At 68.1% G+C, this 55,751-nt stretch carries 51 protein-coding genes (2 of these 51 cut by a window edge); 27 read left to right on the top strand and 24 right to left on the bottom strand.

Translation table 11 applies throughout. The features are described from left to right. From FHW79_RS19705 to fdhD, 10 genes are all read right to left on the bottom strand, one after another. Positions 1-881, bottom strand: partial view of a formate dehydrogenase subunit gamma gene (locus tag FHW79_RS19705; protein ID WP_183180520.1) — the 5' portion only. Its footprint begins 193 nt before the window's first position; 881 of the gene's 1,074 nt are visible here — the first part of the coding sequence; the start codon lies at positions 879-881; the stop codon falls past the left edge of the window. 46 nt (positions 882-927) lie between these two features. After that, positions 928-1,122 carry a hypothetical protein gene (locus FHW79_RS19700; RefSeq protein WP_035672067.1) on the bottom strand — a complete coding sequence of 65 codons (195 nt, stop codon included), beginning with the start codon at positions 1,120-1,122 and terminating at the stop codon, positions 928-930. Further along, positions 1,119-1,715, bottom strand: a complete 597-nt coding sequence (fdh3B, locus tag FHW79_RS19695) for a formate dehydrogenase FDH3 subunit beta (RefSeq protein ID WP_014239715.1) — start codon at positions 1,713-1,715, stop codon at positions 1,119-1,121. Before fdh3B ends, FHW79_RS19700 begins: the two co-directional genes overlap by 4 nt. Positions 1,716-1,735: 20 nt before the next feature. Next, positions 1,736-4,624 carry a formate dehydrogenase subunit alpha gene (locus tag FHW79_RS19690; RefSeq protein ID WP_183180519.1) on the bottom strand — a complete coding sequence of 963 codons (2,889 nt, stop codon included), beginning with the start codon at positions 4,622-4,624 and terminating at the stop codon, positions 1,736-1,738. A 15-nt stretch (positions 4,625-4,639) separates the two neighbouring features. Further along, positions 4,640-4,840 carry a formate dehydrogenase gene (locus FHW79_RS19685; RefSeq protein WP_183180518.1) on the bottom strand — a complete coding sequence of 67 codons (201 nt, stop codon included), beginning with the start codon at positions 4,838-4,840 and terminating at the stop codon, positions 4,640-4,642. A gap of 176 nt (positions 4,841-5,016) precedes the next feature. After that, positions 5,017-5,628: a molecular chaperone TorD family protein gene (locus FHW79_RS19680; protein ID WP_183180517.1), complete on the bottom strand. Its 612-nt coding sequence runs from the start codon at positions 5,626-5,628 to the stop codon at positions 5,017-5,019. A gap of 290 nt (positions 5,629-5,918) precedes the next feature. Continuing rightward, positions 5,919-6,491: a DUF3306 domain-containing protein gene (locus FHW79_RS19675; protein WP_183180516.1), complete on the bottom strand. Its 573-nt coding sequence runs from the start codon at positions 6,489-6,491 to the stop codon at positions 5,919-5,921. Between the two features lie 138 nt (positions 6,492-6,629). After that, on the bottom strand, positions 6,630-7,124 hold the full coding sequence (locus FHW79_RS19670) for a DUF3305 domain-containing protein (protein WP_114859184.1): 495 nt from the start codon (positions 7,122-7,124) through the stop codon (positions 6,630-6,632). Then, entirely contained in the window at positions 7,121-7,747 is a 627-nt protein-coding gene (mobA, locus tag FHW79_RS19665; RefSeq protein WP_183180515.1) for a molybdenum cofactor guanylyltransferase MobA, read from the bottom strand. The genes FHW79_RS19670 and mobA overlap by 4 nt, the downstream gene beginning before the upstream one ends. After that, positions 7,737-8,618 (bottom strand): formate dehydrogenase accessory sulfurtransferase FdhD, encoded by an 882-nt coding sequence (gene fdhD, locus FHW79_RS19660; RefSeq protein ID WP_183180514.1) that lies wholly within the window; start codon positions 8,616-8,618, stop codon positions 7,737-7,739. The genes mobA and fdhD overlap by 11 nt, the downstream gene beginning before the upstream one ends. A gap of 119 nt (positions 8,619-8,737) precedes the next feature. Here fdhD and FHW79_RS19655 point away from each other — a divergent pair, with 119 nt between their 5' ends. Both FHW79_RS19655 and FHW79_RS19650 read left to right on the top strand, forming a co-directional pair. Beyond that, positions 8,738-9,433 (top strand): ABC transporter permease, encoded by a 696-nt coding sequence (locus FHW79_RS19655; protein WP_183180513.1) that lies wholly within the window; start codon positions 8,738-8,740, stop codon positions 9,431-9,433. Between the two features lie 112 nt (positions 9,434-9,545). Then, positions 9,546-10,382, top strand: a complete 837-nt coding sequence (locus FHW79_RS19650) for a substrate-binding domain-containing protein (RefSeq protein ID WP_183180512.1) — start codon at positions 9,546-9,548, stop codon at positions 10,380-10,382. Between the two features lie 77 nt (positions 10,383-10,459). On the opposite strand, the gene FHW79_RS19645 is transcribed toward FHW79_RS19650, so the two are convergent. Beyond that, entirely contained in the window at positions 10,460-11,686 is a 1,227-nt protein-coding gene (locus FHW79_RS19645) for a D-alanyl-D-alanine carboxypeptidase (protein WP_348984221.1), read from the bottom strand. Between the two features lie 511 nt (positions 11,687-12,197). Here FHW79_RS19645 and FHW79_RS19640 point away from each other — a divergent pair. Beyond that, entirely contained in the window at positions 12,198-12,905 is a 708-nt protein-coding gene (locus FHW79_RS19640; protein WP_348984220.1) for a hypothetical protein, read from the top strand. Positions 12,906-12,994: 89 nt separating this feature from the next. Here the strand turns inward: FHW79_RS19640 and FHW79_RS19635 are convergent, their stop codons facing one another. Further along, on the bottom strand, positions 12,995-13,756 hold the full coding sequence (locus FHW79_RS19635; protein WP_183180509.1) for a peptidase: 762 nt from the start codon (positions 13,754-13,756) through the stop codon (positions 12,995-12,997). Between the two features lie 420 nt (positions 13,757-14,176). Between FHW79_RS19635 and FHW79_RS19630 the strand changes: the two genes are divergently transcribed. The 4 genes from FHW79_RS19630 to clpA all read left to right on the top strand — a co-directional run bounded on the left by FHW79_RS19630 (position 14,177) and on the right by clpA (position 18,573). Continuing rightward, on the top strand, positions 14,177-14,713 hold the full coding sequence (locus tag FHW79_RS19630) for a phasin family protein (protein ID WP_114859191.1): 537 nt from the start codon (positions 14,177-14,179) through the stop codon (positions 14,711-14,713). Between the two features lie 268 nt (positions 14,714-14,981). After that, the gene (locus tag FHW79_RS19625; protein ID WP_183180508.1) at positions 14,982-15,467 is read left to right on the top strand and encodes a phasin family protein; all 486 of its coding nucleotides are present in this window, start codon (positions 14,982-14,984) and stop codon (positions 15,465-15,467) included. Between the two features lie 455 nt (positions 15,468-15,922). Next, a complete protein-coding gene (clpS, locus tag FHW79_RS19620; RefSeq protein WP_038529118.1) occupies positions 15,923-16,249 on the top strand; it encodes an ATP-dependent Clp protease adapter ClpS in 327 nt (108 codons plus the stop codon). 8 nt (positions 16,250-16,257) lie between these two features. Next, on the top strand, positions 16,258-18,573 hold the full coding sequence (gene clpA / locus FHW79_RS19615; RefSeq protein ID WP_137140099.1) for an ATP-dependent Clp protease ATP-binding subunit ClpA: 2,316 nt from the start codon (positions 16,258-16,260) through the stop codon (positions 18,571-18,573). A gap of 70 nt (positions 18,574-18,643) precedes the next feature. Here clpA and FHW79_RS19610 read toward each other — a convergent pair whose 3' ends face one another. Then, on the bottom strand, positions 18,644-18,835 hold the full coding sequence (locus FHW79_RS19610) for a DUF1508 domain-containing protein (protein WP_183180507.1): 192 nt from the start codon (positions 18,833-18,835) through the stop codon (positions 18,644-18,646). Between the two features lie 179 nt (positions 18,836-19,014). On the opposite strand from FHW79_RS19610, the gene FHW79_RS19605 reads away from it, so the two are divergent. Then, positions 19,015-20,127, top strand: coding sequence for a CoA transferase (locus FHW79_RS19605; RefSeq protein ID WP_183180506.1), 1,113 nt, complete (start codon positions 19,015-19,017; stop codon positions 20,125-20,127). A gap of 3 nt (positions 20,128-20,130) precedes the next feature. On the opposite strand, the gene FHW79_RS19600 is transcribed toward FHW79_RS19605, so the two are convergent. Continuing rightward, positions 20,131-21,444: a pentapeptide repeat-containing protein gene (locus tag FHW79_RS19600; protein ID WP_183180505.1), complete on the bottom strand. Its 1,314-nt coding sequence runs from the start codon at positions 21,442-21,444 to the stop codon at positions 20,131-20,133. A 180-nt stretch (positions 21,445-21,624) separates the two neighbouring features. Between FHW79_RS19600 and FHW79_RS19595 the strand changes: the two genes are divergently transcribed. Continuing rightward, positions 21,625-22,101 (top strand): nucleoside deaminase, encoded by a 477-nt coding sequence (locus tag FHW79_RS19595; RefSeq protein WP_183180504.1) that lies wholly within the window; start codon positions 21,625-21,627, stop codon positions 22,099-22,101. 24 nt (positions 22,102-22,125) lie between these two features. Here FHW79_RS19595 and FHW79_RS19590 read toward each other — a convergent pair whose 3' ends face one another. Both FHW79_RS19590 and FHW79_RS19585 read right to left on the bottom strand, forming a co-directional pair. Next, positions 22,126-23,328 (bottom strand): GNAT family N-acetyltransferase, encoded by a 1,203-nt coding sequence (locus FHW79_RS19590; RefSeq protein ID WP_183180503.1) that lies wholly within the window; start codon positions 23,326-23,328, stop codon positions 22,126-22,128. An 87-nt stretch (positions 23,329-23,415) separates the two neighbouring features. Beyond that, positions 23,416-23,883 (bottom strand): RidA family protein, encoded by a 468-nt coding sequence (locus tag FHW79_RS19585; RefSeq protein WP_094305964.1) that lies wholly within the window; start codon positions 23,881-23,883, stop codon positions 23,416-23,418. Positions 23,884-24,277: 394 nt separating this feature from the next. Between FHW79_RS19585 and FHW79_RS19580 the strand changes: the two genes are divergently transcribed. Further along, complete coding sequence (locus tag FHW79_RS19580) at positions 24,278-26,143, top strand: flagellin (RefSeq protein ID WP_183180502.1); 1,866 nt, start codon at positions 24,278-24,280, stop codon at positions 26,141-26,143. A 97-nt stretch (positions 26,144-26,240) separates the two neighbouring features. Here the strand turns inward: FHW79_RS19580 and FHW79_RS19575 are convergent, their stop codons facing one another. Further along, positions 26,241-27,875, bottom strand: coding sequence for a septum formation initiator (locus tag FHW79_RS19575; RefSeq protein ID WP_183180501.1), 1,635 nt, complete (start codon positions 27,873-27,875; stop codon positions 26,241-26,243). 200 nt (positions 27,876-28,075) lie between these two features. Between FHW79_RS19575 and FHW79_RS19570 the strand changes: the two genes are divergently transcribed. Then, positions 28,076-28,558, top strand: coding sequence for a hemerythrin family protein (locus FHW79_RS19570; protein WP_183180500.1), 483 nt, complete (start codon positions 28,076-28,078; stop codon positions 28,556-28,558). Positions 28,559-28,670: 112 nt separating this feature from the next. On the opposite strand, the gene FHW79_RS19565 is transcribed toward FHW79_RS19570, so the two are convergent. Further along, entirely contained in the window at positions 28,671-32,384 is a 3,714-nt protein-coding gene (locus tag FHW79_RS19565) for a vitamin B12-dependent ribonucleotide reductase (RefSeq protein ID WP_183180499.1), read from the bottom strand. Positions 32,385-32,914: 530 nt separating this feature from the next. On the opposite strand from FHW79_RS19565, the gene FHW79_RS19560 reads away from it, so the two are divergent. After that, the gene (locus FHW79_RS19560; RefSeq protein WP_247884508.1) at positions 32,915-33,427 is read left to right on the top strand and encodes a PRC-barrel domain-containing protein; all 513 of its coding nucleotides are present in this window, start codon (positions 32,915-32,917) and stop codon (positions 33,425-33,427) included. A 175-nt stretch (positions 33,428-33,602) separates the two neighbouring features. Here FHW79_RS19560 and FHW79_RS19555 read toward each other — a convergent pair whose 3' ends face one another. The 3 genes from FHW79_RS19555 to FHW79_RS19545 all read right to left on the bottom strand — a co-directional run bounded on the left by FHW79_RS19555 (position 33,603) and on the right by FHW79_RS19545 (position 36,242). Further along, positions 33,603-34,067, bottom strand: coding sequence for a bacteriohemerythrin (locus FHW79_RS19555; RefSeq protein WP_183180498.1), 465 nt, complete (start codon positions 34,065-34,067; stop codon positions 33,603-33,605). Between the two features lie 98 nt (positions 34,068-34,165). Further along, positions 34,166-35,179, bottom strand: coding sequence for a DUF6352 family protein (locus tag FHW79_RS19550; protein WP_183180497.1), 1,014 nt, complete (start codon positions 35,177-35,179; stop codon positions 34,166-34,168). Positions 35,180-35,300: 121 nt separating this feature from the next. Beyond that, entirely contained in the window at positions 35,301-36,242 is a 942-nt protein-coding gene (locus FHW79_RS19545) for an alpha/beta hydrolase (RefSeq protein ID WP_183180496.1), read from the bottom strand. Positions 36,243-36,402: 160 nt separating this feature from the next. Between FHW79_RS19545 and FHW79_RS19540 the strand changes: the two genes are divergently transcribed. After that, on the top strand, positions 36,403-37,011 hold the full coding sequence (locus FHW79_RS19540) for a septal ring lytic transglycosylase RlpA family protein (protein WP_247884507.1): 609 nt from the start codon (positions 36,403-36,405) through the stop codon (positions 37,009-37,011). Here the strand turns inward: FHW79_RS19540 and FHW79_RS19535 are convergent. Next, the gene (locus FHW79_RS19535) at positions 37,008-37,838 is read right to left on the bottom strand and encodes an SDR family NAD(P)-dependent oxidoreductase (RefSeq protein ID WP_183180494.1); all 831 of its coding nucleotides are present in this window, start codon (positions 37,836-37,838) and stop codon (positions 37,008-37,010) included. The two genes, FHW79_RS19540 and FHW79_RS19535, sit on opposite strands and share 4 nt — an antisense overlap. A 354-nt stretch (positions 37,839-38,192) precedes the next feature. Here FHW79_RS19535 and FHW79_RS19530 point away from each other — a divergent pair, with 354 nt between their 5' ends. The 10 genes from FHW79_RS19530 to FHW79_RS19485 all read left to right on the top strand — a co-directional run bounded on the left by FHW79_RS19530 (position 38,193) and on the right by FHW79_RS19485 (position 48,646). Then, positions 38,193-38,642: a MaoC family dehydratase gene (locus tag FHW79_RS19530; protein ID WP_014239679.1), complete on the top strand. Its 450-nt coding sequence runs from the start codon at positions 38,193-38,195 to the stop codon at positions 38,640-38,642. A gap of 179 nt (positions 38,643-38,821) precedes the next feature. Continuing rightward, positions 38,822-39,793, top strand: coding sequence for a bifunctional riboflavin kinase/FAD synthetase (locus FHW79_RS19525; protein ID WP_183180493.1), 972 nt, complete (start codon positions 38,822-38,824; stop codon positions 39,791-39,793). 6 nt (positions 39,794-39,799) lie between these two features. Continuing rightward, the gene (locus FHW79_RS19520) at positions 39,800-39,976 is read left to right on the top strand and encodes a hypothetical protein (protein WP_183180492.1); all 177 of its coding nucleotides are present in this window, start codon (positions 39,800-39,802) and stop codon (positions 39,974-39,976) included. A gap of 65 nt (positions 39,977-40,041) precedes the next feature. Then, a complete protein-coding gene (locus FHW79_RS19515) occupies positions 40,042-40,524 on the top strand; it encodes a DUF29 domain-containing protein (RefSeq protein WP_183180491.1) in 483 nt (160 codons plus the stop codon). Positions 40,525-40,606: 82 nt separating this feature from the next. Beyond that, positions 40,607-41,299, top strand: a complete 693-nt coding sequence (locus FHW79_RS19510) for an orotate phosphoribosyltransferase (protein ID WP_137115792.1) — start codon at positions 40,607-40,609, stop codon at positions 41,297-41,299. 208 nt (positions 41,300-41,507) lie between these two features. After that, positions 41,508-44,363 carry an isoleucine--tRNA ligase gene (gene ileS, locus FHW79_RS19505; RefSeq protein WP_183180490.1) on the top strand — a complete coding sequence of 952 codons (2,856 nt, stop codon included), beginning with the start codon at positions 41,508-41,510 and terminating at the stop codon, positions 44,361-44,363. 144 nt (positions 44,364-44,507) lie between these two features. Continuing rightward, a complete protein-coding gene (lspA, locus tag FHW79_RS19500) occupies positions 44,508-45,011 on the top strand; it encodes a signal peptidase II (protein WP_183180489.1) in 504 nt (167 codons plus the stop codon). 84 nt (positions 45,012-45,095) lie between these two features. Next, positions 45,096-45,707: a DUF3035 domain-containing protein gene (locus FHW79_RS19495; RefSeq protein ID WP_183180624.1), complete on the top strand. Its 612-nt coding sequence runs from the start codon at positions 45,096-45,098 to the stop codon at positions 45,705-45,707. 139 nt (positions 45,708-45,846) lie between these two features. After that, on the top strand, positions 45,847-47,268 hold the full coding sequence (locus tag FHW79_RS19490; protein ID WP_183180488.1) for a pitrilysin family protein: 1,422 nt from the start codon (positions 45,847-45,849) through the stop codon (positions 47,266-47,268). 1 nt (position 47,269) lies between these two features. Then, on the top strand, positions 47,270-48,646 hold the full coding sequence (locus FHW79_RS19485; protein ID WP_183180487.1) for a pitrilysin family protein: 1,377 nt from the start codon (positions 47,270-47,272) through the stop codon (positions 48,644-48,646). A 120-nt stretch (positions 48,647-48,766) separates the two neighbouring features. Here FHW79_RS19485 and FHW79_RS19480 read toward each other — a convergent pair whose 3' ends face one another. Next, positions 48,767-48,949 carry a hypothetical protein gene (locus FHW79_RS19480; RefSeq protein WP_183180486.1) on the bottom strand — a complete coding sequence of 61 codons (183 nt, stop codon included), beginning with the start codon at positions 48,947-48,949 and terminating at the stop codon, positions 48,767-48,769. A gap of 189 nt (positions 48,950-49,138) precedes the next feature. On the opposite strand from FHW79_RS19480, the gene pgi reads away from it, so the two are divergent. Next, entirely contained in the window at positions 49,139-50,782 is a 1,644-nt protein-coding gene (pgi, locus tag FHW79_RS19475; RefSeq protein WP_183180485.1) for a glucose-6-phosphate isomerase, read from the top strand. 249 nt (positions 50,783-51,031) lie between these two features. Continuing rightward, the gene (locus tag FHW79_RS19470) at positions 51,032-52,216 is read left to right on the top strand and encodes a hypothetical protein (RefSeq protein ID WP_183180484.1); all 1,185 of its coding nucleotides are present in this window, start codon (positions 51,032-51,034) and stop codon (positions 52,214-52,216) included. A gap of 493 nt (positions 52,217-52,709) precedes the next feature. Here the strand turns inward: FHW79_RS19470 and FHW79_RS19465 are convergent, their stop codons facing one another. Then, complete coding sequence (locus FHW79_RS19465) at positions 52,710-53,915, bottom strand: hypothetical protein (RefSeq protein WP_183180483.1); 1,206 nt, start codon at positions 53,913-53,915, stop codon at positions 52,710-52,712. A gap of 335 nt (positions 53,916-54,250) precedes the next feature. On the opposite strand from FHW79_RS19465, the gene FHW79_RS19460 reads away from it, so the two are divergent. Both FHW79_RS19460 and mutL read left to right on the top strand, forming a co-directional pair. Continuing rightward, on the top strand, positions 54,251-55,093 hold the full coding sequence (locus tag FHW79_RS19460) for a hypothetical protein (protein WP_183180482.1): 843 nt from the start codon (positions 54,251-54,253) through the stop codon (positions 55,091-55,093). Positions 55,094-55,169: 76 nt separating this feature from the next. Further along, a protein-coding gene (gene mutL / locus FHW79_RS19455; protein WP_183180481.1) for a DNA mismatch repair endonuclease MutL crosses the window boundary here: on the top strand, positions 55,170-55,751 show its 5' end (the start). Its footprint extends 1,314 nt past the window's final position; 582 of the gene's 1,896 nt are visible here — the first part of the coding sequence; the start codon lies at positions 55,170-55,172; its stop codon lies beyond the right edge, outside the window.

Genomic DNA, 55,751 nt, shown 5'->3' with positions numbered 1-55,751 from the left:
GTCAGCACCACCGCCACCGCGGCGTGGATCAGCTGGTAGAGCTGCATGTCGGCCATCGAGGCGAAGGAGAAGGGCCACAGGAGTTGCACGCCCGTGAAGCCCAGGGCCGCGCCGCCCAGCACCGTCGCCCAGAAGATCACCTTCTGGCCAGCGTTGAACTTCTTCGCCGCCGGATGCACGCCCTTGCTGAACAGGCCGCCGGCCTTCAGCGCCCAGGTGATGTCGTTGCGCTCCGGGATGTTGTGCTTCACCCACATCACGAAGATGAGGAGGATGCCCAGCATGAAGGCGAAGCCCAGGTAGTTGTGGGCGAACTTGCCGTACTGGGTCATCGTGGCGAACGCCTCCGGCCCCAGCAGCGGCAGGACGGTGTACCGCCCGTACAGCACGTTCAGCCCGGTGAAGGCCAGGATGACGAAGCTGCCGGCGGTCAGCCAGTGCACGCCCCGCTCGAAGGCGTTGAAGCGCTGGATGGTCCGGCCGGTCTTCTGGCCGTCGATCCGGATGCGCCCGCGCACCAGGAAGAACAGGACGAGCAGCCCGATCATGCCGCCCAGCACCCAGCCGCCGTAGGTGGACAGCGGGCCGTTGCGGACCGAGCGCCACAGTTCCCCTTCCGACTGCACCAGCACCCCGGCGCTCTTGTTGGGGATGGAGACGGTGCCCTGCTCGCCGGAGCGGATGCCGCGCCACATGTCGACCTTTGACGTGCCGTCGGCCGGCTGGCTGGCGACCGGCGGGAACGCCTCCGCCGCCGCAGCGGAGGAGACGTTGGCCACGACCAGGGTCAGCGCCAGCATGGCGACGCCCAGAAGCACGATCTGGAACGGCGACCGGAGCCAGCCTTTGGCCGATCCGCCCTTGGAATCATTCGACGTCATTGCGTCAGCCCTTCCCTTGAGAAGCGCGCCCATCGGAAACGCCCTCTCAAAAACGCTGGCCGGCCGAGCGCTGCTGGAGCGCCTGGACCTGATCCGCGGACAGATGCGTATCCGCGGCGCCGCGGTAGGCGCCCTTCTCCAGATGGATCGGGCGCGCCTGCTCCTCCTCGTTGCACCCCGCCAGAAGCGGGGTGACGAGAAGGAGCGCCATCGCACAGACGGTGCGGCGGATCACGGTCACGACCCCGCCTTCATCTGATAGGCGGTGCCCCAGCCCCAGGCGCCGGACCCGAAGCCGCGGGCGACCACGCGCTCGCGGTAGATGTCCGACACCTTGTCGCCGTCGCCGGCCAGGAGCGCCTTGGTCGAGCACATCTCGGCACAGAGCGGCAGCTTGCCTTCGGCCAGACGGTTGCGGCCGTACTTCTTGTACTCCGCATCCGTGTTGTCGGCCTCCGGGCCGCCGGCGCAGAAGGTGCACTTGTCCATCTTGCCGCGGGTGCCGAAGTTGCCGGCCTGCGGGTACTGCGGGGCGCCGAACGGGCAGGCGTAGAAGCAGTAGCCGCAGCCGATGCACAGGTCCTTGTTGTGCAGGACCACGCCCTGCTCGGTCTGGTAGAAACAGTCGACCGGGCAGACCGCCTTGCAGGGCGCGTCGGAGCAATGCATGCAGGCGACCGAGATCGACCGCTCACCCGGCTTGCCGTCGTTGATGGTGACGACGCGGCGGCGGTTGATGCCCCAGGGCACCTCGTGCTCGTTCTTGCAGGCGGTGACGCAGGCGTTGCATTCGATGCAGCGGTCCGCGTCGCAGAGGAATTTCATGCGGGCCATGGTGATGAACTCCTAGCGTCTCAGGCCGCCGAGATCCGGCAGAGGGTGGTCTTGGTTTCCTGCATCTGCGTGACCGAGTCGTAGCCGTAGGTCGTGGCGGTGTTCGCCGCTTCGCCCAGCACGATCGGGTCGGCGCCCTGCGGGTACTTGGCGCGCAGATCCTGGCCCTGGTAATGGCCGCCGAAGTGGAACGGCATGAAGGCGACGCCACGGCCGACACGCTCGGTCAGCATGGCCTTGACCTTCACCTTGCCCTGCTCGGCACCCTCGACCCAGACCATCTGGCCGTCCTTGATGCCGGCGTTGTTGGCATCGAACGGGTTGATCTCGACGAACATGTCCTGCTGCAGTTCGGCCAGCCAGGGGTTCGACCGGGTCTCGTCGCCGCCGCCCTCATACTCGACCAGACGGCCGGAGGTGAGGATGATCGGGTACTCCTTCGACACGTCGCGGTCCTGGATCGACTTGTAGAGCGTCGGCAGGCGCCAGGACTTGGTGTCCTTGTAGGTCGGGTAGCTGGCGACCAGATCGCGGCGCGGCGTGTAGAGCGGCTCGCGGTGCACCGGCACCGGGTCCGGGAAGTTCCACGCGACGCAGCGGGCCTTGGCGTTGCCCGGCGGGTTCAGGCCGTGCTTGATCGCCACGCGCTGGATGCCGCCCGACAGGTCGGTGGTCCAGGACACGGCACCGATCTTCTCGCCGCCGATCTTCCGGATGACCGCCATCTCGGCCTCGGTCAGGTCCCCGGTCCAGCCCAGCTTGTCGAGCATGGCGTAGGTGACTTCCGGGTAGCCGTCCTTGATCTCCGACCCGACCGGGTAGGAGCCCTCGGCCAGCAGCGTCACGCCGTTGCGCTCGACGCCGAAGCGCGCGCGGAAGGCGCCGCCGCCCTCGGCGACCGGCAGGGAGGTGTCGTAGAGGTTGGCCGTGCCCGGATGCTTCATCTCCGGCGTGCCCCAGCAGGGCCACGGCAGGCCGTAGTAGTCGCCGTCGCACGGGCCGCCGTTGGCGCGCAGCGTGGTCTTGTCGAAGGTGCCCTGATGCTGCATGTGCAGCTTCAGCCGCTCCGGCGACTGGCCGGTGTAGCCGACCGACCACATGCCGCGGTTCCACTCCCGCGTCGTGTCCTCGATGTCCGGCTCGTTGCCATGGAGCTTGATGTTCTTGAACATCGGCTCGGCGAAGCCGAACTTCTTGGCGAACAGGTACATGATCTCATGGTCCGTCTTCGCCTCGAAGAGCGGCTCCATGATCTTGTCGCACCACTGGACCGAGCGGTTGGACGCGGTGCGCGACCCGACGGTCTCGAACTGGGTGGCGGCGGGCAGCAGGTAGAAGTTGTCCTTGCGGTCGGACAGGACGGCGGTCATCGTCGGGAACGGATCGACGACGACGAGCAGCTCCAGCTTCTCCATCGCCTTCTTCATGTCCGGCAGGCGGACCTGGCTGTTCGGCGCGTGACCCCAGAAGACCATGCCCTTGATGCTCTCGGGCTGGTCCATGTTCTCCTTGGCTTCCAGGACGCCGTCGAACCAGCGGGACACCGGGATGCCGGTGGCCTCCATCAGCTTCTTGTCCTTGAAGCGGGCCAGGACCTCCTCGTACGGAACGTCCCAGACGCGCGCCCAGTGGCGCCATGCGCCCTCCGCCAGGCCGTAGTAGCCGGGCAGCGAGTCCGAGGTGACGCCGAAGTCGGTGGCGCCCTGCACGTTGTCGTGGCCGCGGAAGATGTTGGTGCCGCCGCCCGTCACGCCGACGTTGCCGAGTGCCAGCTGGAGCACGCAATAGGCGCGGGTGTTGTTGTTGCCGATGTGGTGCTGCGTGCCGCCCATGCACCAGACGAGCGTGCCCGGACGGTTGGAGGCCAGCGTGCGGGCGACGCGCTTCAGCTGCGAGCCCGGAACGCCGGTGACCTTCTCGACCTCTTCCGGAGTCCACTTGGCGACCTCGGCGCGGATCTCGTCCATGCCGTAGACGCGCTTGGCGATGTACTCCTTGTCCTCCCAGCCATTCTCGAAGATGTGCCAGAGGATGCCCCAGATCAGGCCGACGTCGGTGCCGGGGCGGAAGCGGATGTACTCGTCGGCCTTGGCCGCGGTGCGGGTGAAGCGCGGATCGGCGACGATCAGCGGGGCGTTGTTCTGCTCCTTGCCCTTCAGGATGTGGAGCATGGAGACCGGGTGGGCCTCCGCGGCGTTGGAGCCGATGAAGAACATCGCGCGCGACTTCTGAATGTCGTTGTACGAGTTCGTCATGGCGCCATAGCCCCACACGTTCGCCACGCCGGCGACGGTGGTGGAATGACAGATGCGGGCCTGATGGTCGACGTTGTTCGTGCCCCAGAAGGCGGCGAACTTGCGGATCAGATAGGCCTGCTCGTTGCTGTGCTTGGCCGAGCCGAGCCAGAAGACCGAATCCGGGCCGGACTTCTCGCGGATCGCCAGCAGCTTGTCGCCGACCTCCTGGATGGCCTGGTCCCAGGAGATCCGGGTCCACTTGCCGTCCACCATCTTCATCGGGTAGCGCAGGCGGCGGTCGCCGTGGGCGTGCTCGCGCACCGCGGCACCCTTGGCGCAATGGGCGCCCAGGTTGATCGGGCTGTCGAAGCTCGGCTCCTGGCCGATCCACACCCCGTTCTGCACCTCGGCGGTGACCGTGCAGCCGACCGAGCAGTGGGTGCAGACGTTCTTGACCAGCTTGACCGGCGCGCCCGCGGCAGGGGTGGCGGTCACCGCCTCGGCCTTCTTCACCATGCCGAAGGGCATGGTGGCGGCGATGGCGGCGCCACCGGCGGCGATGCCCGAGGTGCGGAGGAACGAACGACGGTCGACGGTGTTGCCGGTCAAGCCGGAAACCATCTTCGACAGCGAACGGCCACCGGACGCGGCCGCTTTCTTCTTCGTCAGCATGTGCGGCGGTCCTTCTTAGAAGCGGCTCAGTTCGTAGACCGTCCGGACATGGTCGGTCTCGCGGTAACCCTGGGCGGGAGCGGGCTCGGCGGCCTGCACCGGCTCGGCACCCGCCACGGCGCCCACGGCGGCGACGCCCAGCGCGCCGACGCCCAATCCAGCCGCGCGGAACAGGTCGCGCCGCGCCAGCGTGGTCTTTTCCTTCTTGTCCGTCATAGCTTCACCCTATTCTTCGCGGCTTCCCCGAGACTGAAGACCGATGTGCCGCCCGGTTTCCGGGCCTTGTTTTGAGCGTTTCCGGACCGGCCTTGTCGTGGACCGGTCTCGTTGTTTTGCTGTCTGTTCGGCGGCGGTGCCGGTGTGCGGCCCCGCCGCCTGTTCAGGCCGCCCCGTCACGCCGCCATGTCGAAGGCTTTCCCCTCGACCTCCAGATACCGGTGACCCAGCGTGCCCACCGCGCGGTAGAAGGCGGCGGACGGCGTGGATTCCAGATCGGTGAAGAACCGGCCGGCCCAGGAGGCGATGTGGCGGTCGAAGAAGCGGCGCTGCGCCTCCAGATCGGCCGGGGCGTCGAAGGCCCCGGTGATCAAACCCGCCATCATCTCGGCCAGGGCGGCGATGTGGTCTTCGGGTTCCTTCACATCGTCGGCGCGGGCGATGCCCAGCAGAGCCATGTCGCCGCGCAGCTCGGCCAGCGGCTTTTCGTGAAGGAAACCCGTGAGATAGTAGGACCCGTAGGGAGACAGGATGCCGCCGCCGACGCCGATGAAGAGGGTGTTGAACTCCTCCTCCACCGCGGCGGCGTCCGTGCCGCGGGCGGCCTCGGCCAGACCGCTCAGCGCCTGCCCCAGCGGGCTCGCGTCGCCGTCCAGCGCCGACAGAGCGGCCAGAAACTCCCCGCCGGGCGGGCGGGCAAGCAGATGCGCCAGCAGCGCGTAGAGCTGCGCCCGCTGCATCTCCTCCGGCGGCAGGGCCGACGGATCGTGTTCACCGGTCACGGACACGGCGTTCATCCCTCCCGACACGACGAAAGGACCAGATCGGCAAAACTCCGGCACCCGGCCCCACCCGTCGCGACAACGGCGGCGCATTGGCTCGCCCGTTGCAGGCTCACGGCGTCATGGGCCGGCGCCCGAGACGCCCTGGACCGACAACCTCATATTGCACCTGCGAAAAGCCTCGCCATATCAGGGGCTTAACGTTCAGGATTGGTATATTAAAGGGCAGATTCGCGGTGTTTGTCAACAAAGGTTGACTCAGAAGTGTGCTTACCGCGACTTGGGCTGGACTGGCGCTATGCTCTTTTTATCATATCGATACCCGGTTCCTGCGAAGCAGAGGGGGCCTGCTCGGGCTCCGGACCTTCGGGAAGCACCGCTTTTTCTTTCCCGTCTTCATCGGCGCCGCTGTCCGCGGCCGCACCGCCGGCTGCTTGCTCCGCCTTTTCCGCCGCTTCCTCTGCGGCGTCGAGGAAGCCCTTGCCGACGCGGTAGAGCGTCTTCACCGGCGAGGAGCCGGTGAACAGGCTGGCGTAGTCGTCGGCGTAGTCCTTCAGCCCGTCGTCGTTGGCGAAGACGGGGTCGGAGGTCCACAGCTTGCGCAGCGCCTGACGGTGCAGGTCATCCGGGACTTCCGCCCGCAGGAAGGGCGTGAAGTCGGACTCCAGCGTCAGTTCCTCCACGGGCGGAAGGTCCTTCAGCGGGTCATCGGCGTCCAGCGCGGGCTCCGTGGCAGTCTCAGCCGCCGCATCCACCGGGAGTTGCGCGGGCGGTTCCTCGGCAAGCGGCGGCTCCACCGGCTCCGGAGCGGGGGCGGCGGGTTGCCGCTTCAGGCGGGACCAGCGGGAGAGGAAGGATTCGTCGGTCATGCTGTGTCTCGGGGATTGCCGGACCTTGCCCCCACCCTAACCCTCCCCCGCTTCGCAGGGGAGGGAATCAGCTCCTCCCCCTGCGGAGCGGGGGGAGGCCGGGAGGGGGGCAAGGCTTGGCACCCCATCAGAAATCCATCACCCCTGCTTCGGGAAGTGCCGCTTGCGCTCGCGCTTCACGAAGGGGACATCCACATGGTGCTGCTCGGTGAAGTCGCGGACCAGCGCCGTGACCTCGGGCGGCATCGGCACCGTCTCCACCATCTCCACGCCGCTGACCTGATAGGCCTCGCATTCGTGGGCCGACGCGGTGACGACGAAGGGCACGACGCCCCCCGGCTCGCCCGTCTCGTCCGGGCGCAGCACGACCCAGAGGCGCGGCGGCTCCTGCGACAGGTTCAGCTTGTAGCCTTCGGTGTCGCTGCGGAACAGCTCCAGCGGCAGGGTCGCCGCGTGGAAATGCGCCCAGCCCTCCCCCTCGCGCAGCAACCGCCAGGGACCATCGACCGGCGGGGCGCCGGGGATCACCGACACCGGACGCCACGCCCATTCCGCCCAGGCGCTGGTGCCCTTGCGGCGCTCCAGCACGATGCCCAGGGCCATCGTCTCGATCTTGTTCAAGGTCTCGCTCATCGGACCAGTCCCGCCGCCATCAGCCGTTCCGCCTCCGCCAGATCGTCGGGGCGGTTGGTGTTGAAGAAGGGGTCTACCGGATCGGTGGCGAAGTCGGCAACCGCCAGACGGTGACGGGCCGTCCAGGCGTCCACCTTGCGCATGTCCTCCTCCACCATGGCGCGGCGGAGGTCGCCGACGAGGTCCACCCGCCACAGCCCGAAGACCGGATGCTCCTGCCCGTCGGAGCGGGCGCAGGCGAGGTCGGCGCCCTCGCGCTCCACCGCCGCGACCAGACGCGCGACCAGATCGCCGGGGATGAAGGGCGCGTCGGTGGCGAAGCTGGCCAGCCAGCGGCAGTCCGGCGCGTTGGCCCGCGCCCACTCCATCCCGGTCAGCACCCCGGCCAGCGGCCCGGCGAAGCCCTCCACCACGTCCGCCGCCACGGGCAGGCCGAAGGCGGCGAAGCGCGCCGGATCGCCGTTGGCGTTCAGCACCAGCGGCCCGACCTGCGGGCGCACCGTGGCGATGATGCGCTCCAGGATGCTGCGCCCGCCCAGCGTGCGCAGGCTCTTGTCGCCGCCGCCCATGCGCCGCGACAGGCCGCCGGCCAGCAGCACGCCGGCAATGCCCTCACTCGTCATCGCGGCTCCCCTTGCGCTGGTGGCGTCCGCCCTCGTCCCCGACCGCGGCCGGGTCGGCGTCGAAGTCCAGCCGGTCGGTGCCGGCCAGGGCGAGGAAGCGCTTGCCCTTGGCCCGTCCGACCATGGTCAGGTTGGCCTGCCGCCCAAGCTCCACCCCCCAGGCGGTGAAGCCGGAGCGGGAGATCAGGATCGGGATGCCCATCTGCACCGTCTTGATGACCATCTCCGAAGTCAGGCGCCCGGTCGTGTAGAAGATCTTGTCGTGCGCCGGCACGCCGTGCAGATGCATGTAGCCCGCCACCTTGTCCACCGCGTTGTGCCGCCCGACGTCCTCCATGTAGACGAGGGGACGGTCGTCCTGGCAGAGCACGCAGCCGTGGATGGCGCCGGCCTCCAGATAGAGGCTGGGAGTCAGGTTGATCTTCTTCGACAGGGCGTAGATCCAGGAGGTCTTCAGCCGCGCGTCGGGATTCAGCCGCACCGACTCGAAGGTCTCCATCACGTCGCCGAAGGCGGTGCCCTGGGCGCAACCGGAGGTCAGCGTCTTCTTCTTGAGCTTCTGCTCGTAGTTCGTCGCGCGCTCGGTGCGGACGACGACGGTGTCGATCTCCTCGTCGTAGTCGATGCCGGTGATCTGGTCGTCGCGCTTCAGCATGTTCTGGTTGAGCAGATAGCCCACCGCCAGATAATCGGGGTAGTCGGCGATCGTCATCATGGTGACGATCTCCTGCCCGTTCAGGTACAGCGTCAGCGGCCGTTCGACGGTGACCGACGCCTCCACCGGGCGCCCGTCCTGATCCAGCCCGGAAACGCGCTCCGTCAGCTTGGGATTCGCCGGGTCCGGCCTTATGGTGAATTCCGAGAGGTCCATAACCGGAAGAGTGGGGAAGATTGCGCGCCGGGGCAAGCGGCGGATGATCGGCTCCCGCAAGACGGAAGCGATGCGGCCCCGGTTTGACGCGCGAGCGCTTGGTATGCACGAGTATCCTTATGCATGAGTTCGGTCTGGCCTTTGTCACCGCCTTCCACCTGATCGCCGATTTCGACCCCGGTCTGGTCGGGATCGTCGGCCTGTCGCTGCGCGTCAGCCTGACGGCCGTGCTGCTGTCGGCCCTGATCGGCTTGCCGCTGGGCGCCGCCGTCGCCGCCTTCCGCTTTCCGGGACGGCGCGCGGTGACCCTGTTCCTGAACACGGCGATGGGGCTGCCGCCGGTGGTGGTGGGACTGATCGTCTATCTGATCCTGTCGCGCTCCGGCCCGCTGGGGGTGCTGGGGCTGCTGTTCACCCCGACCGCGATGATCGTGGCCCAGACCGTGCTGATCGTGCCCATCGTCGCCGCCCTGACCCGCCAGATCGTCGAGGATCTGCTGGTGGAGTATGGCGACCTGCTGCGGGTGATGGGGACCGGGCCGCTGACCACCCTGTGCACCCTGCTGTCGGAGGCGCGCTGGAGCCTGCTGACCATCGTGCTGGCCGGCTTCGGGCGGGCTTCGGCGGAGGTCGGGGCGGTGATGATCGTCGGCGGCAACATCGACCGGGTGACCCGCGTCATGACGACCTCCATCGCGCTGGAGACCAGCAAGGGCGACCTGCCGCTGGCGCTCGGCCTCGGCGTCATCCTGATGACGCTGTCGCTGTCGGTGAACCTCGCCGCCGCCATGGTGCGGGAGACGCGGCGAGCCTGAGCCGCCATTCGCACGCCAATTCTGGAAAATTTGCAAAGCCGCTCGAACTTTCCCATAGTCGCCGCCACAGCCCGCAACCAAGGCGGGCAAGACCATGGAGAGGGATAGTCCGATGCTGCGCCGTTCTTTCGTGCTGGGATGCGCCGCCGCGGCGGCTCTGCTGCTCGGCTCCGTTCAGCCGTCCACCGCCGCCGACCGCTTCATCACCGTGGCCTCAACCACCTCGACCGAAGATTCGGGGCTGTTCAAGTCGATCCTGCCGAAATTCACGGAGAAGACCGGGATCGAGGTCCGCGTGGTCGCCAAGGGCACCGGCCAGGCCATCGACATCGCCAAGCGCGGCGACGCCGACGTGCTGTTCGTCCATCACAAGCCGTCGGAGGACAAGTTCGTCGCCGAGGGCTTCAGCACCGAGCGCAAGCCGGTCATGTACAACGACTTCGTGATTGTCGGGCCGAAGGCCGACCCGGCGAAGGTCGGCGGCAGCAAGGACGTCTCCGCCGCGCTGAAGGGCATCGCCGCGGCCAAGGCCCCCTTCGTGTCGCGCGGCGACGACAGCGGCACCCACAAGTCGGAGCAGGCGCTGTGGAAGACCGCCGGCGTCGATCCGGCGGCGGGCGACGGCTGGTACCGCGCCATCGGCCAGGGCATGGGCGCCACGCTGAACACCGCCGCCGCCGTGAACGGCTACGCCATGACCGACCGCGCGACTTGGCTCAGCTTCAAGAACCGCGGCGACCTCGACATCCTGGTGGAGGGCGACAAGCGCCTGTTCAACCAGTATGGCGTGATGCTGGTGAACCCGGCCAAGTTCAGCCACGTCAAGGCCGCCGACGGGCAGGCCTTCGTCGATTGGCTGGTCTCCGCCGAGGGCCAGCAAGCCATCGCGGACTACAAGATCAACGGCAATTCGCTGTTCTTCCCGAACGCCAACGAGCCGGGCGCCTGACCGGCCCCCGCTCCGCGGGCACGAAAAAAGGCGCAGCCGCGGGGCTGCGCCTTTTTCATAGGGCGGAAAAGCGCCGGCTACAGCTTCTCGTTCGGCGACACCGTAACGCAGCGGTGTCCGTTGCGGGTCAGTTCCGAGCAGACCTTGCGGGCGGTCCGTTCGTCCAGCCCGACCATGCGGGCGCGGTAGACGGTGGAGCCGTTCGCCTTCACCGGCGTCACCGCCGGCTTGGCGGCGCGCAGCAGGAAGGGCGCCTGCTTGGTCGCCTGGGTCAGCGCCCGGTTGCTCGCCTCCCGCGTGGAGAAGGCGCCGATTTGCACACCCCATTTCGACCCGTCCGCCTTCGCCCCGTCCGCCTTCGATGACTCGGCGTCCTCGTCGCGGGCGCGGGCCGGCGGACGGACCGCGGCGGGGGTCGAGACGGTGGAGGCGAGCTGCGCGATGGTCTCCGCCTTGGCCGGCGGCTTGCCCTTGGCGGTGACGCGCGGCGCGTCCTCGTCGCCAGCGCGGGCGACGACCGGCGCCTCAGACCCGCGACTCGGCTTGTCGAACGCCTTGTCGAGGATCGCCTCCATGCGGGCGTCGCGCGCGGCCGCGGACTTGCCGCCCAGCACCACGGCGACCAGACGCCGCCCGTCGCGCACCGCCGACGCCGCGAGGTTGAAGCCACTGGCCACCGTGTAGCCGGTCTTGATGCCGTCCATGCCCTCGTAGCGCGACATCAGCCGGTTGTGGTTGTTCAGGCTGCGCCCTCCATAGACGAAGGCGCGGCGGCTGAAATAGGGGTAATAGCGGGAGTGGTCGGACAGCATCGCCCGCGACAGGATGGAGAAGTCGCGCGCCGTGGTCACCTGCTGCATGTTCGGCAGGCCGTTGGAGTTGCGGAACACGGTGTTGCGCATCCCCAACTCGCGGGCCTTGCGGGTCATCATCTCGGCGAACTTGGCCTCGCTGCCGCCCAGCGCCTCCGCCAGCACGACCGAGGCGTCGTTGGCCGACTTGGTGACCAGCCCGAGGATCGCCTGCTCCACCCGCAGTGTCTTGCCCGCGCGCAGCCCGAGCTTGGTCGGCGACTGCGCCTCCGCCCAGGCCGACACCGGCAGCGCCTGGTCCAGCCGAAGCCGCCCCTCGTCCAGCGCGTCGAAGGTCAGGTAGAGCGTCATCATCTTGGTCAGCGACGCCGGGTAGGTGAGGGTATCGGCGTTCTCCTCGTGCAGCACCTCGCCCGTGCGTGCGTCCACGACGATCGCCGCGTATTTCGCGGCCAGCGCCGGCAGCGGCGCCAGCACGGTCACCGCCAGCACCGCCAGGGCGCCGCACAGCCTCCGTCCGCGCAGCGCTCGAACGAAAGAGGTAATGCCGAAGGCACTTCTCAGAGTCGAACGTCCATTCGCCAAACGTTCTGTGGCCTGTTCCCCCTCCGTTTCGCGCCCGCGCCAAGCGAACGCCAAAAGCAGGCTTCGAACGGTCTGGCCCGTTACGTTCATGATGCCCCCGCCAAAGGCTAATACTTGCTGTTTGGCGCAATGGTAAATTCCATGGAAATCAGTGTCTAGCGACAATTCGTTAATTTGCCGCTTCGATTTCTTCGGCAGCGCTGTGACGAAATTGGATGAGGCACGGACCCGTACGGGGCGAACCGCGTTGAAGGAGCGCGACCGCCGATCCATCTTCCCGGAAGCGCAGGACCTTTTCCCCTCCCGATTGGACGCGAGGCACCTCATGACCCGCCCGCCCGAGCGACGCCCGCCGACTCCGCGCGCTGTTTCACGGGACGGACGAAGAGGGAGATTTGCCAGGATTGCGGGGCTGACGGTGGCGGCGGCGGGATTGCTCGCCGGCTGCGCCTCGGTCGGGCCGACCGACAACCCGGTGGCGCGCAAGCTCACCTGGGTCAGCTACCTCAACGGCGACGACCTGCGCGCCGCCTGCACCAAGGGGGAGACCGACCGCTACCGGCTGGTCTTCAACGCCGACTATCAGAAGCATGTGCGGACCTACGACATCGTCGGCGACCGCGGCACCGGCGGCGCGCTGGTCGAGGCGCGCGTGCTGGAGGCCACCGACCTCGCCCGCATCGATCTGGACGACCCGGCGGCGGTGGCCCGCGGCCCGGTGGCCAAGGCCCAGCTGTCGCCGCGCCAGTTCGCCCTCTTCGTCCTGCGCCTCTACGAGAGCGGCGCCTTCGAGCCGGCGCCGAGCGGGGTGCGCCTGCCGTCGAACGGCGTCTACTGGCTGATCAACGGCTGCCGGCGGGGAAGCTGGTTCTTCAACGCCTACCCCTACCCGTCCGACCGCTTTTCCGACATCCGGTTCGACGGGCCGCTGAAGGAGCTGGAGGGCAGCGGCCAGGGGACCGGCGTGCCCTACCCCGCCCTGCCGCGCCCGCAGGACGCGCCGCGCACCCTGCCGACCGGCGGACAGGTGGACAGCGCCGGCGTGGTGTTCGAGGTCCAGGTGGGCCGCGACGGGCTGGTCGGCCCGACCGCGCCCTTCGGCTCCTGGCTGTTCGCCGGGAAGTAGCGGGCAGGGCTGACATTGTCCCCACCCCGGGTCCCCACCCCGGCCCTCCCCCGCTTCGCAAGGGGGAGGGCCGGGGTGGGGGCAGGAAACTAGACCACCTCTTCCTCGGCGACATCCGCCCGCGCGCCGGCGGCCAGCAGCGTGCCCACCCACGGGCCGTCCGGCATGCGGCGGGCCAGCTCGGTGATGTTCCGGTTCCACCACAGGCGCTGCTCGACCAGATCGTCGTAGTCGAAGTTCGACTGGCGCCACAGCCGCTCCTGGGCGTTGAAGGTCACCATGTCGATGGGGAAGCCGACGTCGTTGGACGAGAAGCGCGTGCTGTCGAAGGACAGGTAGGCGATCTTCAGCGCCGTCCGCATGTCCGTGTTGTAGGACAGCGCGCGGTCGAGGATCGGCTTGCCGTAGGCGGTGGCGCCGATCGACAGGTAGGGCGTGCGCTCGTCCACCTCGATCCAGTTGCCCTCCGGATAGACCAGGAACATGTAGGGCTCGCGGTCCTCGGCGAGCTGGCCGCCGATGATGGCGTGCAGGTTGAAGGCCAGCTTGGACGCCTCCAGCGCCTCCTTGTCCTCCGCCGCCACCTGCCGCAGGCAGGCCGTGAAGGCCGACAGCGCGTCCAACATGGTCGGGTAGGTCTCGCCGCGGCGCCGGGACATGTCGCGGCGCAGGTAGGCCAGCGTCTTGTCGCGCACGCTGCGCAGGCCGGAGTTCAGGATGAAGAAGCGGTCGCCGCCGCCGCCCACCATGGTCACCTTGCGCGCGGACGACAGTTGCGAGCCGCTGGTGATGCGCCCGTCGGACAGGCCGATCAGGCCGTCGCGGGTCTTGATGCCGAGGCAATAGGTCATGAAAGAACGTTCCCGAACTGAAAGCTGCGACGTTCCGCCGCGGTTGGTCTGACCTTTGGCCGAAGCGCGTCCCTTCGGCGGGCAGGGTATGATTGGGCAGGATTGGCGGTAAAGCTTTCGTAAAGGCTCCGCCCAGTCGAGCCGAAGTGGATCGGATTTCCCATGGGGCGGAACGGTGGAGCTTGCACCGTACCCACCAAGCAAAGGGACCGGGCTCAACTGATATATTGTGCGACGCACAAGATTCTTTGTTGACTCCACGGACATCTGCCCATAGTTTAGCCATTGCTGCACTGCAGCATTTTCGGGCCCGGAGCCGTCCGGGCCTCCCCAACGCAGCCGGTCTGCGCCCCGCAGGCGGACGGTCCGCCGGTCCGGGTTGATGCGCGCCGGGCTTCGACGAAGGAAGGAACGCAAGGCATGACGACCGTGACGAAGGCCAAGCCAGCCCCCGCCCCCACCCAGGCGTTCGAGAACGCCGCCGCCCAGGCCAAGGAGCAGGTCGAGGGCTTCGTCAAGGCCGGCCAGGAGCAGGCCGCGAAGACGTTCGAGCAGACCGCCTCCGCCACCAAGGAGCAGGTCGAGAAGCTGTCCGCCCAGCTCCTGAAGATCTCCTCCGAGCTGCAGGCCCTGAACAAGGCCAACGTCGAGGCGCTGATCCAGAGCGGCAGCATCGCCACCCAGGGTGCGGAGGAGCTGACCCGCGAGGTGACCGCCTACGCCCAGGCCTCCTTCGACAAGTCGGTCACCACCGGCAAGGCCCTGCTGACCGCCAAGTCGCTGAAGGAGGTCGTCGATCTCCAGAGCGAGTATGTGAAGGCCAGCTTCGACGCCTTCGTCGCGGAGTCCTCGCGCCTCCAGGGCATCGGCACCCGCGTCGCGACGGCGGCCCTGACCCCGCTGAAGGACCGCGTGTCGGTCACCGTCAGCACGCTCTCCAAGCCGATCGCGGCCTGATCCGCCCACACGGCGAAACCACGGAGCCCGGCCGTTTCCCGACGGCCGGGCTCCGCGCGTGAAGGGGCCGGCAAGGACGCGTCAAAGTTTTTGTGCACCGCACAAAAACCCGTTGACAGCCACGGGAACCTGCCCTAAGTTTAGTCATGTTGCATTGCAACATCGACCCGACGCCCGAAGCCACGGGGTCGTTGGTCGGATCATCCGCGCGGTCGCCAATCGGTGGGTCCGGCGCGGGTCAACCCGATGAAATTCGAGGAGCCGTTCCATGACCGACAAGTTCGCCGCCGCCACCAAGACCTTCGAAGACGCCGTCTCCGCCGCCAAGCTGAACGTCGACGGCCTGGTCAAGGCCCAGCAGGAGCAGTTCGAGAAGGCTTCGGCCCAGATCCTCAAGGGCTTCGACGAGCTGACCGCCCTGACCAAGGGCAACGTCGACGCCGTCGTGAAGTCGGGCACCATCGTCGCCAAGGGCGCCGAGGAAGCCGGCAAGCAGGTCGCTTCCTTCACCCAGTCCTCGCTGGAGAAGAGCGCCGCCACCGGCAAGGCCCTGCTGGCCGTCAAGACCGTCCAGGAACTGGTCGAGCTGCAGAGCAGCTTCGCCAAGGCGAGCTTCGAGACCTTCGTCAAGGAGAGCGCCAAGCTGCAGGAGCTGTCGCTGAAGACCGCCAAGGACGCCTTCGCGCCGATCAACGACCGCCTCCAGGTCACGGTCGAGACGCTGGCCAAGCCGGTCGCGGCGAAGGCCGCCTGATCCAGGCCGGTCCCAGACGTCAGCCTGAGACAAAATGTCCCGGAGCCCGCAATCCCACAGGCCCGGCCGCAGGGCCGGGGCGGCTCCCACCTCCGCCACCCCCGGGACGCTATCGTCCGGGGGTGCGGACGGCGCAAGGCGGTACCGCTTTAAATCCTGCCGCCTCACGGCGTTGTGAAGTTCCGGGAAAGCCCGGCGGTGCAGACCGCCGGGCTTGTTTCTTTTGGGCGCGAGGGACATCTACAGGGTGCGGGCCGTGCCATTTTTGGCACGCCGGTGCGGCAGTTCTGCCGCAAATTCAAATGCCTTCCACCAATTCCGGGGTAGCCGGGCAGGTCTTGTTCCGAATGGGCCTCTCCCAAATGGGGACTCACCGAAAACGGCCCCTTCCCACCGCGCCCGGAGTTCTCATATCATTCATGCGACGTACATCGCGATGTTGACCTGTTGAGACCATGGCCGAAAACGACAAGCACGGCGACGAGGGCACCACCACGGGCGTGGTCATCAAAACCAAGCCTAAGACTAAAAAGCCCTCGATGTATAAGGTCTTGATGTTGAACGACGACTACACACCTATGGAATTCGTCGTTCATGTCTTGGAGCGCTTCTTTGCCAAGTCGCGCGAGGAGGCTACGCGGATCATGCTGCATGTGCACCGGCGGGGTGTGGGCTTGTGCGGCGTGTTCACCTACGAGGTGGCGGAGACGAAAGTCACGCAGGTGATGGACTTTGCACGCCAGCACCAGCATCCGCTGCAATGTACGCTAGAAAAGGATTAAGGCCACAGATGCTGTCGCGTAACTTGGAACAGACGCTGCACCGAGCCCTGGCCCATGCGAACGAGCGCAGGCACGAATACGCGACGCTCGAACACTTGCTGCTCGCATTGACCGAGGATGCCGATGCCATGGCCGTCTTGCGCGCTTGTGGGGTCGATCTGGACCGACTGCGCGCCGAACTCTCGGATTACCTCGACAACGAGCTTGCGAACCTGATCACGAACAGGCCCGATGATGCTAAGCCGACGGCTGGCTTCCAGCGGGTGCTGCAACGCGCGGCCATCCACGTCCAGTCGTCGGGGCGTGAAGAGGTGACGGGAGCAAATGTGCTCGTCGCCCTGTTCTCTGAACGCGAAAGCCACGCGGTCTATTTCCTGCAGGAGCAGGAGATGACCCGTTTCGACGCGGTGAACTACATCTCTCACGGAATCGCGAAGGCCCCGGGCCGCTCGGAAGCGAAGCGCGTTACCGGAGCCGACGAGGACGCGGCGGCGGAGAAGGTCGTGAAGAAAGGCAGCGAAGCCCTAGAGGCTTATTGCGTCAACCTGAACAAGAAGGCGGCCAGCGGGAAGATCGATCCGCTGATCGGACGGGAGCAGGAGGTCGAACGGACCATCCAGATCCTGTGCCGGCGGTCGAAGAACAACCCGCTGTATGTCGGTGACCCCGGTGTCGGCAAGACCGCCATCGCCGAGGGGCTGGCCCGCCGCATCGTCCATGGCGAGGTTCCGGAGGTGCTGAAGGGCGCCACCATCTTCGCGCTCGACATGGGCTCCCTGCTCGCCGGTACGCGGTACCGCGGCGACTTCGAAGAGCGCCTCAAGGCCGTCGTCTCCGAACTGGAGGCCACGGAAGGTGCCGTCCTCTTCATCGACGAGATCCACACGGTCATCGGCGCCGGTGCGACCTCGGGCGGTGCGATGGACGCCTCGAACCTGCTGAAGCCGGCCCTCGCCTCCGGCTCGCTGCGTTGCATCGGTTCGACGACCTACAAGGAATACCGGAACTATTTCGAGAAGGACCGGGCGCTCGTCCGGCGCTTCCAGAAGATCGACGTCAACGAGCCGACGGTCGAGGATGCGATCAAGATCCTCCAGGGGATCAAGACCTACTACGAGAAGCATCACCGGGTGAGCTACACCAACGACGCGATCCGTTCGGCGGTGGAGCTGTCCGCGAAGTACATCGGCGACCGCAAGCTGCCGGACAAGGCCATCGACATCATCGACGAGGTCGGCGCCGCGCAGATGCTGCTGCCGGAGAACAAGCGGAAGAAGAAGATCTCCGTCAAGGACGTGGAGGCGGTGGTCGCCAAGATCGCCCGCATCCCGCCGAAGTCGGTCAGCCGCGACGACAAGGAGACGCTCCTCAACCTGGAGCGCGACCTGAAGACCATGGTCTTCGGCCAGAACAAGGCCATCGACGCGCTGGTCTCCGCCATCAAGCTGGCCCGCGCCGGCCTGCGCGAGCCGGAGAAGCCGATCGGCAACTACCTCTTCACCGGCCCGACCGGCGTCGGCAAGACCGAGGTGGCCCGCCAGCTCTCCCTCACGCTGGGCATCGAGCTGACCCGCTTCGACATGTCGGAGTATATGGAGCGGCACACCGTCTCCCGTCTGATCGGCGCCCCTCCGGGCTATGTCGGGTTCGACCAGGGCGGCCTGCTGACCGACGCCATCGACCAGCATCCGCATTGCGTGCTGCTGCTCGATGAGATCGAGAAGGCGCATCCGGATCTGTTCAACATCCTGTTGCAGATCATGGATCACGGCAAGCTGACCGACCACAACGGCAAGACGGTGGACTTCCGCAACGTCATCCTCATCATGACCTCCAACGCGGGCGCCTCGGACATGGCCAAGCCGGCCATCGGCTTCGAGCGCGAGCGTCGGGTCGGCGAGGACATGGAAGCGGTGGAGAAGCTGTTCACGCCGGAGTTCCGCAACCGTCTGGATGCGATCATCCCCTTCGCGCCGCTGACCCAGGAGGTCATCAACCGCGTGGTGGACAAGTTCATCATGCAGATGGAAGCGCAGCTCGAGGACCGCGGCGTCACGATCGAACTCGACGATCAGGCCCGCGAGTGGCTGGGCAAGAAGGGCTACGACCCGCTCTATGGCGCGCGTCCGCTGGGCCGCGTGATCCAGGAGCACCTGAAGAAGCCGCTGGCGGAGGAGCTGCTGTTCGGCAAGCTCGCCAAGGGCGGTCTGGTCAAGGTCACCGTGAAGGACGACAAGCCCGCCTTCGAGTACACCGAGGGGTCGCGCAAGCGGCGCTCCGGCGACGAGGACGAGGACGAGGTCGTGCACGAACTGGCGGAGTGACGCCGCGTCGCACGCAACGCGAAAAAGGGGGCCGCAAGGCCCCCTTTCTTTTTGTCCGGTAACCCGGTGCTCACTCCTCGACCAGGACGACCGCGTCGCTGGAGCTCTTCATCAGGGCGATGCCGTGCAGGCAGTCGCGCTCGGCCGTGTAGCCTTCGCTGCTGACGGCGATGGCTTCCCCGTTCGCGGCGTGGAAAGTCCAGCGCCATTCGTTGCGGTGATCCTTGTAGACCTTGTACTTGGGAGCTTTGCCCGCGGACATGTTTTCCTCCTGACCATTGGTCTCATATCGACGGTGGAGGCGGCACGATTGTGAAGGGCGGACGGTTGCATTCCGGACGCCCCATCGCGGACACTCCTCCCCGGCGGCGCCACCAGAACAAAGCCCCAGAAACGAAGCCCAAAAACGAAGCCCAAAAACGAAGAATGAGGAAACGCACCATGCCCCTGCCCTTCCTGAGCGGATTGCGCGTCATCGACCTCGGCCAGTATCTGCCGGGCCCCTACGCCGCCCAGATGCTCGCCGACCTCGGCGCGGAGGTGGTGAAGGTGGAGGCTCCGAGCGGCGACCCGTTGCGCCAGATGGGTCCCACCGACGCCGACGGCACGACCGCCGCCTACAAGCTCCTCAACGCCGGCAAGACCGTCATCCGCCTGAACCTGAAGGACGAGGGCGACCGCGGCGCCTTCGAGACGCTGATCGCCGGCGCCGACGCCCTGGTGGAAAGCTATCGCCCCGGCGTGCTGGACAAGCTGGGGGTCGGCCACGCCCGGCTGCGCGCGCTGAATCCGCGGCTGGTCCACGCCAGCCTGTCCGGATGGGGCAGCAGCGGTCCCTACGCCCGGCGGGCGGGCCATGACCTGAACTACATGGCGGTCGGCGGCGGGCTGGATTCCTCGGGCACGCCCGACCGCCCCTCGATCAGCCACCCGCCGGTCGCCGACTTCGCGTCGGCCCAGCAGGCGGCGCTGGCGGTGGTCGCCGCCCTGTTCGGGCGCCAGCGCAGCGGCGAGGGCTGCTTCCTCGACCTGTCGATCATGGAAACGGTGTTGGGCTGGCAGGGCTTCAACCTGACCGCCGACGCCCGCGGCGAGGTCCCGGCCCGCGGCGAGGCGCTGCTGTCGGGCGGGGCCGCCTGCTACCGCATCTACCGCACCGCCGACGGCCGCTTCGCCACCCTGTCGGCGCTGGAGGCCAAGTTCTGGCAAGGCTTCTGCGAAGCGGTGGGACACCCCGACTGGATCGCCCGGCAGGGCGACCCGCTGCCCCAGACCGCCCTGATCGCGGAGCTGGACGCCCTGTTCGCCAGCCGCAGCCTCGCCGACTGGAAGGCGCTGCTCGACCCGGTGGACTGCTGCTTCGAGGCGCTGCCGACGCTGGCGGAGATGCCGGACCACCCGCACATCGCCGCCCGCGGCCAGATCCGCGTCACGCCGGGGCCGGAGCCGCTGGTGGAGACCCTGATGGGCCTGCGCGTCGACGGCGGCACGCCGCCCGAGCGCGCCCCCTTGCGCGAGTCCACCGCCGCCGCGGTGCTCGCCGCCTGGAAGTAGTGGCTACAGGGCGATGAGCGGCCCGCCGCCGTCGCGCGGCGGCCGCGCGTCCAGCGGGCCGCGGCGGGCGCCCATCAGGCTGGCCTTCGACAGGTTCGCCGCCGCGTCGTCGCAGCCGCGCAGGTCGGCGGAGGCGAGGTTGGCCATCTCGAAGCTGGCGCCGGCCAGCTTGGCCCCGGTCAGCCGGGCGCCGCGCAGGTCGGCGGCGGTCAGGGTGGCGCCGGTCAGGTTGGCCGGCCAGCTCCGCCCGGTCGGGGTGCCGTCCGGGTTGCGCAGGTCCACCATGCCGAGGTCGGCACCGTGGAGATCCGCCCCGGTCAGATCGGCCCCGCTCAGGTTCGCCCCGGTCAGCACCGCCTGGTCCAGCCGCGCCCGGCGCAGGCTCGCCCCGCCGAAATCGGCCAGCGAGAGCGAGGCGTTGGACAGCCGGGCCTCGTCCAGGTTGGCGTCGCGGAACACCCCGCCCGACAGGTCGCAGGCGGTGAGGTCCAGCCCGCGCAGGTCCATCCCGGTGAAGTCCGCCCGCAGCCCGGCCCCACCGCCGCTGTTGATCCACAGGATGTGGGCGTCCAGCACGCTGCGCACCGGCGTCGGCAAGGCGTCGGCGTTCCGCATGTAGACGGCGCCGCTCAGGTTGGCGCCCTGGGTGTCGGCCACGGTCAGGTCGACGTTGCGCAGGGTCGCCTCGCGCAGGTCGGCGTTGCGCAGGACGGCGCGGGTCAGGTTGGCGCCGTTCAGCACGGCGCGCTTCATCTTGGCCCCGCTGAAATTCGCCTCGGTCAGGTCGGCCCCGGCCAGATTCGCGGCGAACAGGTTCGCGTTGCTGAAGTCGCCGCCGGCCGTCGAGGCGTTGGCCAGCTCGGCGTGGCTGAGGTCGGCGCCCTTGAAGCTGACGCCGTCCATCCGCGCGTCCGTCAGATTGGCGGGCCGCCGCTCCTCCTCCTCGTCCTCGCGCCCGGCGCGGTGGACCATGATCTGGCCGGGGCGCAGGTCGGCCCCCTCGAAGTCGGTGCGGGTCAGGTCGGCCTTCAGGAAGTTCGCCCCGCGCAGGTCCGCCCGCGCGAAGGAAGACCCCACCAGCTTCGCCCGGCTGAAATTCGCCCCGAACAGGTCGGACATGGCGAAGCTGACCTCCTCGAGCTGGGCGTCGGAGAAGTTGCCCTGGGTGAGGATGGCCGTTTGCAGGTTGAAACCCTTCAGCCGCAGCCTCGACAGATCGACGCCCTTCGCCTGAAGGCGCACACCGCCCGGCCTCAGTTTGAGATAGAATAGATGGTCCCGCACCTGCTTCAGGAATTCCATGGTGCGGTCGGTCATCGGGCGGGTCCGTCGGTCGGCTGGTCCGGCCCACACTACGCCTTGCGCAGGGGCAGTAAAGGAGAAATCCCCAATCGTCCGCCGTCCCTGCAATGCCCCGCGCGCATGCCGGGCCTGGGCCGTGAAACAGTCACTAAACGATTGAACGACAACGCGGTTGGGGTTCAGAAGAGGGAAAGCATGACGAGTTTCGACACCGATTGCCTGCGCCGCGCCATCGCGCTCAGCCGCACCCACATGCAGGGCAACGCCGGCGGCCCCTTCGGCGCGGTCATCGCGCGGGACGGTCGGATCATCGGCGAGGGGTGGAATTGCGTGACCTCCAGCAACGACCCGACGGCGCACGCCGAGGTCGTCGCCATCCGCAACGCCTGCCGCGACCTCGGCAGCTTCAGCCTCGCCAGGGCGACCGTCTACACGAGCTGCGAGCCCTGCCCAATGTGCCTGTCGGCCATCTATTGGGCGCGGATCGAGCGCATCGTCTACGCCAACGGGCGCGACGACGCGGCGGCCATCGGCTTCGACGACGCCTTCCTCTACACGGAAATCGCCATGCCGCTGGAGCAGCGGGCGATCCCCATGCAGCGCCTGCTGGCCGACGAGGCGCGCGCCGTCTTCGACGAATGGGCCGCCCGGCCCGACCGCATTCCCTACTGATCCGGGTTGCCTACTGATCCGGCCCTATTGCTCCGGCACGCCATCCTGGCGGTAGGGTGACAGTTCCATCAGCGCTTCGCGCTCCGCCGCCACGCCGGGCCGCTCGCGGCGCAGATAGTCCGCGATGGCGCGGCGGAAGCCGGGATCGGCCACCCAGTGGGCGCTGTAGGTCGGCACCGGCAGGTAGCCGCGCTGGATCTTGTGCTCCCCCTGGGCGCCGGCCTCGACCCGGCCGATGCCGCGTTCGATGGCGAAGTCCAGCGCGCGGTAATAGCACGCCTCGAAATGCAGGAAGCGGTAGCTCCCGTCGGAGCCCCAGTTGCGGCCATAAAGGGCGTCGGCCCCGATCAGGTTCAGGGCGCCGGCCACCCATTCCCCGCCGTCCTCGCACATCACCAGCATGACCCGGTCGGCCATGGTCTCGCCCAGCAACCGGAAAAAGGCGCGGTTCAGATAGCCGCCGCCCCATTTCCGGTCGGCGGTCTCCAGATAGAAGCGGTGGAAGGCGTCCCAATGCTCCGGCTTCAGGTCGGCGCCGGTCAGGCTGTGCAGCCGGACGCTGCTCTCCGCCACCTCGCGCCGCTCCTTGCGGATGGCCTTGCGCTTGCGGCTGTTCAGGGTTCCCAGGAAGTCGTCGAAACTGGCGTAGCCGCGGTTCTCCCAATGATACTGCACGCCTTCGCGGAGCAGCCAGCCGGCCGCGCCGAGGCGGCGCCAGTCGCCCTCCTCCGGGAAGGTGACGTGGACCGAGGAGACGCCGTAGCGCCGCGCCACCTCCTCCATGCCCTGGATCAAGGCGCCGGCGACCGCCTCCGTCCCGTGGGTCGAGGCGCCGGGCCGGACGAGAAGACGCGGCCCCGGCACCGGGGTGAAGGGCACGGCGCATTGCAGCTTCGGATAATACTGCCCGCCCGCCCGCTCGTAGGCGTGCGCCCAGGCGTGGTCGAAGACATACTCGCCGTAGGAATGGTTCTTCAGATAGAGCGGCACCGCGCCCATGATCCGCCCCGTCCCGTCGAGGGCAACGAGGTGGCTGGGCTGCCAGCCGGTGCGGCCGGTGGCCGACCCCGATTCCTCCAGCGCCAGCAGGAAGGCGTGGCTGAGAAACGGGTTGTCCGGCCCGGCACAGGCGTCCCATTCCTGGGGATCGGCCAGACCGATGCCGGTCAGGACCTTGACGGTGATGGCCTCCCCGGCGCCTGGGCCGGTGTCCTTGCCGTCGGGCATGCTCTCTCCTTCACGGGTACGCCGAGGGAGGTGGGCGCTTTGCCGCGCCGCGGCAAGAGGTCCGCCCACCCCGGCCGGAGCCCCGGATCAGGCCAGTTCGAGAATGGCGTCCACCTCGACGGCCACGTTGCCGGGCAGCGACGGGGCACCGACCGCGGCGCGGGCGTGCTTCCCGGCGTCGCCGAACACCTGCATCATCAGCTCCGACGCGCCGTTGATGACCAGCGGCTGGTCGTGGAAGTCCGGGGTGCCGTTCACGAAGCCGCCCAGCCGCAGCACGCGCACCACCCGGTCGAGATCGCCGCCGCAGGCCGCCTTCGCCTGGGCGATGATGTTCAGCGCGCACAGCCGCGCCGCCTGCTGCCCCTGCTCCACCGTGAAGTCCTGCCCCAGCTTGCCGACGAAGCGGCGCTCGCCGTTCCATACGGTGACCTGCCCCGACACGTAGAGCGTGTTGCCTGACTGGGTGTAGGGCACATAGGCCGCCACCGGAGCCGCCGCCTGCGGCAGCTCGATCCCCAATTCCTTCAGCCGCGCCTCGATGCGTCCGGCCATGCTCGTTCCTCCGTCCTCGTTGCGGGCGCCGAGAACGCCCCTGTGGATGGCGCCCCGATGGATGCGCCCCCCGACGATAGCCCCCTCCGCTGCCGGCACCAAGGGCTTAGCGGCACCCCAAGCGGGCCGCCAACTGGGAAGTTTTGTCCCGGACTCCGGAGCGCAACACCCTTTCTGCCCGGCAAAACTTTCCACCGCCGTAGGAAGGTCCGTCCTGCCAGCCAGAGCCCGCCAGCCGCCCAAGCCGCAATCATAATCCATAGAATCAATAGGTTACCGGCTATTCCGCGAATTGGCACGGGTCTTGATAGGGGAGGGTCGCGCAAATGCACGTTGCCTCGCTTCGGTTTCAAGCACCAGCCGCGGGGCGAGCCTCAGAAGGAGACTTGGAACCATGGCCATCAACGACGTCACTCTCACCGCGTCAATGCGCACGAATCTGCTGCAGTTGCAGAGCGTGAACGACAAGATCGGTGTCAAGCAGAACATCCTCTCGACCGGCAACAAGATCAACTCGGCGCTCGACGGCCCGACTTCGTTCTTCGCAGCGAAGAGCCTGACCCAGCGCGCCGGCGACCTGTCGTCGTTGAAGGACGCCATGGGTCAGTCGATCAGCACCATCAAGGCCGCCGACAAGGGCGTGACCGCGATCGAAAGCATGATCGAGCAGGCGCGCGGCCTGACCACCGCCGCCTATTCCGCGCTCGGCACCGACGCCGGCTCCGTCGCCACCCGCAAGACGCTGGCCTCGCAGTTCAACGCGCTGAAGGAGCAGATCGACAAGCTGGCCGGCGACAGCGGCTATGCCGGCAAGAACCTGCTGGCCGGCAACGGGCTGCGCATGGACTCCACCAGCGAGTCGCGCCGCGCCGTCAACACCATCCAGGGCATCGAGAACGCCCGCGTCACCAACGTGGTGTCGGCCGACACCTACTCGGTGCGCATCAAGGGCGACGGCTCCATCGAGGGCGCGGCCGGCGAGATCAACAGCGCCGAAATGGCCCACGGCCTGGTCGGCCTGAAGCTGTCCGGCACGATGGCCACCACGCTCGGCAGCTTCTCCGACGTGCAGATCGAAGTCCGCGGCGCGTCGGGCCGCGAGCGGTCCTTCATCATCACGGACGGCAACGAATCCCGCACGATCACCTACTTCGACAACAGCCAGACCATGGCCGCCAACACGACCACGGCGGCCAAGACGGGCACGCCGCAGGTCACCCAGGTGACCATGGGCGGCACGATCGAGGCGGGCGACAGCTTCACGATCACCGTCGAAGACCAGACCTTCACCTACACCGCCACCGCCGGCGACGTGGCGACGGGCCAGACCGCCCGCATCAACATCGCCAACCAGCTCAAGGCGTCGATCAACAGCGCGCTGGGCGCCAACGGCCGCCTCAGCGGCAAGGACGTCCAGACCGTCACGGTCAGCACGACCGGCACGATCACGCTGTCCGGCGCGACGACGACCAACGCCGCCCGCGAGATGACGGTCAAGGCCACCGCCGAGAACGCCCTGACCAAGCGCATCTCCGAGAGCTTCGCGTCGGGCACCGTCGTGTCCTTCGTGGTGGACCGCAAGCTGCTGGAGCAGGCCTCCAACAACGGCAACGGCATCTCGACCATCGAGAAGAAGGTCGACATCCAGATCCAGGTCAGCAACCTGAGCGGCGCCACGGTGACCCGCGACGGCATGGCCAAGCGCGGCGAGGGCAAGCTGTCGGAAGGCGAGAACGCCTTCGCGTTCGACACCGGCACGGTGCGCTTCAACGTCGACCAGAAGAGCATCAAGCAGGCGGCGGCGGCCAACTCGGCGGCCAACCTGGTCTCGGTTCAGGTGACCGACGCCAACACCTCCAACGATCTGACGGTGCAGCTCAACGAGCGCAACACCAACGCGATCACGGTGAAGTCGCAGAACCTGAGCACCAGCGGCCAGGGCCTGCGTCTGGACTACGCGCAGAACGACTGGACCGACCGCGCCGACATCGACAAGGCGGTCGCCAGCATCGACTACGCGAAGCAGACCCTGCGGTCGGCCTCGCAGACGCTGTCGACCAACCTGAACATCATCACGACCCGCGAAACCTTCACCAAGGAGTTCAGCGACGTGCTGGTCGAAGGCGCCAACAAGCTGACGCTGGCCGACCAGAACGAGGAAGGCGCGAGCCTGCTGATGCTGCAGACCCGTCAGCAGCTCGGCACCATCGCCCTCTCGCTGGCCAACCAGTCGCAGCAGTCGATCCTGCGTCTGTTCTAACCGGCAAGGTCCAGCCGGCGACCACAGGCCGAGGCAAGGCATTGCGCAGCAGGCGCCCCCACCGGGGCGCCTGTTTTCCTTTGGACACCCGCGCTCCCTACCGCAGGGCGGCCTCGATCAGGGCCCGGGCGTCGGCGGCGAGCTTCGCGCGCTCGGGCGCCCGCGTGTACATCATGTGCCCGCCCTCATGGACCGTCACGGCCACCCGGTCGGCCTGCCCCTCCGGCAGCTCCAGGCGGGAGGCCACCCAGCGCGACGCCATGTAGGGAGTGATGAGGTCGGTGCGCCCATGGGCGATCAGCACCCGCAGCGCGGGCTGCAGGGTCAGGGCCGTCTGGAGATCGTCCACGGCGCTGGGCTGGCCGGAGCGCGGCCATTCCCAGCCCCGGTTCACCCGGTCGCTGAGCAGCTCGAACGGCACCTCCGTCCGCACGCCCAGCCATTCGTGGGCGTAGGCGGCGAAGGCGGTGGTGTAGGTCGGCACCGTGCCCTTCAGGAAGGGATCGAAGGGAAGGCGCGCCGCCGACGGGTCGGGGTCCGCGGCGGTGAAGGTGCCGTCGTAGACGCTGGCCACCCGCCCCTTCCCACGCAGCAGTTCGCGGGCGAAGACGTCGGTGGGGATCTCGCCGCGGAAACGGGTGACCAGCTCCTCCGGCAGGCCGGTGGTCCGCGCCACCTCGGCGAAGAAGCCCTGCGCCGCGCCGGGCCGGCGGTAGTCCAGCCCGGCCAGCCCGGTGAGGTATCCGGTGAGGGCGTAGCGCTCGGCCGCCTCCGCCGCCTGCTCCGCGGTCCCGGCGACCAGACCGTTGGCGGCGGCGGAGGCGGCGTAGGAGGGCAGCCGCAGCGCCGGCACAAGAAGCCCGCCGCCGCCGCGGATGGTGGCGAAATCGACCACCGGCGACACCATGATCAGCCCGTTGACCGCGATGCCGGTGTCGTCGATCAGCCGGTTGGCCATCTTGGCGATGCGGAACCCGCCATAGCTTTCCCCCACCAGGAACTTCGGCGACTCCCAGCGCCCGTTGCGGGTCAGCCAGAGCCGGACGATCTCCGCCATGGCCCGGCTGTCGGCGTCGACCGACCAGAAGCGCTTGCCGGGGTCCTCGTCCCGCCGCGCGCCCTCCTCCTTGCCACCGTCACGCCGGATGCCGCGGCTGTAGCCGGTGCCGACCGGATCGACGAAGACCAGATCGGTGAAGGCCAGCCAGCTGTCCGGGTTGTCGAGCAGCGGGGCCGGCGGACGGGTCAGCGACCCGTCGTCGTTGAAGCCGACCACCTTCGGCCCCAGGGCGCCCAGGTGCAGATAGGCCGAGGAGGCCCCCGGCCCGCCGTTGAACACGAAGGCGACCGGCCGCCGGCCGCGGGGCGCCCCGTCCAGCGTGCCCCCATCCGGCGCACCCCCATCCAGCGTATAGGTGACGGTGAAGACACGGGCCGCCGCTTCCTCGCGCGGACCGTCGCGCAGGGGCAGGAACTCCGCCACCGCCGTGTAGGCGAGTGGTCCGGAGGGCAAAGGCAGCTGATGCCTGGTCTCGCTGCGCTGGGCGTCGAAGCCGCCGCCGGCCCGCTCCGCCGGTTTCGGCCCGTCCTGGCGCTGTTCCTGGCGCTGTTCGGTCCGGGCCGGGGCGTTCTGGGGCGCCGCGTCCTGGGCGGTCGCGGCGTGGAGGGGCGGCAGCGCCAGCGCGGCGAGCAGCGGCAAAAGGCGGAGGCGGCGGTTCATGGCACGGCGCATGGCGCATCCCGTCGGCTGTGTCGTCACTGGGCCGCATATTGACCCGCAACGGGCTTCCGGCAAGGACGCAGCCCCTCGCCTGCGCGCTCCGGATCATGGCCGAAACCGCGACAATTTATCTCAATTCAAACCATTGATGCACATACGACCGTGTTTATGATGCCCAGGCTTCCACCACCTTAAGCCGAGTCATCGCGATCATGGACATGCCCACCGAGAATTTTCAGGATCTCGTCTGGAGCGACGATCTTGCGTTGGGCGTCGAGGACATCGACGAGCAGCACAAGCATTGGATCGCGCTGGTCCAGGCGTTCCATGTCGCCGTCGCCGAAGGCCGCTCCCGCGAGGAGGTCTATCGCACGCTGGCCGACGCGGTGGTCTATACGGAGATTCACTTCGCCAGCGAGCAGAAGGTGATGGAGGAGGCCGGCTATCCCTTCCTGGCCGACCATCTCGTCCAGCATTCCCTGGCGTGGGAGCAGCTGCACGCCTTCACCACCGGCAACGTGCCGGAGGAGAACATCGCCGAGTATCTGGCGACCTTCCTGCCGCAATGGCTGATGCTGCACATCAATTCCGCGGACCGCCAGTTCGCCCGCTGGCTGAAGGAGCGCGACGCCATCCCGGCGGAACTGGCCGATGTCCAGCTGTCCGGCCGCGTCTTCCCCAACATCCCGGTCTGATCCCGCCGGAGCGCGCTCTCACCGGAGCGCGCACAAAAAGGCCGCATGAAAAAAGGGGAGGTCCGAGGACCTCCCCTTTTCCACGCCATGCCGGGGATGGAGCCGGCTGGCCTCAGCTGCAGCCCGTGGTGGAGCCGCAGGTGTCGCACTTCAGGCAGGTGCCGTTGCGGACAAGCGTCATGTTGCCGCACTCCCCGCACTGATCCCCCTCGTAGCCGCGGGCGCGGGCCTCGCGGATGCGGTCGTAGCGCTGGTCGCTGTTGCTGCCGCCGTAGGACGTGCCGGTGGTGCCGCCGACCGGAGCCGTGCCGCCGGCATGGACCACCGCCGCACCGACCGCCGGGCTGGCCACCACCGCCGCGTGGGCGGCGGACGCCGTGGCCTGGACCGAGCTGGCGGCCAGGGCCGCGGCGGCCGAGGCCCGCTGGGTCTGCCCGCCGTTCAGGACGCGCAGGTTGTTGCGGACATAGCCGGTCGACGCAACCTTGCGGACGATGTCCGACGGCTGGACCGCCTCGGTGTCCGGCAGGTCGCCCTGCTTGTCGCCGCTGCCGACCGTGAAGGGCACCAGATCCTCCGGCGTGGCGTGCGCCAGATCGGTGCGGCCCAGGTAGGAGATGGCGATCTCGCGGAAGATGTAGTCGATGACCGAGGTCGCCATTTTGATGGTGTCGTTGCCGGTCACCATGCCCGACGGCTCGAAGCGGGTGAAGGTGAAGGCCTCCACGAACTCTTCCAGCGGCACGCCGTACTGCAGGCCGATCGACACCGCGATGGCGAAGTTGTTCATCAGCGAGCGGAAGGCGGCGCCCTCCTTGTGCATGTCGATGAAGATCTCGCCGATGCGGCCGTCCTCATACTCGCCGGTGCGCAGGTAGATCTTGTGGCCGCCGACGGTCGCCTTCTGGGTGTAGCCCTTGCGGCGGTGCGGCAGGCGCTCGCGCTCGGTGCGCTTGCGCTCGATGATGCGCTCCACGACCTTCTCGACGATGCGCTCGGAGACCATCTGGGTGCGGGTGGCGTTCGCCGCCTCGACGATCTCCTCGACCGCGTCCTCCTCGTCGTCCAGCAGGGCGGCGGAGAGCGGCTGGCTCAGCTTCGAGCCGTCGCGGTACAGCGCGTTGGCCTTGATGCCCAGACGCCAGGACAGCAGGTAGGCGTCCTTGCACTCCTCGACCGTCGCCGTGTTCGGCATGTTGATGGTCTTGGAGATGGCGCCGGAGATGAAGGGCTGCGAGGCGGCCATCATGGTGATGTGCGATTCCCAGGACAGGAAGCGCTTGCCGATGCGGCCGCAGGGGTTGGCGCAATCGAACACCGGCAGGTGCTCGTCCTTCAGGAAGGGCGCGCCCTCCAGCGTCATGGCGCCGCAGCAGAAGGTGTTCGCCGCCTCGAGCTCGGCCTTGGTGAAGCCGAGAGCGGTCAGCAGGTCGAAGCCCGGCGCGTCCATCTGCTCGGCGGGGATGCCCAGCGTGTCGACGATGACGTCGGCGCCGACCGTCCAGCGGTTGAAGGCGAACTTGATGTCGAAGGCGGTGGCGAGGTTGCCCTCCAGCTTCTCCAGAAGCTCGGCCGGGAAGCCCTTGGCGGCCAGCGTCTCGTGGTTGACGCCCGGCGCGCCCTTCAGCGTGCCGTGGCCGACCGCGTAGCGCTCGATCGCGGCGATCTCGTCGGCGGTGTAGCCCAGCGTGCGCAGGGCCTCCGGCACCAGACGGTTCACGATCTTGAAGTAGCCGCCGCCGGCCAGCTTCTTGAACTTCACCAGGGCGAAGTCCGGCTCGATGCCCGTGGTGTCGCAATCCATGACCAGACCGATGGTGCCGGTCGGGGCGACCACCGTGGCCTGGGCGTTGCGGAAGCCGTGCTGCTCGCCCAGCTCCAGCGCCATGTCCCAGGCGCGGACGGCGGCCATCGCCAGTTCCTGCTCCGGGCACTCGTCGGCGACGAAGGGCACCGGCTTGACCGACAGGCCCTCGTAGCCCTCCATCTCGCCGCAGGCGGCGCGGCGGTGGTTGCGGATGACCCGCAGCATGTGGTCGCGGTTCTGCTCATAGGCCGGGAAGGCGCCCAGCTCCTGCGCCATCTCGGCGGAGGTGGCGTAGGCGACGCCGGTCATCACCGCGGAGATGGCGGCGCAGTAGGCGCGGCCTTCCGCCGAGTCGTAGGGCAGGCCGGAGGACATCAGCAGGCCGCCGAGGTTGGCGAAGCCCAGCCCCAGCGTGCGGAACTCGTAGGAGAGCTGGGCGATTTCCTTGGACGGGAACTGCGCCATCAGCACCGAGATTTCCAGCACCATGGTCCACAGGCGGCAAGCGTGCTCGAACGCCTCGACGTCGAAGGAGCCGTCCTTCAGACGGAACGACATCAGGTTCAGCGAGGCGAGGTTGCAGGCCGTGTCGTCGAGGAACATGTACTCCGAGCACGGGTTCGAGGCGTTGATGCGCCCCGAGGCCGGGCAGGTGTGCCAGTCGTTGATCGTGGTGTCGAACTGCACGCCCGGATCGGCGCAGGCCCAGGCGGCGTAGCCGACCTTGTCCCACAGATCGCGGGCGCGCAGCGTGCGGTGGACCGTGCCGTCGGTGCGGCGGATCAGCTTCCACTCGTCGTCGTTCAGGACGGCCTGGATGAAGTCGTCGGAGATGCGCACCGAGTTGTTGGAGTTCTGACCGGCCACCGTCAGGTAGGCGTCGGAGTCCCAATCGGTGTTGTAGGTCTTGAACTCGAGGCTGGTGAAGCCCTGGCCGGCGAACTGGATCACGCGCTGGACGTAGTTCTCCGGCACCTGCGCCTTGCGGGCGGCGACGATGGCCTTCTTCAGCTCCTTGTTGACCTTCGGGTCCTGGCCGTCCTGGGCGGCGGCCATGATGGCGGTCAGGTGCTGCTGGCAGATCTTCGAGCCGGTGACCAGGGCGGCGACCTTCTGCTCCTCGGTCACCTTCCAGTCGATGTAGGCCTCGATGTCCGGGTGGTCCATGTCCACCGTGACCATCTTGGCCGCGCGGCGGGTGGTGCCGCCCGACTTGATGGCGCCCGCCGCGCGGTCGCCGATCTTCAGGAAGCTCATCAGGCCCGACGACTTGCCGCCGCCGGCCAGCTTCTCACCCTCGCCGCGCAGGCGGGAGAAGTTGGAGCCGGTGCCGGAGCCGTACTTGAACAGGCGCGCCTCGCGGACCCACAGGTCCATGATGCCGCCCTCGTTCACCAGATCGTCGGCGACGGACTGGATGAAGCAGGCGTGCGGCTGCGGGTGCTCGTAGGCCGAGGCGGACGAGGTCAGCAGGCCGGTCTTGAAATCGACGTAGAAGTGGCCCTGGCTCGGGCCGTCGATGCCGTAGGCCCAGTGCAGGCCGGTGTTGAACCACTGCGGGCTGTTCGGGGCCGCCATCTGGGCGGCCAGCATGAAGCGCATCTCGTCGAAGAAGGCGCGGGCGTCGGCCTCGGTGTCGAAATAGCCGCCCTTCCAGCCCCAGTAGGTCCAGGTGCCGGCCAGACGGTCGAAGACCTGCTTGGCCGACTTCTCGCCGGAATAGCGCTTCTCCTTCGGCAGCGCCGACAGAGCCGATTCATCGGCGGTCTTGCGCCACAGCCAGGACGGGACGGTGTTCTCCTCGACCGCCTTCAGGGCGACCGGAACGCCGGCCTTGCGGAAGTACTTCTGGGCCAGGATGTCGCTGGCGACCTGGCTGTAATTCTCGGGAACCTCGATGTCCGTCTGCTGGAAGACCACAGAGCCGTCAGGGTTGCGGATCTCGCTCGTCGTGCGGCGGAAGCCGAGAGCGGCGTAAGCATCCTGACCCTCTTTCGTGAAACGACGCTGGACCCGCATGTGACTCGTGCTCCCTCTGGCTGGCGAACAAAGGTGTCGCGCTCCGTGCGGCGCAGCTCGCGCTGGCTGACGAACGCAACACCCTGTATGTTGGTGCGCATCCTAGCCTCAAGCTTTGGACCAAGCAAGACCCGACCCAAGATATTGTGTGCTTGACGCGGGCCTACCTCCTAGATATGGCGCGTCAGGTCAACGGGCCAAGCCGCCGCGGGTTCCCGGAAAAAATCCGCCCACCCCCACATCTAGTCCCTCGCCGAAAGCCTCCGGTGACCGATTCCCGTAAGGAATCCGCCACGTTCGCGGGGTCGCCGGGACCCTTCGACCGCAGGAGTCACGGGGAGCGAATCGGCGGTACGCCCTTCTCCCGATCCCCCGCTCCGCAACCCCACTTTTGCCCGCTGGACCAGCCCCACGGCGGGGCTCCCCGACAGCACCCCGAGTCGCCCCAGGATGTCACAGGCGGCCCCGCGTGACCTTTTCCGCCCTCCCGGTGTTGGAAGGGTCGGTTTCGTGCAACGAGGAGATCTTCCATGCACAAGACGGTGATCGCGACCCTGTCCGCCCTGGCGCTGATGACCGGCGCCGCCGCGGCCCAGACCGGCACCGGCGGCTCCACCCAGGCCCCGAGTTCCCAGGCCCCGAATTCGGTCATCATGGACCAGGGGCAGAGCGCCCGCCCGGCCGGCTCCGCAGGCAACGCCACCACGGGCAACGCCACGGGCGGCGCCAGCGTCGAGCATCTGATGAGCCGCACGGTGATCGGCGCCGACGGCGAAAAGGTCGGCAAGGTGTCCGACGTGATCCTCGGCCCGGACGGCAACGCGCAACTCCTGGTGATCCAGAGCGGCGGCTTCCTCGGCATCGGCGGCAAGGAGATCGCGGCGGACATCGCGCTGGCCGACGTGCTGCCGGGCAACGGCCCGATCACGCTGCGCGACGTCACCCAGGCGAGCGTGCGCGACATGCCGGAGTTCCAGTACAGCGACAGCATGACCTCGCTGAACCGCGGCCCGAAGCACAGCGGCGACCCGAACAAGCAGTAAAGCGCAGCCACCCATATTCCCTCTCCCCTCTGGGGAGAGGGTTAGGGTGAGGGGGTTGCGCTTGTGCCGGACGTATCGCCACGCGCCCCCCTCACCGGCTCTCAGCGGATGCCAGAGGCATCCGCCTGCCGCCGCAGTGCTGGCTTTCAGCCAGAGGGGAGAGGGCTATCAGGCTCTACGCCTCCACCCCGCGCTCGCGCAGGTAGGCGCCCAGCTTGGTGTCCACGCCCAGGATGTGGCCCGACAGCCATTTGGCGAGGAAGCCCAGCACGAAGGCGCCCTTCTCCCCACCCGCGTCCAGCGCGCTGTTCACGTCGTGCAGCTGGCGGACGAAGCTGTCGTGCAGCGCCTTGTGGGCGGCGTAGTCGGGATAGCCGTGCTCGCGCATCAGCGTCTCTTCCCGGTCGAAATGGGTGTCGGTGTAGTCGAGCAGGTCCCTCAGCACGTCCTGGATCTCGCTGTCGGCGCGGAACTCGTTCACCGCGGTGACGAATTCGTTGAACAGCTCGAACAGGCGCTTGTGGTCGGCGTCGATCACGGCGTTCCCGACGCCGAAGCCGTCCTGCCACGCCATCGTTTCCCAACGCGGATCGGCAAGATTCGGCTTCATCGTCTTCGGCTGCGTTGTGTTTAATTGCATGATGTTTCCCCCTTCAGGAAACATCCTTATAAGCCGCCGCCCACCCACGGCCGGGGCGACAGATAGTCACACGCACAGTATGGTTATAGGATTGCCGGTCAGTTCATCTGCGCCAGAGGCAGGTTGACCAGCAGGTTCTGCGGCTTGAGGCGCAGCTTGCGGTCGGCGGTCATCGCCAGGGCCAGATAGACCGGCCGCCCGGCGATGTCGGCGCGCATGGCCGCGGGGTCGGCGAACTCCAGCCGGAACAGCGACAGGATGCGGGCCAGCCGCTCCTCCCCCACCTCGGCCCCGTTGTAGAGGTCGTTGAGGATCGCCGTGGCCTCACCGTCCAGCCCGACATGCCAGACCCAGCGGTCGTCGCTGATCCGCTGCACCGGATGGATCGACACCGCCACCCCCAGGAAGTGCTTCACCCAGCCCTCCAGGACGCGGCACAGCGCATCCAGCCCGGCCGCGGCGAAGGTCACGTCCAGCACGGTGTCGTGCCGCGAATCGCGCTCCCAGTAGCGGGGGTGGTTGGTCTCGTCGAGGATGTCGAGATCGACGGAGCGCGGGGCGGTCCCCGCCTCCACCACCAGCCGGCCCAGGCTGCCGAAGCCGCCGGTCGCGGCCAGCATCTCCACCGTCTCGCTGTCGGCCAGCCGGACGCGCCCGTCGTCCACCGACACGGTCTGGGGCCGGAAGAACAGCTCCCCCGCCCGCGCCCGCAGGCCCGACGGCGTGCCGTCCAGCAGGTTGCGCAGGACCACATGAGCCATCTGGTCGATGAACAGCCCCGGCACGCCCCGCGCGCCCTCGCGGAACAGGCGGAGGTAGCAGCCCTCGACCGTGCCGGCGGCGAGCAGCCGGTCGCGGAAGCCCAGCCAGACCGCCCAGTTCTCGCGCGCGTCCGCGTCGGCCAGCGCCTCCACCATGCCCGGCGGAACGGGGCGGGCGGGATCGTCGAGCAGGCCGGCGAACAGCGTGTGCTCGGTCTCGCAGGCGTCCTCGGGCGGGCGCATCTCCGGCCGCATCAGATAGGCGCGCAGAAAGTCCGGCGTGACCGCCAGCCAACCGTCGGCGTCGCGCGTCAGCAGATGGAAACCGGACTCTTTCCAGAAATCGGACATGGAAGGCAGACCCTTGAACAGAAAAGCGGTCGCAAAGCGTCCCTCATGTGGGCGCGCGGGCGCCCATACCAAGGACCTAGCACAGCCCGGCTTACGGATGCCCGACTTACAGATGCCCGACTTACAGATGGAGGGCCGCCAGGAAGGCGTCGACGTCGGCCCACACCCGGTCGCGGATGTCGTCGCGCTCCATCAGCAGCTCGTGCTTGGCCTCGGGATGCTCCTTCAGCACGGCGTTGCCCAGCCGGGCGGCGGCCAGCCGGTGCGATTCCGAGCGGACGACGGCGTCGGCCGGGGCGCTCAGCAGCAGGATCGGCGTCGTCACCCGCTCCAGCGGCGCGGTGAAGCGGATGTGATCGGCGGCGCGCAGGGCCGCCCGCACCCAGCCGAAGCTGACCCCGCCCACCCGCAGCTCGGGCCGGTCGCGGAAGGCGTCGTGGTAGGTGGCGTAGCGGCGGGGGTCGGAGGTGATCGGGTTGACGGGGGTGAACAGCCCCTCCACCGGGTCGTAATCGTGCTGGCCGAAGGCGTATTCGGCGGCCCGCCCGCGGGCGCACAGGCGTTCGGCCAGCCAGACCGCCATGCGGCGCGGCACCGGGCCGGTGAAGATGTCGAACATCGGCGCCGTCAGCACCGCCGCGTCGCACAGGGCCGGGTTGCGCAGCAGGGCCATCAGGGCGACCAGCCCGCCCATGCTGTGGGCGACCAGCAGCAGCGGACCGCGCTGCCGCGGCCTCACCAGCCGCTCCACCACCTCGTGCAGGTCGCCGGCCAGCGTGTCGAAGCTGTCCAGGTGATGGATTTGCCGGTTGGGCAGGGGCCGGTCGGACAGGCCCTGGTTGCGCCAGTCGAAGGCGAAGACCTCGAAGCCGCGGGCGAGCATCTCCCCCGCCGTCTCGGCGTATTTCTCGATGAACTCCGCGCGGCCGGTCAGCAGCAGCGCGGTGCCGCGCGGGGTGGCGGCGGCGGCCGTCCAATGGGCGGTGCGCAGCCGGGTCCCGTCCGCCATCGTCATCCAGCCGAATCGTGGCTCAACACCCAGATCCGCCACGCTCACGGCCATTCCTGCGCTCTCCCTCGCTGACGGGACGATTGAAGCATCAACGCACCGGGCGGGTCCAGCGTCCGGCGGCCATCCGCCGGCCACCCGGTGGCCATTTGATGGAACCCCCGTCCTTCCACGGGTGTTGTCGAGGTCCAATGGGAGGTACATTCGAATGCACATGGCGCGTACAATGTCCATGGCGCTCTGCGCCCTGTCCCTGACCCTGTCCCCCATGGCCGCCCAGGCCCAGCCCTCCTCCAAATCGCAAAGCCCCAAGGACGCGTCGGTGCCACCGATCACCGTGGAGCGCACGGACGAAGGCGAGCCGGTGATCGTCCATGAGGGCGAGGCGTCCTTCTACGGCGGCTCGTTCCACGGCAAGAAGACGGCCAGCGGCGAGCGATTCGATCAGAACAAGCCGACCGCCGCCTCGCGCGAGCTGCCGCTGGGCAGCAAGGTCACCGTGACCAACCAGGACAACGGCAAGAGCATCGACGTCATCGTCAACGACCGCGGCCCCTATGTGGACGGGCGGGTCATCGACCTGTCGAAGAAGGCCGCCAAGCAGCTCGACATGATCGAGGACGGGGTGGCTCCGGTCCGCGTCGAGGCCAAGCCATCCGAACAGCCGACCGAGGCCGTGAAGGAGAAGGTCGAGGCCAAGGCCGAGAAGGCCGACCAGACGCAAGTGGCGGAACAGCCCGGTTCCCAGAAGAAGGGCAGCGGCGCCGCTCTCTCAGGATCGTCCAAGGCCGACCAGCAGAGCGGTTCGGGGTCCGACCGCTAAGCCCCCTCGCGCGGCGGACGGCCGGACCGGCCGGACCGGCCGGCGCGCTGCCCTCGGTCGAAAGCGGCCAGCAGCGCGCCCAGCCCGTCCGAGGCCGCGTGGCGCGACCACAGGAAGGGGCGCAGCATGTTGCGGGTGCCGAAGCCGTGCACATGCACCGTGCGGCGCCCCAGCGCCTGCAGCCCCTCCCGCGCCACGTCCAGCGGATCGGCGGCCCCCGGCAGCGCGTTCAGGGCAAAGCCGGCGCGCTTGCCGAAGGCGGTGCGGGTGGCGCCGGGGCACAGCACCAGCACATCCACCGGCTTGCGCTTCAGCTCCGTCGCCAGCGCCTCGCCATAGGCCAGGACGAAGCTCTTGCTGGCGCAGTAGGTGCCGAGGAAGGGGATCGGCTGGAAGGCCGCCGTGCTCGACAGCAGGATCAGCCCGGCCCGCCGGCCGTCGCGGGCCGCCCGCTCGATCATCCCGGGCAGCAGCGCGCGGGTCAGCACCGTGGTCGCCACCACGTTCAACTCCACCGTCGTCCGCTCCGCCTCCGGGCTGTTGTCGAGCACCGGCCCGAAGGCGCCGGACCCGGCGTTGTTGATGAGCAGGTCGATCTCCAGCGTCTCCGCCTTCTGGATCAGGGCGTTCCGCCCCGCGTCGGTGGTCAGGTCGGTGGCCAGCACCTCCACCCGGCGGCCGGCGGCCTCCAGCTCCGTCTTGGCGGTGTTGAGGGCCTCGGCGTTGCGGGCGGCCAGCAGGAGGCCGGTGTCGGCGGACAGGGCGCGGGCGAAGCCGGCGCCGATGCCGGAGGTGCCGCCGGTGACCAGCGCGAAGCGGTGGAGCATGGGTCGGATTCCGTCGCGGTTCAGGGAGATGAGAGGTGACGGTTGGCCGCGGCGGCGCGAAGTCAAGCCGTCCGCCCCCGAGTCGCCGCGCATTCCGCGCTGCAGCAGGGCGAATTGTCAGTACACATATTAACCGGCCCCATCCCGCTCTTTTACTGTCACGGTTCTGAAATCGGCGGGTTACCGAAAATAGGCGGAGCGTCTCGACTGCCTCCTCTTTCGAAAGAGGTTAGCGGTTTTTTCACATTTTCAGGCGAGTCGTGTTGCCATCACGTGGTTGCAGTGCATATATCGCGTTGCACCATACGTGTTGTCGCACCGCTTGGCCGGTGCTTGTTGAAAAGGAACCGCGGTATGGATGATGTTCGCCAAGTCCTGAAGGACAACGAGGGCCACTGCATCGAGGATTTGACCGTCGGCATGACGGCGTCCTTCGCGAAGACGGTTACCGAGGCGGACATCGTGCTGTTCGCCGGCATCTCCGGCGACACCAACCCGGTCCATCTGAACCAGGAATACGCCAGCGGCACCATGTTCCAGGGCCGCATCGCCCACGGCATGCTGAGCGTCAGCTTCATCTCCGCCGTTCTGGGCACCAAGCTGCCGGGTCCGGGCGCCATCTACATGAGCCAGACCGTGCGCTTCAAGGCGCCGGTCCGCGCCGGCGACACGGTGACCGCCCGCGCCACCGTCACCGAGATCATCCCGGAGAAGCGCCGCGCCGTCGTCCGCACGGTCTGCACCGTCGGCGAGACGGTGGTGATCGAGGGCGAGGCCCTGCTGATGGTCCCGTCGCGCGGCTGATCCCGCCACGCGCTTGAGGCGGGCGAGCCTTTAACAGGTGAAATGACTTGCCGGTCGCCGGTGCGTAGACCACGCGCCGGCTCCGGTCTATATAAGACGCCCATGGCATGGCCCGCCCCGGCGGGCCGCCATCGTTTTCGGGGGCCGTCCGCGGCCCGCAGACCATCAGGGCGTGACGCATGCGATTGTTCCGACACACCGCCGACCTGCCGGAGGACGCCCGCGGGGCCGTCGTCGCCCTTGGCAACTTCGACGGGGTGCACCGCGGCCATCAGGCGGTGATCGCCACCGCCCAGCGGATCGCCCGCGATCTCGGCGCGCCCTCGGCGGTGATGACCTTCGAGCCGCACCCCCGCTCGGTCTTCCGCCCCGACGACGCCCCCTTCCGCCTGTCGCCCTTCCGCGTCAAGGCCCGCCACATCGAAGCGCTGGGGGTCGACCTGCTGTTCGTCTGCCATTTCGACGAGAGCTTCCTGCACAAGAGCGCCGACGCCTTCATCCAGGAGGATCTGGTGGCCGGGCTGGGCGTGCGGCACGTCGTCTGCGGCTACGACTTCCTGTTCGGCCACGGCCGCGGCGGCGACCCCGCCCTGCTGCGCCAGGCCGGCGCGGCCCACGGCTTCGGCGTGACCGAGGTCGGGCCGGTGGCCGACGACGCGGTGGCCGACAAAGCCAGGGGCGTCTATTCCTCCACCCGCGTGCGCGACGCGCTGGTCGCCGGCAACCCGCGCGAGGCCGCCCGGCTGCTCGGCGCCCCCTGGGAGATCGAGGGGCGCGTGGAGCATGGCGACCACAAGGGCCGCACCATCGGCTTCCCCACCGCCAACGTCGAGCTGGCCGACTATCTGCGCCCCGCCTTCGGCGTCTACGCGGTGCGCACCGGCGTGGACCAGGGGGCGGGCACGGTCTGGCGCGACGGCGTCGCCAACCTGGGCCGCCGCCCGACCGTGGGCGGAACGGTGGAGCGGCTGGAGACCCACATCCTCGACTTCGACGGCGACCTCTACGGCCAGCATCTGCGCGTGCAGCTCATCGAGTTCCTGCGGCCGGAGCGCAAGTTCGGCAGCTTCAACGAGCTGAAGGACCAGATCGTCCAGGACGCCGCCGCCGCCCGCACCGTTCTGGCCCAAGAACCGCGGTCGGAAGGCTGAGCGACGATGGACCGCGTGATCCTCCTGCTCTTCATCCTGAACCAGGGCGGCCCGACCACCATCGAGTTCCAGACGATGGAGCAGTGCAAGGCCGCCGAGCCCGCCATCGTCCAGGCCTACCGCGAAATGACCGGCAACCCGGTGCTGACCCGCTGCATCACGCTGGCGCTGCCGGAGAAGTGAGTCCATATGGACCGCCCGCGGCGTTCCAGGGTAACCTGACGCACGGTTTCCACCGGGAGGGTCCCATGCCCGACGGCCGCCTCTACGACACCGACTGGTACGCCTGGACCCTGGAACAGGCCGCAGCCCTTCGTCGGATGGCGGAGACTCGCGTCAACTCCGAGTTGGATCTGGAGAATCTGGCGGAGGAGGTCGAGAGCTTGGGCCGCAGCCAGGAAAACGCGCTGGTCAGCGCCCTCACCCACGTCATCGAACATCTGTTGAAGCTGGAGCACTCGCCCGCCCAGGCGCCACGCAACAAATGGATGCTCAGCGTCGTGGAGCAGCGCGGCCGGGCGGTCTACGCGCTGGAGGACAGCGGCACCCTGGCGCGCAAGGCGCCCGATCTTCTCCCCAAGGCGTGGAAGCAGGGGCACCGGCTGGCGGCCAAGGCCCTGGAGCTGTTCGACGGCGTGGCGCCCGAAGCCCTTCCCACCGATTGCCCCTACAGCCTCGCCCAGATTCTGGAGGATGACTTCATCCCGGCCAACCGGCACGGGCTGGGCTGACCGGCAAGGTCCGGCCATTGCGATTCGCACGCCGGGGGGCTACACACGGGACAGTTTGAGCCTCCCTGGGAGCCGTTAGGCCATGACCACCGCCGCTTTGCCCGACCGGGCTACCATCGCCGCCACCGCCGCGAAGATCCTGCTGGAAATCAAGGCGCTGCATTTCAACGCCGAGACGCCCTTCATCTTCACCTCCGGCTGGGCGAGCCCGGTCTACACCGACTGCCGGCGCATCGTGTCCTTCCCGCGCGCCCGCAAGGCTCTGATGGACTTCGCCGTCCAGACCATCGAGCGCGAGATCGGCTACGAGAGCATCGACGCGGTGGCCGGCGGCGAGACGGCGGGCATCCCCTTCGCCGCCTGGATCGCCGAGCGGCTGGAACTGCCCATGCAGTATGTCCGCAAGAAGCCGAAGGGCTTCGGACGCAACGCCCAGATCGAGGGCGTGCTGACCGAGGGGCAGCGGGTCATCCTGGTCGAGGACCTCGCCACCGACGGCAAGAGCAAGGAGAACTTCGTCACGGCGCTGCGCAACGGCGGGGCCACCGTGACCGACAGCTTCGTGATCTTCCATTACGGCATCTTCCCGCAGTCGAAGACCAACATGGACCGCATCGGCGTCCGCCTGCACGAGCTGTGCACCTGGTGGGACGTGCTGAAGGTCGCCCGCGAGAACCGGTACTTCGACGAGAACACCCTGTCGGAGGTCGAGAAGTTCCTGAACGACCCGGTCACCTGGTCTGCCGCCCATGGTGGCAAGGCCAGCTTCGACTGACGCCGCCCGGAGGCGCCGCGCCTTGACCGCACCGCCCACACCGCTAATATCCCGCGCGATGCTGCATCCGGCGTGGGTCATGGCGCGTATGGCGCGAATTACCAACCCGGCCTCCTGAGGGGGGCCGGGACCGCCTCGTTTGTGCGTGCGTCGGGGGCCTGACCGCTGCCGCCCGACGGTTCTGCTTCAGGTTCAGGATATCCCCGACATGACCCGCGACTACAAGTCCACCGTCTTCCTGCCCCGCACCGACTTCCCCATGCGCGGCGGCCTGCCCACCAAGGAGCCGGAGCTGCTGAAGCGCTGGGAGGACATGGGCCTCTTCCAGCGGCTGCGCGAGACGGCGAAGGGCCGCGAGAAGTTCGTCCTGCACGACGGCCCGCCCTACGCCAACGGCAACATCCACATCGGCCACGCCGTCAACAAGGTGCTGAAGGACGTCATCGTCCGCTCGCGCCAGATGCAGGGCTTCGACGCCAACTACGTCCCCGGCTGGGACTGCCACGGCCTGCCCATCGAGTGGAAGATCGAGGAGAAGTACCGCGCCGAGGGCAAGGACAAGGACGAGGTTCCGCTCAACCAGTTCCGCGCCGAGTGCCGCCAGTTCGCCCAGAAGTGGGTGGACGTGCAGGCTGGCGAGTTCCGCCGTCTGGGTGTCGAGGGCAACTGGGCCGACCCGTACCTGACCATGACCCTGCCCGCCGAGGCGCAGATCGTCCGCGAGATCCACAAGTTCGCCATGAACGGCGGCCTCTACAAGGGCGCCAAGCCGGTCATGTGGTCGGTGGTGGAGAAGACCGCGCTGGCCGAGGCGGAGATCGAATACCACGACCACACCTCGACCACCGTCTTCGCGCGCTTCGCCATCTGGGGCTCGCCCGCGCCGGAGGTCGACGACGCCAACATCGTCATCTGGACGACCACCCCCTGGACCCTGCCGGGCAACCGCGCCATCGCCTTCGGCGACGAGATCGAATACGCGACCTACAAGGTCCTTGAGGTCGAGGAGGGCAGCCTCGCCGAGGTCGGTGAGCGTCTCGTCGTCGCCACCGCGCTGGCCGAGAGCGTCTTCAAGGAAACCAAGATCAAGGACGCGCGGCTGCTGCACCGTTTCCCCGGCTCGCGTCTGGCCGGCGGCTACTGCCACCACCCGCTGACCCGCAGCGGCTACGACTTCAAGGTGCCTCTGCTGGCCGGCGACTTCGTCACCACCGACGCCGGCACCGGCTTCGTCCACATCGCCCCGGGCCACGGCGAGGACGACTTCCACCTGGGTCAGGCCAACGGCATCGAGGTGCCGCAGACGGTCGGCGAGGATGGGCGCTACTACGACCACGTCCCGCTGTTCGCCGGCCTGCGCGTCTACACCGCCGAAGGCAAGCCGGGCGAGGCCAACGGCGCGGTGCTGAAGGCCTTCGCGGAGGTCGGGGCGCTGCTCGCCAAGGGCCGCATCAAGCACAGCTACCCGCATTCCTGGCGGTCGAAGGCCCCGCTGATCTTCCGCGCCACGCCGCAGTGGTTCATCTCCATGGAGACGAACGACCTGCGCAAGACGGCGCTGCAGGCGATCGCCGACACGACGTGGTTCCCGGCCCAGGGCGAGAACCGCATCCGCGCGATGATCGAGCAGCGCCCGGACTGGTGCATCAGCCGCCAGCGCGCCTGGGGCGTGCCGATCGCCCTGTTCGTCCGCAAGGACAACGGCGCCATCCTGCGCGACGCCGATGTGTTCAACCGCATCGCCGACATCTTCGAGAAGGAAGGCTCCGACGCGTGGTTCGCCCGCCCGGCGCAGGACTTCCTCGGCAACGCCTACCGCGCCGACGATTACGAGCAGGTCAGGGACATCGTCGACGTGTGGTTCGAGTCCGGCTCGACCCACGCCTTCGTGCTGGAGCAGCGGCCCGAGTTGAAGTGGCCGGCCTCGCTCTATCTTGAAGGTTCCGACCAGCATCGCGGCTGGTTCCACTCCTCCTTGCTGGAGAGCTGCGGCACGCGCGGCCGCGCGCCCTACGACGCGGTGCTGACGCACGGCTTCACGCTCGACGAGCAGGGCCGCAAGATGTCCAAGTCGCTGGGCAACGTGGTGGCCCCGCAGGAGGTCTGCGACAAGTACGGCGCCGACATCCTGCGCCTCTGGGTGGTCAGCACCGACTACACCGAGGACCAGCGCATCGGGCCTGAGATCATCAAGTATCAGGCCGACCATTACCGCCGCCTGCGCAACACGCTGCGCTACATCCTCGGCGCGCTGGCCGACTACACCCCGGCGGAGCGCATCGCCGTCTCCGAGATGCCGGAGCTGGAGCGCTGGGTCCTGCACCGCCTGTCGGAGCTGGACGCGCTGGTCCACGCCAAGATCGAGGCCTACGACTTCCACGACCTGTCGGTGGCGATCCACAATTTCTGCGCCGTGGAGCTGTCGGCCTTCTACTTCGACGTCCGCAAGGACAGCCTCTACTGCGACGCGCCGGGCTCGGTCCGCCGCCGCTCGGTCCGCACGGTGATGGAGCATCTGCTCTCCACCCTGACCGCGTGGCTGGCCCCGATCCTCTGCTTCACCGCGGAGGAGGCGTGGCTCGCCCGTCCCGAGGGCCTGACCGGCACCGAGGGCTGGAGCGAGGAGAGCGTCCATCTGCGCGTCTTCCCGGCCATCCCGGCGGAGTGGCGCAACGACGATCTTGCCGCCAGGTGGGAGTCCATCCGCACCGTCCGCCGCACCGTCACCGGCGCGCTGGAGCTGGAGCGGGCCAACAAGAAGATCGGCTCGTCGCTCCAGGCCAACCCGACCGTCTTCGTGGACGCGGCGACCAAGACGCTGCTCGACGGCGTGGACTTCGCCGAGATCTGCATCACCTCGCAGATCACCGTGGCGGAGGGCACGGCGCCCGAGGGAGCGTTCGTGCTGCCCGACGTGGCCGGCATCGCGGTGGTGCCCGGACTCGCCGAAGGGGGCAAGTGCGAGCGCTGCTGGAAGATCCTTCCGGAGGTCGGCACGAACGCCGCACACCCGACGCTGTGCCTCCGTTGCGCCGAAGCCGTGGACGCGGAACCGGCGTTCTGATTGGGTGCCCCCACCCTATCCCTCCCCCGCTGGCCCTCCCCCGCTGGGCGAGGGAGGGAACCAGGGGCGCCCCATTCTCCCTCCCCCGCCCAGCGGGGGAGGGCCGGGGTGGGGGCACCGCGCTACAACTCTCCGGAGTCCAGAATGAGCAGCCTCTCCACGTCCGGCAGCCGCAGCCACACGGTCTTCGGCCTGTCCGTCGCCGCGCTGGTGGTGGTCCTCGACCAGTTCACCAAGTGGTGGATCCTCGACGTGGTCATGCAGCCCTATCCACGGGTCGTCGAGGTCACGCCCTTCTTCAATCTCGTGCTGGCCTGGAACACCGGGGTCAGCTTCGGCACCTTCGGCAGCTCCCACGCCTGGATGCCCTACGTGCTGGCCGCGGTGGCCTTCGCCATCGTGGTGGCGCTGCTGCTCTGGCTGCGGCAGGCCGACCGGCGCTACCTCGCGCTGGCGCTGGGCATGGTCATCGGCGGCGCCATCGGCAACGTGATCGACCGCTTCCTCTACGGGGCCGTCGCCGATTTCCTCGATTTCCACATCGGGGGGTGGCATTTCTGGGCCTTCAACGTGGCAGACAGCGGAATCAGCGTCGGCGTGGCGCTTCTCGTGCTGGATGGGCTGTTCGCGGGCCGCGAAAAGTCGTAATAGTTCACGCGACGGAGCCGCTATAAGGGACGCGGCCCGACGACAAGCGGCCTGACGACTAGACGACGGGACTCGAACGTGACCATGCTTTCCTTCGCCTCCTCCATCGCGCGGCGCTCCACCCGTTCCCTGGGGCGGGGTCCGCTGCTGGGCTTGGCGCTCGTCGCGCTGGCGCTCACCGGATGCACCGACGTCCGCCGTTCCATCGGCCTCGACCGCACGAGCCCGGACGAGTTCACGGTCGTGTCCCGCGCGCCGCTGACCATGCCGCCCAGCCTCGCCCGCCTGCCGGAGCCGCGTCCCGGCGCGGCCCGCCCGCAGGACGCCACGTCGGCCGCTGTGGCCGCCGCCTCGGTCTTCGGCGGCTCCTCCTCCCGCGCCACGGCGGCCACCGCCGCTGCCGGACACACGGCGGGCGAGTCGGCGCTGATCGCCCAGGCCGGCGCCAAGAGCGGCATCGAGCCGGGCATCCGCAACAAGGTCGACCAGGAGACGACCCAGCTCGTCGTCGCCGACAAGAGCTGGATCGACTCCCTTCTGTTCTGGCAGACGCAGCAGCAGCCCTACGAGATCGTCGATCCGAAGAAGGAGAACCAGCGCCTGCGCGAGGCCCAGGCCACCGGCAAGGCGCTGAACGACGGTACCGTCCCGACCATCGAGCGCAAGCGCCGGGCGCCGCTGGAAGGGCTGTTCTAAGCCGCCTCCGGAGCCCCAATTCAGGGCCCCAATTCAGGGCATTGTTCCGGGCGGCTCGCCGCACCAGTATCTAGGGGGGCGTTCCCGGACGGGGACGCCCCCTTTGCATTCCCGTTCCCCCGCTGCCAACGAGAGGCCCATGCTCCCCAACGGCCCCACCGCTCCCCCACCCTGGAAACGGCCCTGGCGCCGGCTCGCCGCCGCGGGCGTCCTGGCCATCGCCCTGACCGGCGCCCTGGCCGGCGCCATCCCCGCGGCCATCACGCCGGCCTTCGCCGCCGAGAAGGGCGTCTTCTTCCCGGAGACCTTCACCCTGTCCAACGGCATGCAGGTCGTGCTGGTGACCAACCAGCGCGTGCCGGTGGTCACCCACATGGTCTGGTACAAGGTGGGCGCGGCCGACGAGCCGCGCGGCGTGTCGGGCATCGCCCATTTCCTGGAACACCTGATGTTCAAGGGGACGGAGGAGGTTCCGCCCGGCGCCTTCTCCCGCATCGTCGCCAAGAACGGCGGGCGCGACAACGCCTTCACCTCCTGGGACTACACGGCCTATTTCCAGAACGTGGCGCGCGACCGGCTGGAGCTGGTGATGAAGATGGAGGCCGACCGCATGTCGAACCTCCGCCTCACCGATCAGCTCGTCTACCCGGAGCGGGACGTCATCATCGAGGAGCGCCGCCAGCGCATCGAGAACGAGCCCGCCGACCGCATCGGCGAGCAGATCAACGCCACCCTCTACGTCCACCACCCCTACGGCACGCCGATCATCGGCTGGCCGCAGGAGATGGCCACCCTGACGCGGGAGGAGGCGGAGTCCTTCTACAAGAGCTGGTACGCGCCCAACAACGCCGTCTTGGTGGTGTCCGGCGACGTGACGGCGGAGGAGCTGAAGCCGCTCGCCGAGAAATACTACGGCGTCATCCCCACCCGCCCGGTGCCCGAGCGCGTCCGCGTGCAGGAGCCGCCGATCAGCGCCGCCCGCCGGGTCATCCTGCGCGACGACGAGGTGCGCCAGCCCTCGATCCGCCGGAATTGGCTCGCTCCCTCCTACCGCACCGACAAGGAGGGCTACGCCTACCCGCTCCAGGTGCTGTCGGAGATCATGAGCGGCGGCCCGACCTCCCGTCTCTACCGCAGCCTCGTCGTCGACCAGCGCATCGCCACCTCCGCCTGGCTGGGCTACAGCCCGTCGTCCTGGGACATGACCTCGCTGGCGGCGGGCGCCTCGCCGGCCCCCGGCGTGACCATGGAGACGCTGGAAGCGGCGCTGGAGGCCGACATCCGGACGCTCGTCGAGAAGGGTGTGACCGAGGAGGAGGTGGCCACCGCCAAGAAGCGCATGCTGGCCGAGGCCGCCTATGCCCGCGACAGCCTGACCGGTCCGGCCCAGACGCTGGGCGCCGCCATCGCCACCGGCCAGAGCATTGATGACGTGGAGAACTGGCCGGTGCGCATCGACGCGGTGACCGCCGATCAGGTCAACGCCGCCGCCCGCGCCGTTCTGGGCCAGACCAACCACGTCACCGGCCTTCTGCTGCCGCTCCAGGACAAGGGAAGCTGAGATGACCGTCCTATCCAAGCGCCTCATGTCCAAGCGCGTCTTCGGCGCCTGTCTTTTCCTCTTCGCCTTCGCCATCACCACCCCCGCCGCCACATCCGCCTGGGCCATCGAGATCAAGCGGGTGGTCAGCCCCGGCGGGATCGAGGCGTGGCTGGTCGAGGACCACAAGGTCCCCATCATCGCCCTGGAATGGGCCTTCGAAGGGGCCGGGGCATCCGACCCCAAGGGCAAGGATGGCCTCGCCAACCTCGCCGCCCGCACGCTGGACGAGGGCGCCGGCCCCTATGACAGCCAGGCCTTCGCCGCGCGGCTCCAGGACAACGCCATCGCGCTGGGCTACGACGCCGGGCGCGACGGCTTCGGCGGCAGCCTGCGCACGCTGAGCGACCGCCGCGACGAGGCGTTCGAACTGACCCGCCTGTCGCTGGCCGAGCCGCGCTTCGACGCGGAGGCGGTGGAGCGCATGCGCGCCGCCGTGCTGTCCAGCCTGCGCCGCGACCAGGCCGATCCCAACTACGTCGGGCGGCGGCTGTTCTACTCCACCGCCTACCCCGGCCATCCCTACGGGGACGAGATCCGCGGCACGCTGGAGTCGCTGCCGACGATCACCCCGGACGACCTGCGCGGCTTCGTGAAGACCGGCTTCGGGCGCGACCGGCTGGTCGTCGCCGCGGCGGGCGACATCACGCCGGAGGATCTGGGGCGCGCGCTCGACCACGTGTTCGGCGGCCTGCCGGCCACCTCCGCGAACGCCGCCATCCCCGACGTCGAGCCGAAGGGGCTGGGCGAAACGCTGGTGGCCACCCGCCCGACCGCGCAGACCGTCATGCTGATGGGCCAGACCGGGCTCAAGCGCGCCGACCCCGACTGGTACGCGGCGACCGTGATGAACTACATCCTGGGCGGCGGCGGCTTCGGCTCCCGCCTGATGGAGGAGGTTCGGGAGAAGCGCGGCCTCAGCTACGGCGTCTACAGCTACCTGATCCCGATGGACCATTCCGCGCTGGTGATGGCCGGCGGCAACACGGTGAACGCCAAGGCCGGGCAGGCGCTGGACATCATGCGCCAGGAATGGAAGCGCATGGCCGACGAGGGCGTGACGGAGGAGGAACTGGCCGACGCCAAGACCTACCTCACCGGCAGCTTCCCGCTGCAGCTCAGCAGCACGCAGGCCATCGCGCGCATCCTTCTCCAGGTCAAGCGCGACGATCTGGGCATCGACTATCTCGACCGCCGCGACGCCTTCATCAACGGCGTCACCCAGGCCGACGTGCAGCGCGTGGCGAAGCGCCTGCTCGATCCCAACCGGCTGCTGACCGTGCTGGTCGGCCGTCCGGAAGGCGTGACCGCGACGCGGACGATCGACGGGGGAAGCTGAGGAACGTTGTTGCGGTGAGCCCCCCTCCCGACCTCCCCCCGCTTCGCAGGGGGAGGAGAAAAGCCCTCCCCTGCGAAAGCGGGGGAGGGTTGGGTGGGAGCCCATCGTAGCCACGCTCCCTTACGCCAGATCCGGCTGGCTTCCCGGAAAGCGCGGATCACCGGGGTCGATGGGGCGGCCCGGCACCTTGCCGGGGATGATTCCCACCTGATCGGGCCGCTCGTCCTCGCGGCGTTCCTCCTCTTCTGGAACCGGGGCCGCCGGAACCGGCGGATTCTGCGCGGGCTTGTTCGGATCGCTCATGGTCACCTCCTGTCCCGAAAAGAACACAGGGCGGCGGTTGCCGGTTTCATCCACCGCCCCGCATAGTCCGCTCACCTTAGACCGCTTCACCTAGACCTTTGTGCACGTTGGATGCGCCGCTTTGGCGCGTACCCGCCGCGCACCGATCGGTGCTAGGCTCCGCGCACGCGAGAAGGAGGCAAAATCCCAATGTCAGCGCTCACCCGTTCGCCCGCCTGGGAAGCCCTGGCCCGTCACCGCCAGGACGTTTCGACCCTCCACATGCGCGACCTGTTCGCCGCCGACGCCGACCGCTTCAACCGCTTCTCCCTGGAAGCCTGCGGCCTGCTGTTCGATTATTCGAAGAATCGCATCACCGAGGAGACCCGGACCCTTCTGCTCGACCTCGCCCGCCAGCAGGACGTGGAGGGCTGGCGCGACCGCATGCTCGCCGGAGAGCGGATCAACATCACCGAGGACCGCGCCGTCCTGCACACCGCGCTGCGCAACCGCTCCAACCGCCCCGTGCTGGTGGATGGCCAGGACGTGATGCCGGAGGTGAACGACGTCCTGCACCGTATGGAGCGCTTCGTCCGGCAGGTCCGCGACGGCGCCTGGACCGGCTACACCGGCCACCCGATCACCGACATCGTCAACATCGGCATCGGCGGCTCCGACCTCGGCCCGGTGATGGTGACGGAGGCGCTGACCCCCTACCTGCACCCGCAGATCGGCGTGCATTTCGTCTCCAACGTGGACGGAACGCACATCAGCGAGACGCTGGAGTGGCTGGACCCGGAGACGACGCTGTTCGTCATCGCGTCCAAGACCTTCACCACCCAGGAGACGCTGACCAACGCCCACACCGCGCGGCGCTGGTTCCTGGAGAGCGCCGGCGACCCCGCCCACGTCGCCAAGCATTTCGTCGCCGTCTCCACCAACGAGGCGGAGGTGCGCAAGTTCGGCATCGACCCGGCGAACATGTTCGGCTTCTGGGACTGGGTCGGCGGGCGCTATTCGCTGTGGTCGGCGATCGGGCTGTCCATCGCGCTCGGCATCGGCATGGACCGCTTCTACGAGCTGCTGGCCGGCGCCCACGACATGGACGAGCATTTCCGCACCGCGCCGCTGGACCGCAACATGCCGGTGCTGATGGCGATGCTCGGCGTCTGGTACGTCAATTTCTGGGGCGCCAAGTCCCACGCTGTGCTGCCCTACGACCAGTATCTGCACCGCTTCCCCGCCTATCTCCAGCAGTTGGACATGGAGAGCAACGGCAAGACGGTGGACCGGCAGGGCGCGCGGGTGGATTACGCCACCGGCCCGGTGGTCTTCGGCGAGCCCGGAACCAACGGCCAGCACGCCTTCTACCAGCTCATCCACCAGGGGACGGAGCTGGTGCCCGCCGACTTCCTGGCCCCGGCGGAAACCCACAACCCGATCGGCGACCATCACCGCATCCTGCTGTCGAACTTCTTCGCCCAGCCGGAAGCCCTGATGCGCGGGAAGACCGCCGACGAGGTGCGCGCCGAGATGGCCAAGTCCGGCAAGCCGGCCGAGGCCGTCGAGCCGCTGGTCCCCCACCGCGTGTTCGAAGGCAACAAGCCGTCCAACAGCATCCTGTTCAAGAAGCTCGACCCGCGCACGCTGGGCGCCCTGATCGCGCTGTACGAGCACAAGGTGTTTGTCCAGGGCATCGTGTGGGCCATCAACAGCTTCGACCAGTGGGGCGTGGAGCTGGGCAAGCAGCTGGCCGGCAAGATCCTGCCCGAACTCCAGAACGGCCCGACCGCCGCGCTGGGGCACGACGGCTCGACCAACGGGCTGATCGGCTGGTACCGGAAGAACCGCTGAGCCACCGCTCCCCCGTCCCGTCGGCGGGGGAGCTTTCTTTCCAAACTGATCTCACCCTGACGGGATAAGGGCAGGGGCGGAATAAGGTCGGGGCGGGATCAAGTCACGTTGGATGAACAATGCGGCGTCCATCCGGCCGCCGTGCCCACCCGTCCGCCAATTTGGTGCAATCGCTTGTAGCGCCAGCAATCCTCCGCCGCCACGCTTTTCCGGACCGCTTCGGAATTCCCCGTGCGTGTGGAGATACTGATGCCCATCCTGAAATTTATCGAGGTCAACGCTGCCAAAGTCATTCTCGCGGAAGCGAAGCCGAAGAACGTCACCTTCGGCAACAGCAGCGGCAAGCTGAACATTGGCATCGGCGTCGATTTCGAAAAAGAGTTCATCGAGAAGCTTCAGGACGACCCCCTATCCTGGCAGAAACTCCAGGACGCCGCATCCTCTGCCTATAAGAATTTCATCACCGAAGCGGTCGCCGAAGTCACGAAGGCGGACAAGGTGGTCGGAAAGCTGGTCGGCGATCCCACCATGCAGAAGGCCGCGGTGGACGTCTGCGCCGCCGCCCTCAAGATGAAGGCGTCCAACCTGCCCAAGGAGGTGGACGCCAACGTCAAGAAGGCGTGGGAGGAGATCGTCAAGACCAACAAGGACTACAGCAAGTACAAGTGGCGGGCTGCCGTCCATGTCGGCCTTCAGATCGGCGGCGTGGCGATCTCCGCCGCCGGTATCGGTGGCGCCGTGGCGACCGGCGGCGTGTCCGCGGTCATCGGCCTCTACAGCCTGATCAAGGGTTGCATCGGACTGGTCAAGGATTTGGGCAAGCTCTGGCTGACCGCCGAGAAGTTCCGCGTGGCGATCAACGGGCAGGTCACCAAACTCGTCAAGGCTTACAACGCGAAGAAGTCGCTCACGCGGAACAGCTCCGACTCCGCGGGTGAGGTCATCAACGCGATCTTCGGGACGGAATTCGCCACGATCGGGAAGTGCCGCAAAGACGTCAAGCAGTATATCAGCAAGCTGGACGGCGTGGACGTGAAGTCTCACGAGATTTCACGGGAACTTGGCAGGGCAATGTCCACTCTCGACAAGGCCATGAGGGACATCAAAGCCGTCGCCAAGAACAACAAGGAGCTGGCCGCCGCACTGCCCAAGCTGGAAGCTCAAATCAACGATTTAATCGTCAAGATTGTCGAAAAGCAGGAGATGATCAAGGAAGGGCGCGATTGGGCGAAGCAGATGGACGAGGCGCTGGAACTGCTGGAGAAGGGAAAGCCGGGCTGGCTGAAGGTCTTCGACAAGTCGCTCGTTCTGCTCGATCTTGGACTGTCCTTCAACGACCTCTCCGGTCAGGCCGACAAGGTTCTGGAGATCGCCTGGGGCGCCGCCCAGGCCGCCGAGCAGCTGTACGACGACATCAACGAGGCGGTCGCCTGACGTCGCCATGACCGAGGCGCCGGGCGACGCTCCCGCAGGAAATCCTTGTGCGGTGCGGCGATCCGGCGTAGGGTGCAGGCCATGAACCCCGTGCGCCTCACCTCTCCCGCCCTCCTGGGGCGATTTTGGTACCGCTGGTACACACCGGCGGCCTAGGTATCGCACACCCACGATGCACCCAAAGCCGCCCGACCCGAGGCGGCTTTTGTGTTTCCAGCACGCGGTGCACGCAAAATCCTCCTGACGGTCACGGCGGCCTCCCTTATCAACCGGAGGTCCCATCATGTCCGATTTCGATTTCGACGTCGTCACCGGCCCGTCCCGCGCCAGTTGCCCCGCCACCCCCAGCGAACCGGAAACGCAGGAGGACGGCCACCCCGCCGACAAGACCGGCCCGGCGTGACCGCCCCGTCCCTGGAACCATCCCGCCCTTCCCGCCCCGCCATGGCGGTACGGGACGGCGGGGCGGTCCATACGCAAGAACGTCCGCCGCTTACGGCAGCGTGACCGGCGCGGCGGTGGCGAAGCCGAGCTGGCCCAGCTGCGCGTCGAAGAAGTAATTGTAGGCCAGCAGCAGGTTGATGCCCGTGTTGACGAAGGCGATGTCACCGTCCGGCAGAACCGGTTCCAGAGACGCCGGGGCCGCCGCGGTGGACAGCGCGGCGTCGATGGCGAAGATGCCCTTGACCGGAGCCGCGCTCGAAACGGCGAAGCTGTAGGTCATCACCGGTTCCGCGTCGGGGCTGGACCCGTTCGGCACGGCGATGGTGATTTCCGCTCCGCCGAGATTGGCCGTCCACGTTTTCACCTGCGGAACGCTCATCATCGCGCCGGTGACGCCGCTGTCGAGCAGCAGGGTGGCCTTGAGCGGCAACGCGTCGTTGACCGTGCTGATGGTGATGGTCGCCGGACCGGTCAGCCAATAGGGCTGGGCCGGCGCCGCCGGCCAGGAGGTTCCCGACGCCGGGGCGCAGTTGCAGCCGTTGGTGACGTTCGGCGTGACCGGCGGCTTGACCGAGGTCAGCGCGACGGTCTGGCCGTTGAAGGGGGCGGCCGTGAACTCGGCGGTCGTGACGCCCAGCGTTATGTAGCCGCTCGGCCCGCTCCCCGCCGAGGACAGCAGGTAGGAAGGGTAGAGCGGCTGGCCGCCCACCGACGCCGACAGGAACGGGTTGCTCAGCGTGTAGACCACCTGATCGGATTGACCGGCGTTCGCGGTGTAGCTCAGCGCCGGGCGGCCGAAGCCGACGCCCATCATCCCCATGCCCGGATCGACCGGGTTCTGGACGCCGGGCGTGCCGGTGTTGCCGGCATATTGCGCGCCGAAGACCACCAGCGGCCCGGCCTCGCAGACGGAAACGACCTGCTTCGAGTCGTTCAGCGACGCGCCGATCGTCAGGCTGGGCACGAGATAGAGGCAACCGGCCAGCGTGTTGCCCGACGGGTGATAGGTGATCTGCGCCGGCCCGAGCGACACAACGCCCGCGGCCAGCCCCTTCGACGTGTCGCCGTCGACCATCAGCAACGTTGCGGGGATGACGATGCCGGTCGAACCGGTGTCGACCTGCACCTCGTGCAGCAGGCCACTCGGCGTGCCGATGGTGACGTTGAGGGAGTTGCTGTAGCCCTGCAGGTTGAAGGGCTGCCGGACCACCGGGATGTCGACTGGCGCGGCGTAGATGGCGGGGGTATCGGACATGGACTGCTCCCACAACAAATCGGATGGAGCAGCACATTTCCTCGGATCAAAGCAATATTCAAACATCTCATCAATAGACATGCATTTGTGTTCTTATGACACTCTCAGGACAAAGCAAGCGAACGCCAATAGTGATTGGTGATTTTTATTTTCACGGACCCCATTGACGTTTCGTCCTTCAATTTATTACCCCGACAAAAGAAGCGGGCTGGACACGCGCCATCCGACCGGTCGCTTCCGCCGCATGGACAACCGATCCCGCCCCCGGCATCATCGCTCACCACCTCGGGATGCATCCCGAAGGCCGCACCATCGAAAAGTGGGGGGAAGCGCGCATGTCCATCACCGATGTCACCAGCAGCACGCCCGCCGCTTTCGGCGCCAGCGCCAAGCCGGCTCCGGCAAAGGGACACGATGCCGCCACGTCGGGAACCGCCGCGCCCACGAGCGGCCGCAACGGCACGGTGGACACGGTCAGCCTGTCTCCCGACGCGGTCCGGGCCATGAAGGCCGGGATCATCTCCTTCGCGGCGCCAAAGGCCGACGAGACGACGGCGAAGGACCCGGTGGCGGCGCGCATGGAAACCATGCTCGCCCGCCGCGACTACGATCTCAAGCAGGCCGACTACATGCGGGAGGCGATGGGCATGCTGCGCCAGACGCTCAACCTGCCCGAGGACCAGCCCATTGTCCTGGGTGGCGCTGCGCATGGCCTGCTGGACAAGCTGGCGGCGAAGAACGGCCTCAGCAAACCCGAGATGCCGGACGCGCTGCGCGTTGCCGGGGTGAAGGACCCGTTCGCTGAGGATGCCGACGCCGAGGCCGGCCTGATCGGCATCGGCATGCCCAACAGCGGCAAGGAATTGCAGATCGTCTTCGACCGGCTCGGCCTTGCCAGCCGGTCCGCCAAGACGGACGATCCGCTGCACATGATCGCGCTGAAGGATGGAAACGACCACAGCGGCCCGCTGCTCAGCGCCGTCAGGGGAGGAACGCTGGGACGCCTCAGCGACACCCGGCCGGGTCAGGGCGCCAGCCTGTGGGCGGTGACCGGCGGGGGTGAGGGACAGAATGCCCGCGTCCTCGCCTCCGTCCGCTCGGTCGGCATGGACGACACCGCCACCGACATGGCCGCCGGCCTGCTGAACGGGTTGACGGAGCTGTTCGCCGGAGCCTGAGGACCGCCGCATCCGGTTGCCGCGCACGCCCCCGCTCATGGTGGCATTCCCGGCGTGACCCTACTATATTTGGCGCATGCCGATCCGTATGCTGCCCGACACGCTCGTCAACCGCATCGCCGCCGGCGAGGTGATCGAGCGGCCCGCCGCCGCCGTCAAGGAACTGGTGGAGAACGCCATCGATGCCGGGGCCACCCGCATCGACGTGGTGGTGCGCGACGGCGGGAAGTCGCTCATCACGATCACCGACGACGGCTGCGGCATGGGGCCGGACGAGCTGGCGCTCGCCGTGGAGCGGCACGCCACCTCCAAGCTGCCGTCCGACGACCTGCTGGACATCCGCTCCTTGGGCTTCCGCGGGGAGGCGCTGCCCTCCATCGGGGCGGTCAGCCGCCTGACCCTGACCAGCCGTCCGCGCGGCGCCGACAGCGCCTGGGCGCTGACCGTGGACGCAGGCCTGAAGGGCGCGCCGCAACCCGCCGCGCTGGCCCAGGGCACCCGCGTCGAGGTGCGCGACCTGTTCGCCGCCGTTCCCGCCCGGCTCAAGTTCCTGAAGGCCGCCCGGACCGAGTTCGACCACATCGGCGACTGCATCGAACGGCTCGCCATGGCCCATCCCGGCGTGGCCTTCACGCTGGATGGCGACAACCGCTCGACG

It is taken from the genome of Azospirillum sp. OGB3, from assembly GCF_014192915.1.
Taxonomy (GTDB): Bacteria; Pseudomonadota; Alphaproteobacteria; order Azospirillales; family Azospirillaceae; genus Azospirillum.
Note: the sequence above shows the minus strand (reverse complement) of the source record. Positions and strands in the feature narration are given on the sequence as shown.

Excerpts from the sequence above, each read along its gene's own strand:
- fdh3B (WP_014239715.1), bottom strand. The coding sequence starts at position 1,715 with ATGGCCCGCATGAAATTCCTCTGCGACGCGGACCGCTGCATCGAATGC.
- FHW79_RS19690 (WP_183180519.1), bottom strand. The coding sequence starts at position 4,624 with ATGCTGACGAAGAAGAAAGCGGCCGCGTCCGGTGGCCGTTCGCTGTCG.
- FHW79_RS19685 (WP_183180518.1), bottom strand. The coding sequence starts at position 4,840 with ATGACGGACAAGAAGGAAAAGACCACGCTGGCGCGGCGCGACCTGTTC.
- FHW79_RS19675 (WP_183180516.1), bottom strand. The coding sequence starts at position 6,491 with ATGACCGACGAATCCTTCCTCTCCCGCTGGTCCCGCCTGAAGCGGCAA.
- FHW79_RS19670 (WP_114859184.1), bottom strand. The coding sequence starts at position 7,124 with ATGAGCGAGACCTTGAACAAGATCGAGACGATGGCCCTGGGCATCGTG.
- mobA (WP_183180515.1), bottom strand. The coding sequence starts at position 7,747 with ATGACGAGTGAGGGCATTGCCGGCGTGCTGCTGGCCGGCGGCCTGTCG.
- fdhD (WP_183180514.1), bottom strand. The coding sequence starts at position 8,618 with ATGGACCTCTCGGAATTCACCATAAGGCCGGACCCGGCGAATCCCAAG.
- FHW79_RS19655 (WP_183180513.1), top strand. The coding sequence starts at position 8,738 with ATGCATGAGTTCGGTCTGGCCTTTGTCACCGCCTTCCACCTGATCGCC.
- FHW79_RS19650 (WP_183180512.1), top strand. The coding sequence starts at position 9,546 with ATGCTGCGCCGTTCTTTCGTGCTGGGATGCGCCGCCGCGGCGGCTCTG.
- FHW79_RS19635 (WP_183180509.1), bottom strand. The coding sequence starts at position 13,756 with ATGACCTATTGCCTCGGCATCAAGACCCGCGACGGCCTGATCGGCCTG.
- FHW79_RS19630 (WP_114859191.1), top strand. The coding sequence starts at position 14,177 with ATGACGACCGTGACGAAGGCCAAGCCAGCCCCCGCCCCCACCCAGGCG.
- FHW79_RS19625 (WP_183180508.1), top strand. The coding sequence starts at position 14,982 with ATGACCGACAAGTTCGCCGCCGCCACCAAGACCTTCGAAGACGCCGTC.
- clpS (WP_038529118.1), top strand. The coding sequence starts at position 15,923 with ATGGCCGAAAACGACAAGCACGGCGACGAGGGCACCACCACGGGCGTG.
- clpA (WP_137140099.1), top strand. The coding sequence starts at position 16,258 with ATGCTGTCGCGTAACTTGGAACAGACGCTGCACCGAGCCCTGGCCCAT.
- FHW79_RS19610 (WP_183180507.1), bottom strand. The coding sequence starts at position 18,835 with ATGTCCGCGGGCAAAGCTCCCAAGTACAAGGTCTACAAGGATCACCGC.
- FHW79_RS19605 (WP_183180506.1), top strand. The coding sequence starts at position 19,015 with ATGCCCCTGCCCTTCCTGAGCGGATTGCGCGTCATCGACCTCGGCCAG.
- FHW79_RS19600 (WP_183180505.1), bottom strand. The coding sequence starts at position 21,444 with ATGACCGACCGCACCATGGAATTCCTGAAGCAGGTGCGGGACCATCTA.
- FHW79_RS19595 (WP_183180504.1), top strand. The coding sequence starts at position 21,625 with ATGACGAGTTTCGACACCGATTGCCTGCGCCGCGCCATCGCGCTCAGC.
- FHW79_RS19590 (WP_183180503.1), bottom strand. The coding sequence starts at position 23,328 with ATGCCCGACGGCAAGGACACCGGCCCAGGCGCCGGGGAGGCCATCACC.
- FHW79_RS19585 (WP_094305964.1), bottom strand. The coding sequence starts at position 23,883 with ATGGCCGGACGCATCGAGGCGCGGCTGAAGGAATTGGGGATCGAGCTG.
- FHW79_RS19580 (WP_183180502.1), top strand. The coding sequence starts at position 24,278 with ATGGCCATCAACGACGTCACTCTCACCGCGTCAATGCGCACGAATCTG.
- FHW79_RS19575 (WP_183180501.1), bottom strand. The coding sequence starts at position 27,875 with ATGCGCCGTGCCATGAACCGCCGCCTCCGCCTTTTGCCGCTGCTCGCC.
- FHW79_RS19570 (WP_183180500.1), top strand. The coding sequence starts at position 28,076 with ATGGACATGCCCACCGAGAATTTTCAGGATCTCGTCTGGAGCGACGAT.
- FHW79_RS19565 (WP_183180499.1), bottom strand. The coding sequence starts at position 32,384 with ATGCGGGTCCAGCGTCGTTTCACGAAAGAGGGTCAGGATGCTTACGCC.
- FHW79_RS19560 (WP_247884508.1), top strand. The coding sequence starts at position 32,915 with ATGCACAAGACGGTGATCGCGACCCTGTCCGCCCTGGCGCTGATGACC.
- FHW79_RS19555 (WP_183180498.1), bottom strand. The coding sequence starts at position 34,067 with ATGCAATTAAACACAACGCAGCCGAAGACGATGAAGCCGAATCTTGCC.
- FHW79_RS19550 (WP_183180497.1), bottom strand. The coding sequence starts at position 35,179 with ATGTCCGATTTCTGGAAAGAGTCCGGTTTCCATCTGCTGACGCGCGAC.
- FHW79_RS19545 (WP_183180496.1), bottom strand. The coding sequence starts at position 36,242 with ATGGCCGTGAGCGTGGCGGATCTGGGTGTTGAGCCACGATTCGGCTGG.
- FHW79_RS19540 (WP_247884507.1), top strand. The coding sequence starts at position 36,403 with ATGGCGCGTACAATGTCCATGGCGCTCTGCGCCCTGTCCCTGACCCTG.
- FHW79_RS19535 (WP_183180494.1), bottom strand. The coding sequence starts at position 37,838 with ATGCTCCACCGCTTCGCGCTGGTCACCGGCGGCACCTCCGGCATCGGC.
- FHW79_RS19530 (WP_014239679.1), top strand. The coding sequence starts at position 38,193 with ATGGATGATGTTCGCCAAGTCCTGAAGGACAACGAGGGCCACTGCATC.
- FHW79_RS19525 (WP_183180493.1), top strand. The coding sequence starts at position 38,822 with ATGCGATTGTTCCGACACACCGCCGACCTGCCGGAGGACGCCCGCGGG.
- FHW79_RS19520 (WP_183180492.1), top strand. The coding sequence starts at position 39,800 with ATGGACCGCGTGATCCTCCTGCTCTTCATCCTGAACCAGGGCGGCCCG.
- FHW79_RS19515 (WP_183180491.1), top strand. The coding sequence starts at position 40,042 with ATGCCCGACGGCCGCCTCTACGACACCGACTGGTACGCCTGGACCCTG.
- FHW79_RS19510 (WP_137115792.1), top strand. The coding sequence starts at position 40,607 with ATGACCACCGCCGCTTTGCCCGACCGGGCTACCATCGCCGCCACCGCC.
- ileS (WP_183180490.1), top strand. The coding sequence starts at position 41,508 with ATGACCCGCGACTACAAGTCCACCGTCTTCCTGCCCCGCACCGACTTC.
- lspA (WP_183180489.1), top strand. The coding sequence starts at position 44,508 with ATGAGCAGCCTCTCCACGTCCGGCAGCCGCAGCCACACGGTCTTCGGC.
- FHW79_RS19495 (WP_183180624.1), top strand. The coding sequence starts at position 45,096 with ATGCTTTCCTTCGCCTCCTCCATCGCGCGGCGCTCCACCCGTTCCCTG.
- FHW79_RS19490 (WP_183180488.1), top strand. The coding sequence starts at position 45,847 with ATGCTCCCCAACGGCCCCACCGCTCCCCCACCCTGGAAACGGCCCTGG.
- FHW79_RS19485 (WP_183180487.1), top strand. The coding sequence starts at position 47,270 with ATGACCGTCCTATCCAAGCGCCTCATGTCCAAGCGCGTCTTCGGCGCC.
- FHW79_RS19480 (WP_183180486.1), bottom strand. The coding sequence starts at position 48,949 with ATGAGCGATCCGAACAAGCCCGCGCAGAATCCGCCGGTTCCGGCGGCC.
- pgi (WP_183180485.1), top strand. The coding sequence starts at position 49,139 with ATGTCAGCGCTCACCCGTTCGCCCGCCTGGGAAGCCCTGGCCCGTCAC.
- FHW79_RS19470 (WP_183180484.1), top strand. The coding sequence starts at position 51,032 with ATGCCCATCCTGAAATTTATCGAGGTCAACGCTGCCAAAGTCATTCTC.
- FHW79_RS19465 (WP_183180483.1), bottom strand. The coding sequence starts at position 53,915 with ATGTCCGATACCCCCGCCATCTACGCCGCGCCAGTCGACATCCCGGTG.
- FHW79_RS19460 (WP_183180482.1), top strand. The coding sequence starts at position 54,251 with ATGTCCATCACCGATGTCACCAGCAGCACGCCCGCCGCTTTCGGCGCC.